This is a genomic window from Kribbella swartbergensis (genome assembly GCF_054784135.1).
Genome location: NZ_BAAGPM010000043.1, coordinates 1 through 55997, shown reverse-complemented (window position 1 = coordinate 55997; position 55997 = coordinate 1). Strand labels below are relative to the sequence as shown.

Here is a 55997-nt window from a genome sequence, read left to right as displayed (position 1 = left end):
ACGCGCGGTACGCCTACACCACCGAGACCGTGCGCGCGGTGAAGGCGCTGTGGGAGGCGCGCGGCGAACCGGTCGAGTTCAAGGGCGAGCACGTGCAGGTCTCCGGCCGCCTGATCGGGCCGCATCCGCTGCAGCGGCCGTGGCCGTTGCTGTTCAACGCCGGCGTCTCCGCCGCCGGGCAGGAACTGATCGCGCAGGAGTGCGACTACGGGTTCTTCACCGTCGTCGACGACCTGGCGAAGGTCAAGGCGCCGGTGGACAACCTCGCCCGGCTGACCGAAGCCGCCGGGCGCGACCCGAAGGAGGTCAACCTGGTCGGCTCGACCGTGATCGTGATCGGCGACACCCGGGCCGAGGCCGAGGACCGCTTCGCCGAACTGCGCGCCGGGATCGACATGGACGCCGCCCGGGCCTGGGCCGCGTCGTTCCTCGGCCGCAGCGAGACGTACCAGAACACCCACGGCGACAAGGACTTCGACGAGGTCGCCCGGAGTATCGGCGTCGCGTCGGGGGCGAAGGTGCTGCTCGGGTCGCCGGCCGAGGTCGCCGAACAGATCGTCGAGGTGTACCGCGCCACCGGGCTGCGCGGCTACCAGATCTGCCCGCTGACCTGGTCCGCCGCGGAGCTGCTCCGGTACAAGGACGTCTTCGGCGAACTCGAGCGGGCCGGGGTCTGGACGCCGCCGGAGAAGCGCGGCTGGAGCTGGTGAGGAGATGCCGATGCTGACCTTGTGCGACGACCCCCGCCGGCTGCGCGACACCTTCGCCGGGTTCCCCAGCGGACTGGCCGCGCTCGCCGCGGTGGTCGACGGCGAGCCGACGGTACTGGTCGCGTCCTCGTTCACGGTGGGGATCTCCCAGGAGCCGCCGCTGGTTCTCTTCGCCGTCCAGCGCAGCTCGACCACCTGGCCGCTGCTCGCGAAGGCGCCGACGATCGGCGTCTCGGTGCTCGGCGAGTGTCACGCCGACCAGGCCCGCCAACTCGCGTCCAGCGACAAGTCCCGCCGGTTCGATGGCGTCACCACCCGCGTCGAGCCGAGCGGGGCGCTGTTCCTCGACGGCGCGCCGGTGTTCCTGGAGTGCACGACCGAGCACACGTACCCGGCCGGCGACCACGACATCATCGTGCTGAGAGTCCGCGGTCTCGAAACAGACTTCGCCCAGGAGCCGCTGGTCTGGTACCGCTCCCAATTCACGACGCTGGCGAAGCACGTCGCCTGACGTCCCGGAGGCCGACTGCGACCCGCTCGACCCTGGGGGCGGTCGGCGACGTGTTCGTCAACCGCCCTGACCCGGCGTCGGCTTTCGCGCACTCGGCTGGGCTGCTGCGGTCGATCGACGTCCTGTTCGGCAACTGCGAAGGCGCCTACACCGACCGCCCCAGCCCGTCGCCGGGCGGCGGATGGCCGGTGGCGCCGACGACGCGCAGATGGTTGCCGACAGCATCGAACGGCTGCGGCGGCGCGCCGATGTCGTGGTGGCCAGCTTCCACTGGGGAACGTCGCGCTCGCCGGCGGTGCGGGCTCAGCTGATCAGGGAAGAAGGGCGGTCGCCGGCGAGGCGACCGCCCTGTGGTTTCAGGAGGTGCGGCGGGTTCAGAAGGCGCGGTGGTACTGGACGGGCCAGGTCTCGCGGGGGTTGCCGCCGCGGATGTGAAGCGGCCAGTACGGGTCGCGGAGAATGGCTCGGCCGACGAAGACCGCGTCGACCAGGTCGGGCACCGCCTCGTCCAGGTGGCACGCCTCGCTGATGAGGCCCGAGGCCGCCACCAGCGCGCCCGACGAGCGCAGCAGCGGACCGTACCGCGCGTTGTGCAGCGGCTCGGTACTGCGCGGGTAGTCGGGCGTGAGGACGCCGGCCGACACGTCGATCATGTCCACTCCGGCGGCGGCCATCCTGGTGGCGACGACCGCCGCTTCCTCCGTCGTCAGACCGCCGTCGACGAGGTCGGTCGACGGCATCCGAAGGATCAGCGGCTTCTCGTCCGGCCAGGCCGCGCGGACCGCGGCGACGGCCTCGAGGGGGAACCGCATCCGGCCTTCGAGGTCCCCGCCCCACCGGTCGGTCCGTTCGTTGGCCAGCGGGGAGAGGAACTCGTGGATCAGGTAGCCGTTCGCGCCGTGGAGTTCCAGCGCGTCGTACCCCGCGGCGTGCGCGTTGCGGGTCGCCTGCGTCCAGTTCTCGATCACCCGGGCCACGTCGTCCTCGGTCATCTCCCGCGGAACGGTCAGGCCGGCGAACGGGGTCGGCGACGGCGCGATCGGCTGCCAGCCGCCTTGCTCGGGTGACACCGGGCTGCGGGAGCCGCTGTTGTCCCAGGGCGCGTCGTGCGAGCTCTTGCGGCCGGCGGCGCCGAGCTGGACCGCGGCGACCTTGCCCATGGCATGGATCGCCGCGACGAGCCGCTGGTGCCCGGCGACCTGGTCGCCGCTCCACAGCCCGAGGTCGCGGGGCGTCGTCCGCAGGTCCGGCGCGATACCGCTGCACTCCACCATCACCATCCCCGCGCCGCCGACCGCGCGGGACGCGTAGTGGGCGAGGTGCCAGTCGGTCGGCACGCCCGAGGGCCCCGCCGAGTACTGGCACATCGGCGAGAGCCACACCCGGTTGGGCACGGTGAGCTCTCGTAGCTGCAGCGGTGTCCAGACGGCGGACTTCGACACCATGACCTCCTTCATATTGACTGATACGGTCATCCTAGCCATACGATGTGATGAAATATAGCATAATCTCCACCGATATCGACATGTAATTCCACACTGGAGGTGTGAGAGTGACCGATCCGCGGGTGCGCCGGCCGGACGACCAGCTCCGGTTCGGGTTGATGTGGTTCAACTCGCAGACTCCGTACCTGACGTCGGCCGTCGCCGCCGGCCGCAATCCGCCGGTGCTCGACGTGGCGGTGCAGACCACGCTCGCGCGGGCGGCCGAGGAGGCGGGGTTCGACTTCCTCTTCCTGGCCGACGGCTACGTGAGCCACGGCGAGCACAACGTCCGGATCGGCCACGGCGAGCCCCGCCTGTCCGCCCTCACCTGGGCGCCGATCCTGATGGCGGCCACCCGGCACATCGGGGTCGCGACGACGATCCACACGAAGTACTTCCCGCCCGGAGTGATCGCCCGGCTCGGCGGCAATCTCGACCATCTCAGCGGCGGCCGCTGGGGCTGGAACATCGTGCCCGGCACCAACGACGACACGTTCCTCGGCGCCGAGCCGCTCGGACATGCCGAGCGGTACGCGCAGGCCAGGGAAACGCTCGACGCCGTCCAGCGGATCTGGGCGGCGCGCGGCCGGCGGATCGAGTACCGCGGCGAGTACCACCACTTCGACGGGGCGATGATGGGCCCGTTCCCGGTCCAGGAGCCGTGGCCCCTGCTGTTCAACGCAGGAGTCTCCGACGACGGGCTTCAGTTCATCGCCGACGCCTGCGACTACGGGTTCTTCACCGTGGTCGACGACCTGGCCAAGGTCCGCGGGCCGGTCGAGGACGTCGCCGCGCGCGCCGAGGCGGCCGGCCGGAACCCGTTGTCGGTCGACCTCCTCGGCTCGATCGGCCTGGTCGTCGCACCGACGCGACGGGAAGCCCAGGACCGGTACGACGAGCTCCGCGAAACCCTGGACATGGACGCGGCCCGTGGGTGGGCACGGTCCTTCCTCGGCCGCAGCCGGACCTACCAGGCCACGCACGGCGGCGAGCTGGATGCGGTTGCCCGCAGCATCGGTGTGGCAGCCGGGGCCAAGGTGCTCGTCGGCGACGTCGACGACGTGGCCGAGCAGCTCGTCGCCGTGCACCGCGCGACCGGGCTGCGCGGCTTCCAGGTCTGCCCGCTGACGTGGTCGGCGGACGACCTGCTGCGGATGGGGTCGGTGTTCCGCCGGGTCGGCGACGCCGGGCTCTGGAAGGCACCCGCGGACCGCGGGTGGGCGTGGTGACGCCGATGTCACCGGCCTCAGCAACGAAAGGAGCAGCAGTGACAGTCACACCGCTTACCGTCGTGGATCTCGAGGTGATCCCGGTCCGGGCGCCGCTCGCACGGGAGTTCCGCGGCAGCTACTACCACATGACGCACCGCGCGACCGTCGTCGTCCGGCTGATCACCGACCAGGGTGTGGTCGGCGAGGCGTACGTCGGGGACGAGGACGCGGCGGCGGCCGAGATCGTGGACGTGCTGCGCAAGGAGATCGCGCCGATCCTGATCGGCATGGACGCGATGGCCACCGAGAAGTGCTGGGCGGCGCTCTACCCGGTCACGTTCGACATCCTGCGGGACCGCCGGATCGGACTGGTCGCGCTCGCCGCCGCGGACACCGCGATCTGGGACGCGGTCGGCAAGGCACTGGGCCAGCCGCTGTGGCGGCTGTGGGGCGGCGCCCGCGACCGCGTCCCGATGATCGCCATCGGCGGGTACTACGGTGAGCCGCTCGGCCCGGTCGCGGAGGAGATCGCCTACTACCGCGACGAGCTCGGCCTGGCCGGCGTCAAGTTCAAGGTCGGCGGGCGCGCGCCCGAGGTCGACGCCGAGCGGGTGGCGGCGGCACGGGAGGCGGCCGGTCCGGACTTCACCATCTGCATCGACGCGAACCAGGGTTACACGGTCGCCGAGGCGGTGCGGCTCTGCGAGCTGATCCGGCCGCTGGGGATCCGCTGGTTCGAGGAGCCGGTCAGGTGGCACAACGACCGGCGCGGGCTCCGGGACGTCCGCGCGATCGGCGGCATCCCGGTCGCGGCCGGCCAGACCGAGCTGACCCCGAGCGGTTGCCGGGACCTGATGGAGGCCGGCGCGATCGACGTCTGCAACTTCGACGCCTCGTGGTCCGGCGGCCCGACGGCCTGGCGCCGGACGGCGGCGATCGCGACGGCGTACGACGTGGAGATGGGCCACCACGAGGAACCGCAGGTCAGCCTGCACCTGATCGGCAGCGTCCAGCACGGCACCTTCTCCGAGTGCTTCCACCCCGACAGGGACCCGTTCTGGTGGTCGCTGATCGCGAACCGGCCGCAGCCCGTCGACGGCTACCTTCCGTTGCCGCAGGCACCTGGTCTCGGCTGGGAGCTGGACTGGGACTACATCGACCGGCACCGGCTGGACGGGGCCTCCGCGTGACGGCGTACACGGTCGTCGGTGCGGGCGCGATCGGCGGTACGCTCGCGTTCCACCTGACCGCGGCCGGTCACGAGGTCGTCGTGGTCGATGCCGACAGCGAGCACGTCGAAGCCATCCGGCACCACGGGCTGACGCTGCGCGGTGCAGGTCAGCCCGACCGCACGGCGCGGATGCGGGCGGTCACCCCGGCGGAGATCGGCGACCTCGGCCGCCTGGACGCGGTCCTGCTCGCGGTGAAGTCCCAGGCGACCGCGGCGGCCGTGGACCTGATCGCCCCTTCGCTCAGCGGCGACGGCTGTGTCGTCTCGCTCCAGAACGGCCTGAACGAACGGACGATCGCAACACGGGTAGGTCCGGAGCGGACGATCGGGGCCTTCGTGAACTTCGCCGCGGACGTACTCGGGCCAGGCGTCATCGGAGTGGGTGGCCCCGGCGCTCTGGTGATCGGCGAGCTGGACGGGACTGCGTCCGCGCGGGTCGACGCGCTGGCCGCCGACCTCCAGGCCTGGGGACCCGCGCGGGCGAGCACGAACGTCGAAGGCTTCCTGTGGTCGAAGATGGGCTACGGGACGATGCTCGTCGCCACCTCACTGGCTGACGCTCCGATGGCTGACCTCGTCGACCGCCATCGCCGGGTGATGCACCGGGCCGTGCGGGAGGTGTTCGCCGTCGCGGCGGCGGGCGGTGTCACGCTCGAGGCTTTCGACGCCTTCGATCCGGCGGGCTACACGGGTACCGCCGACCAGCGACGTGCCGACGAGGCAACGGATCGGCTGGTGGCATGGCTGCACACGCTGGACAAGAAGCGCAGCGGGATCTGGCGGGACATCGTGGTACGCCGACGGCCGACTGAAGTGCCGCACCAGTACGCCCCCGTCCTCGCACGGGCCCGCGAGTACGGCGTACCGGTGCCGACTCTGTCGGGCGTGCTGGAGAACATCCGGCGGCTCGAGGCCGGCGAGGTCGCGATGGGGGAGGAGTTGCTGACGGAGCTCGACACCTGACTCTGCGGTCAACGGATGGGGCCGTGCGGCGAACGGATAGCCGCACGGTTCCGCCGTCGGTGACGCTCGTGCCTATGACAGCGCGGCCACGACCGCTTTCCAGCGGCCTGCGTAGGTCTCGAGGACCTTGTCCTCGGTGAACGTCGAGTCGAGCAGGTACAGGCCGGGCAGAGCGCAGGTAGCACCCAGCTCGGCCAGTACCGGCTTGAGAGTCAACTCAGGAGCCAAGGCATGGGCGGGTCCGGCGCCGAGCATCAGCGGTACGGCGACGACGCCCTGCAGGCCGGTGCCGCCGGGGATCTGGTCCAGGAACAGCTTGAGCAGGCCGCTGTAGGTCGCCTTGAAGGTCGGGCTCGCGAACACGACGAGCGAGGACTCCTGCACGGTTCGGACGGCCGCGCCGACGGCGTCGTCGCCCCAGCCGAGCAGGCCCGGCCCGACTTCGGCCAGCTCGACGACGGTGCCGGCGGCGTGCCCGGCGAGCTCCCGCGCGAGCATCTCGCCCGCGGCCCGGGTGCGCGAACCCCGCTTCGGATTGCCGACGACAACGGTCACCGCAGCGCCGCCCATGGCTGCCTCCTTCGAGATGTGAAGATCTTGTTTCCGCCTAAATTCTCCATGAACGAGGGCTTGCGCGCTAGTATCAGTCATCCATACAGTCCATCTTGCCATAAAACACCACTTCAAGGAGGCGAGATGGCTGATCCGCCCAACGACGCGGCCTGGACCTGGCCCGAGGATCGCTGGCGCGCGTACGTCGCCAAGATCCGCGCGGGCCGGGAACTGCGGCCGGCGCAGTGGCCCGGGAACGCGAAGGCCGTCGTCGCGTTGTCCTTCGACCCCGACCACGAGACGATCCCGCTCCGGGACGGGGAGACCTCGCCCGGCCTGCTCGCCCGCGGCGAGTTCGGCTCCCGCCGCGGATCGCACCGGATCCTCGACCTGCTGGAGCGGCACGGCATCCCGGCCACGTTCTTCATGCCGGCGGTCTCGGCGCTGCTGCACCCCGACGAGATCAAGAACTACGCGGCGGCCGGCCACGAGATCGGCGCGCACGGCTGGATCCACGAGCGGAACGCGCTGCTGCCGGCCGAGGCCGAGCGCGACCTCGCCTTCCGGGCGCTCGACACGCTGGAAGAGCTGTCAGGGCAGCGGCCGACCGGGATCCGCACCCCGAGCGGCGACTATTCCGACGCCACTCTCGACATCGTCGCCGAGACCGGCCTCGTCTACGACTCGTCCCTGATGGCCGACGACCAGCCGTACGAGATCGTTGCCGATGGCAACCCGACGGGCATCGTCGAGATCCCGATGGAGTGGATTCGCGACGACGCGCCGTACTTCACCTTCGACCGGTACGGGCCGCACCGGCCGTACATGCCGCCGCGGGAGTGGCTGCGGATCCAGCTCGACGAGTTCGACGCCGCGTACCGCGAAGGCGGCGTCTACCAGCTCATCTGCCACCCGCACATCATCGGCCACCGCTCCCGGATGGCCATGCTCGAGGAACTGGTGGCGCACATGGCCCGCCACAGCGACGTCTGGTTCGCCACCCACGGCGAGCTGGCGGCCTTCCTCATCGACACCTTCGGACTCCGCCGAGACAAAGGGCAATCCTCATGAGTGAAACGGTGGTCCCGGCGACGACGCCGGCACCGGCGACGACCCGGCGCAAGGCGGTCTTCGCCGCCTCCCTGGGCAACGGCGTCGAGTACTTCGACTGGGGCATCTACTCGGCCCTGACGACGGTCTTCGCCAAGCAGATCTTCCCGTCCTCCGACCCGACCGTCAGCCTGCTGCTCTCGCTGGCCACCTTCGCGCTGGGCTTCGTCGCCCGGCCGGTCGGCGCCATCGTGCTGGGCAACCTGGCCGACAAGAAGGGCCGGAAGTTCGTTCTCACCCTCGCCATCACGCTCACGTCGGCCGGATCGATCCTGATCGCCTTCGTACCCACCTACGGGACGATCGGCATCGTCGCACCGGCTCTGGTCCTGCTGGCCCGGCTGGCGCAGGGCTTCGGCGCCGGCGGCGAGGCGAGCAGCGCGGCGACGTTCCTGATCGAGTCCGCGCCGGTCCACCGCCGCGGCTTCTTCGGCTCGTTCCAGCAGATGTCGACCGGCGCCGGTCTGCTGACCGCGTCCGTGGTGGCGGCGGCGCTCACCGCGGTCCTGTCCGACGCCGCGATGGACGAGTGGGGCTGGCGGCTCGGCTTCTTCCTCGCCGGTGCCGCGGGCTTCATCGCCCTGTACATCCGGCGGCAGGTGGACGACACCGAGATGGGCGAGCAGGTGGTCAGGCTGACCGCGGCCGAGCGGAAGGCGCTGCGCCGCGAGATGTTCCGCACCCACAAGCGCCAGCTGATCCAGATCTTCCTGCTCACCGTGCCGGGCACGATCGGCAACTACATGTTCCTGAGCTACATGGCCGCCTTCGCCAAGACGACGACCGGGATCGACCTCGGAACGGCGCTGCTGGCGAACAGTTGCGCGATCGCCCTGTACTGCGTCGCGATCCCGTTCGCCGGCCTGCTGACCGACAAGATCGGCCGCCGGCCGCAGCTGCTCCTCTTCTCGGTCCTGTACATCCTGATCCCGTACCCGGTGTTCTCGATCCTCGGCCCGTCCTTCGGTGCCGTCTTCGCCGCGAACCTGATCGGGGTGATGGTGCTCGCGCTCTTCTCCGGCACCATGGCGGCGGTCTACAACGAGCAGTTCCCGACCGCCATCCGGGTCGCGGCCAGCGGCATCCCGTTCGCGCTCGCGGTGAGCGTCTTCGGCGGTACCGCCCCCTATGTCACCACTCAGCTGTTCGCGCTGGGACTGGGCGAGTTCATCTGGGTCTACCTGTCCGCGGCGGGAGTGCTCGGCCTCGCGGTCGTGCTCACCCTGCCGGAAACCTACCGAAAGGAAATCGCTCGATGAGCAGCCGCAGAGTAGTCGTCACCGGCGCGGCCGGCCGGATCGGTACCGCGATCGCGGAGCGCTTCTGCCGCGACGGCGATCAGGTGGTCGCCGTGGACTTCCGCGCCGAGGAGCTGGAGACCGCGATGAAGTCGCTGATCGCCGCCGGGACGGCCACCACCGTGGTCGCCGACCTCGGCGACGCGTCGACCGCCGAGGACCTGATCCCGCAGATCTGGGAGACCGAAGGCCCGGTGGACGTGCTGGTCAACGTCGCCGCACTGGCCCCGATCGACCGCTTCGCCGACCTGACCGCGGCCCAGTGGGACCTGGTCATGGCCGTGAACCTGCGGGCGCCCACGCTGCTGACCGCCGCGCTGGGCCGGCGGGTGCTCAACAACGGCGGCACGGCCAACGTCGTCACGATCAGTTCGGGCGCGGCGTTGCGGGCCCGGCCGGGCGCCGCGCACTACACCACGTCGAAAGCGGCCGTCGAGATGATGGTCCGCAGCGCCGCGATCGAGCTCGCGCCGGCCATCCGCGTCAACGCCGTGAGCCCCGGCTTCATCGACGTCGGCAGCCCGATCAACCGCGTCTCGGCGGAGTACGCCCGGACGATGGGCACCAACCCGATGCGCCGGCCGGGACATCCCGACGACATCGCCAACGCTGTCGCGTGGGTGGCGAGCGACGAGGCGTCCTGGGTGAACGGCAGCATCGTCCGGGTGGACGGGGGCTCGACCGCCGGCCTGCACAGCCTGCCGCTGCAGAACGTGGGGGAGGACTGGTGAGTCCCGACCCGCAGACACTCGGCGTGGTGTCGAAGTGGGTGGCCGGTCAGGCCGACGCGATCTTCACCGACATCGAGGACCTGGTCGGGCTGGAAACACCCAGTACGGACAAGCCGTTGCTCAGTCGAGCGCTGGACTGGCTGCGGCGGCGTACCGAGCAGGTCGTCGGCCCACCCGACGCGGTCGAACTGGTGGACGGCGGCGCACGCGGGGACGTGCTGGTCCTCACGTACGCCGGGACGGGCGACGCCGTCGTCACGTTCTTGTGCCACTACGACACCGTCTGGGACGCCGGGACCCTGGCCGACTGGCCGTACCAGGTCGACGGGGACGTGGCGTCCGGGCCGGGGGTCTTCGACATGAAGGCCGGCTGCGTCCAGGCGATCTGGGCACTCGCCGCGGCCCGCGCGACCGGGCTGACCACGCCGACCGTCCGGATCCTGTTCACCGGCGACGAGGAGATCGGCAGCGAGGCGTCCCGCGCCAGCATCGAGCGGTTCGCGATCGACTCCGACCTGGTCATGCTCTTCGAGCCGAGCGAGCAAGGCCGCGTCAAGACCGAACGCAAGGGGATCGGCCGGTACTACGTCGCCGTCGAGGGCCGGGCGACGCACGCCGGCGCGCACTACGAAGAAGGTGTCAGCGCGATCGACGAGCTGGCCCGGCTGACGGTGGCGCTGCACGGCCTGACCGATCTCACCGCCGGGACGACGGTGAACGTCGGGGTCGTTGCCGGCGGCACCCGGTCCAACGTCGTCGCGGCGGCGGCGCGCGCGGAGATCGACGTACGGGTCGCCCGGCAGTCCGAGATGGAGCGGATCGACGCGGCGCTGGCCGCGATCGAGCCGCACGACCCCCGGGCGCGCATCACCGTGACGGGCGGCTGGAACCGGCCGCCGATGGAACGGTCGGAGCTGACCGTCGGCCCGTACCGGATCGCCCGCGACGTCGCCGCTGCCCTCGGCCGGGACCTCGGCGAGATCGCGGTCGGCGGCGGCAGCGACGGCAACTTCGCCGCCGCCCTCGGCATCCCGGTGCTCGACGGGATGGGTGCGGTCGGCGGTCACCCGCACGCGCGCGGCGAGTACATCAGCCTGTCCGGGTCGATCGAGCGGATTGTCATCGCCGCCGGCGTACTCGGGGCCGTTCAGGCCCGTGGCCCACGGGAACTCCGATGACGGTCCAGGCCTTCAGCACCGGGGAGGACAGTCCGCGCGACTACCTCGAACGCTGCCTGCACACCATCGCCGAACGGGAACCGACCGTGCGCGCCTGGGTCGCACTGAACGCGGACAGGGCTCGCCAGGCCGCCGATCAGAGCACGAAGCGCTGGCGCGACGGTACTCCGCTGTCGCCGATCGACGGCCTGCCGATCGGGATCAAGGACCTGCTGGAAACCCGGGACCTGCCGACGCAAATGGGCTGCGCGGCGTACGACGGGAACTTCCCGCGGCGCGACAACGCGGCGGTGTGGGCGCTTCGCCAGGCCGGTGCGGTGATCCTGGGCAAGACGGTCACGTCCGAGCTGGGCGGTACGCATCCCGGGCCGACGACCAACCCGTTCGATCCGGCGCGTACCCCGGGCGGGTCGTCGTCCGGTTCCGCGGCGGCGGTCGGGGCAGGAATGGTGCCTGCGGCAATCGGTACGCAGGTGGTCGGCTCGATCATCCGGCCGGCGAGCTACTGCGGGAACTGGGCGCTCAAGCCGTCCCAAGGTGCGATCAACCGGGGAGAGCGGCAGGCGACCAGCATGAGTACACACGGAGTGCACGCCGCCCGCGCGGAGGACATGTGGCTGGTGGCGATCGCGATCGCGCGACGGGCCGGCGGCGATCCGGGGATGGCGCCGCTTGCCGGGCCTGACGCAGTACCGGAGCCGCATCGTCCCTTCGCTGTGGGGGTGATGGAGACCGAGGGCTGGGTCGGTCTCGACGCGTCGTCGCGGGCCGCGTTCGAGGCGTTCCTCGATCGACTCGCCGGCACCGGTGTGCCGGTCGTGCGGCGTTTCGACCGCTTCGAGGCGTTGCTGGCGGGCGTTCGCGAGCTGACCCTCGACATCACCGGCTGGGAGAACCACTGGGGACTGCGGAATCTGGTGGCGCAGCACCCGGACGGCGTCAGTGCCCGCGCCAAGGCCGTCCTCGAAGCCGCCGAGAAGCTCGGCGTGGACGGCTACGCCGAGCTGCTGCGGCGCCGCGCGGAGGTCCGCAGGGCGCACGCGGCACTCGCGTCGGAGGTGGACGTCGTCGTCTCGCTGGCTTCACCGGGTCCGGCGCCACTGCGGTCCGATGACCTCCCGGGTGAGCCGCTGTCGCAGTGGCCCACCGGCGATCCGGTGTTCAACGCCCCCAGCTCGCTGCTGGGGGCGCCGGTGGTCACCGTGCCGGTGCTGAGCGTCGACGGCCTGCCGGTGGGCATCCAGGTGATGGGGCAGCCAGGCAGCGATGCACGCGTGACGGCGATCGCCAGGTGGGTCGCCGTTACGGCAGCCGCACGCGAGGACGGTCACTGAGGTGTATCCCACCTTGCGTGAGGTGCTGGAACTGCCGGTGGTCGCACGGGGCGCTCCGGTCGTTCGATCGGCCGCCGCTGCCGTCGACGTTCCGGTGCGCTCCGTGCACGTCAGTGAACTCGGGGACGTCGCCGGGACCCTCACCCGCGACGTCCTCGTCTTGTCGGTCGGACTCGCACTGACCGATCCGGAGCTGGACGCCTGCGCCTACGTGCGGTCGCTCCTGGACGCCGGCGCGAGCGGGCTCGCGGTCGAGCTGGGCCGGCACGTCACGTCGTTGCCGGAGGCCCTCGTCCAGGCCGCACGGGCGGCCGGGTTCCCGGTGGTCGAGCTGCGCCGCGCGGTCCGCTTCCTCGAGGTGGTCGAGACCGTGCATGCGATGGTCGTGGACCCCCGGCACGAGCGTCTGCGGATGGCCGAACGAGCTCACCAGGCGTTCGGCGGGATCGCGGTGACCGCGGCCGGCCCGGAGCGCATCGTGGCCGGGGCGGCCGAACTGATCGGTCTGCCGGTCGTCCTCGAGGATGTGCGCCATCGTGCCCTCGTGTACGCGGGTGGTCCGTCGGCCGAGGTCGTCCTGCGGGACTGGACGGCCCGATCGCGGCGCGTACCGGTTCGTGCCTTCACCTCGTCGGACGGACCGGAGCGCTGGACGTGTACGCCCGTCGGGCCGCCCGGACAGCGGTGGGGACGGCTCGTCGTACCGACTTCCGCTGACGAGCACGCTGGAATGTCCATCGTGCTCGAACGCGCGGCCGAGGCGCTGACCGTCGGCCGACTGCTCGAAGGTGACGCCCTGAGCATGGCCCTGGAGGCACAGTCCAAGCTGTTGCGGGATCTGCTCGACGGCGCCGCCACCGATGAGGGGTCATTGCGAGCTCGTGCGATGGCGCTCGGCCTCGGCGCGGCCCCGGAGTACATTCCGCTGGCCTTACGGATCAGGAGCAAAGAGCACCTGCAGCTCGTCGTGTCTGCTGTCCGGTCCGCTGGGGCTCTCGGGGGAGTGCTCGACGGAAGAATCGGCCTGCTGCTGCCGTCGACCGAGGACGCCGTGCAGCGCGTGATGGACAGCGTCCCGGCCGGACTGATCGCGGCGGCCGGCGCCGGCCCACCGGTGCGCAGACTGCTCGATCTGCCCGCCGCCTTCGAGGAGGCCCTGCAGATCGTCGACGTCGCACCGGACGACGGGCGAGTCCGTCGCTCCGCAGACCTCGGCATCCGCGGTCTGCTCCGGGGTTTGCGCGACCACCCACACGTACAGCAGTTCGTCGAGGATCAACTGGCGCCACTGCTCGCCCTGCCTGCTGCCCGCAGGACCGACCACCTGACCGTACTGCGGACCTTCCTCGGCGCCGGCTCGATGACCGCTTTCGCCGAGGCGATGCAGCTGAGCCGCGCGGCGGCCTACGGCCGGCTGCGCACGGTCGAGCGGGCGCTGGGCGCCCGCCTCTCCGACCCCGAGACCCGGCTGGGAATCCACCTGGCCGTGCTTGCCCTGGACCACCGGGAAGCTGGAGATCCCGGTCGGAGGAACAATCCGGCCGGGGCTGACGGTGGTTCCGGGTCGCCTCGGCTGTTGGTTGCTGACAGCCCCTATATCAGCAGTGAGCGGCTGTGACAGTGCAGCGAGCGGATAGCACGAGGAAGTGACCTGGATGACTCTGAACTGTATGAGCCTGACAACAACGACCCCGATCATCACCCCTGCTGACAAGATCACGCCGGCCGGGATGCGCGCCGCCATGGGCGCCTTCTGCTCGGGCGTGGTCGTGGTGACCGCCCTCGGCGTGGACGCCGAGCCCCTCGGCTTCACCTGCCAGTCCTTCGTCTCCCTGTCGCTGGATCCGCCGCTGATCTCCATCAGCCCGGCGCGGACGTCCAGTACCTGGCCGCGGATCCGCGCCGTCGGCCGCTTCGCGATCAACGTGCTCGCGCACGACCATGCCGACCTGTCCGGCCAGTTCGCCCGTTCAGGCACGGACAAGTACGCGGGCGTGGCCTGGCGGCCCGCGCCGAACGGCTCGCCGATCCTTGACGGCGTATCGGCCTGGGTCGAGTGCCGGCTGTGGCGTGAGTACGACGGTGGCGACCACACAGTCGTGATCGGCGAGGTCACCGCGCTCGACCACGACGTCGAGCGGCACCCGCTGCTCTACTACCGCGGCTCCTACCCGCGGGCGGACTGGCGGACCCGCTGATGTCCGAGCCGTCGCGGGACGTGGTCGCCGTCGTCCTGACGCGGTACGAACGTGTCGGCCTGTTCAAACGCAGCCGGCACGTTCACCACGACGCCGGCGCCTGGCACTGCGTCACCGGGTACGTCGACCCCGGCCGAAGCCCGCTGCAGCAGGCGGTCGAGGAACTGTGGGAGGAGACCGGCCTGCGGGTCACCGACCTGGAACGCCTGGTTGCCGGACCGGTCCTCGACCTGCCGGATGCGTGCGGCGGCCGGCCGTGGGTCGTCCACACGTTCGCGGCGGCCACAACCGAACGCCGGCTCACCCTGAACTGGGAGCACGACCAGTACCGCTGGGTCCGGCCGGGCCGCATCTCCCGCTTCGACGGGCGGGTGAGCTGGCTGGCCGACGTTCTGGCCGCGGTCCTGCCGGAGACCGCACGCCGACCGAGGACGCCGTCGTACGCCTGACGCCTCGCGACACTGCACCCACGGAAAGTCCGTTGCGGCCAACGGCTGCCTCTTCGCCAGGCTTCACGCTATGTTTGTGAAGCTCACCACAGCGCTGGCCGCAGTTCGCAAAGGGGCACGCGATGAAGGAGTACCTGGCATCCGCGTCCGTGATCGACACGCACAGCCTCGAAGAGGCCCGCGAAGCGGTCACCAGGATCTACCTGCGGCACGAGCTCATCGGGTCCGAGGATGCGATGAGGATGCGCCTCAACGCCGTCAGCGACCGGCATATGACCCTCGGCTACCTGACCTACCAGGCGGACGCGGAGCTCATCATGCCGGCGACCGAGGACTTCTACGTCGTCAACCTGACCGTCGTCGGTCACACGAAGGCGTCCCGCGGCGACGGCGGCCGTGAGGTCACCGTCGCGAACGACCGCGGCCTGGTGCTCTCGCCGCTGCAGTCCAATCGCGTCCGATGGTCGTCCGACGCCGAACAGTTGCACCTGAAGATCCCGCGCCCGAGCCTGGAGTCGCACCTGTCCGATCTGCTCGGCAAACCGGTGACCGACGTCGTCGACTTCGACTACGGCCTGGACCTGACCACCGGCCCCGGCCGGTCCCTGCTGCGCTCCGTGCAATTCCTGGCGACCGAGCTGGATCGGCCGGCCGGACTGGCGGACCTGCCGCTCGCCCGGGAACAGCTGGAGGCCTACGTACTCACGTCGCTGCTGCACGCCGGGCACCATCAGTACAGCGATGCCCTCTCCGGCAACGAAGACGTCCGCCGGCTCGGCCGCCTCGCGCCGGTCGTGCAGTACATCGAGGCGAACGCCGACAGCGTGCTCACCCCGGAGATCCTGGCCAAGGTCGGATGCGTCAGCGTGCGGACCCTGCACGCGGCCTTCCAGGAACAGCTCGGCGAATCGCCGATGGCCTACGTTCGCCGGATCAGGCTGGGCCGGGTCCGCGCCGAGCTGCTACGGGCCGACCCGCAGAAGGAACGGGTGACCGACATCGCCCTGCGCTGGGGCTTCCTGCACCAGTCGCGCTTTGCGCAGCAGTACCGGGAGCAGTTCAACGAGCTGCCCTCGGTCACCCTGCACCGCTGACCAGCTCTGCAGAAAACGGCCCTCTTTCGTCGGTGAGCGGATAGTCGCCGGCGGCCGGCGTTCCTAGCGTCGATGGTGACGAAAGTCATCACCCATCTCGACGCGAGGAGCCGACCATGGCCGAACCCAGAACCGACCTCGAGACCTTCAAGCTGTTCATCGACGGCAAGAGCGTCGACGCCATCTCCGGCAAGACCTTCGAGTCGCTCAACCCCTACACCGGCACGCCGTGGGCCAGGCTGGCCGACGGCGGACCGGAGGACGTCGATGCGGCGGTCGCCGCGGCCCGCGCCGCCTTCGAGGGCGAGTGGGGACACAAGTCCGGCTTCGAACGCGCCGCGGTCATGCGCGACATCGCCGCCGCAATCACCGCCAACGCCGACCGGCTGGCGCGGCTCGAAGTACGGGACTCCGGCAAGCTCCTGCGCGAGATGCTCGGCCAGCTGAAGGCGCTCGGCAACTGGTACCTGTACTACGCCGGCCTCGCCGACAAGCTGGAGGGCAAGACGGTCCCGGCGCTGGCGCCACAGACGTATTTCGGCTACACGGTCCGCGAGCCGGTCGGAGTGGTCGGCGCCATCACGCCGTGGAACAGCCCGCTGCTCCTGCTGACCATGAAGCTCGCCCCGCTCCTGGCGGCCGGATGCACCTGCGTGGCCAAGCCGTCGGAGCACTCGCCGGCCTCGACCGTCGCGTTCGCCGAGGTCCTCGCCGACGCAGGTCTGCCGGCCGGGGTCTTCAACGTGGTGACCGGCTGGGACCGCGCGACCGGCGAGGCCCTCGCGTCCCACCCGGGCATCGACAAGGTAGCGTTCACCGGCTCGACCGCGACCGGGATCAAGGTAGCCCAGGCGGCGATGGCCAACGTCAACAAGGTCACCCTCGAGCTCGGCGGCAAGTCGCCGCAGGTGGTGTTCCCTGACGCCGACCTCGACGCGGCCGCCAACGGCGTGGTGGCCGGTGTCTTCGCCGCGACCGGCCAGACCTGTATGGCGGGATCGCGGCTGATCGTGCACGAGTCGGTCAAGGACGAGCTGATCGCCAAGGTCGTCGCCCGGGCCGAGTCCATCAAGCAGGGCGACCCGCTCCAGGCCGAGACCGAGATGGGACCGGTCGCGAACGTTCCGCAGTACGAGAAGGTGCTCGGCTATCTCGCCGGCGCCAAGGCCGAAGGCGCCACCATCGCCTGCGGTGGCGAGCCGAACGCGGAACTGGGCGGGCTCTTCGTCAAGCCGACGGTGGTGCTGGCCGATCCGGGCAAGACCATCGTCCGCGAGGAGGTGTTCGGCCCGGTGCTGGCGGCGTACACCTTCAGCGACGAGAGCGAGGCCGTTGCCCTGGCCAACGACACGCCGTACGGCCTGGCCGGTGCGGTGTGGACCAAGGACGTGCACCGCGCGCACCGGGTGGCCGGCGCGATCCGGGCCGGCACCATCTGGATCAACGCGTACCGCGTGGTCACCCCGAACATGCCGTTCGGCGGGTACGGCCTGTCGGGCATCGGCCGGGAGAACGGGACCGACGCGGTGAACGAGTACCTGGAGAACAAGTCCGTCTTCGTCGAGCTGACCGGCGGCACCCGCGACCCCTTCACGCTGGGCTGATCGCAGCCTCGACCGAACCAGGAGGACACCATGACCACCGCGCTCAGCGCCAACGAACGACTCGGGCTCGCCCCGACCGACCCGCGCCCCGACGCCGAGACGAAGCCCGTCCAGGACCGCCGCGAGACCAACCCGCTGCTCAACGACCAGCCGATGAAGCTCGGGCTGTTCGGCACGAACTGCTCGTACGGGCTGATCGTGTCGCACGCGCCGTCCAGCTACGAGGTCAGCTGGGAGCACACCAGATCCATCGCCCGGCAGGCCGACCAGCTCGGGCTGGAGGTCTTGGTGCCGGTGGCCCGCTGGAAGGGCTTCGGTGGATCGACCAACTTCAACGGCAACTGCTTCGAGACCTACACCTGGGCCGCCGGGATCGCCGAGGCCACCGAGCGGATCGCAGTCGCCGCGACCTCACACCTGCCGACCGTCCACCCGATCGTGGCGGCGAAGGCGGCCACCACGATCGACCGCATTTCCGGCGGCCGCTTCGCGCTCAACCTGGTGATGGGCTGGGTCCCGCCGGAGATGGAGATGTTCGGCGGCGAGCAGCGCCAGCACGACGAGCGGTACGCGTTCGGGCAGGAGTGGATCGACTACGCGAAGCGGCTGTGGAGCGCGCCGGGCAGCTTCGACGTCGACGGCAAGTACTTCGAGGGTCGCGACGTCGAGGCGTACCCCAAGCCGCATCAGGGCCCGCATCCGGTGCTGCTCAACGCCGGGAACTCACCGGCCGGGATCGACTACTCGGCGCGCAACGTCGACATCAACTTCGCCAGCCTCGACACGCTGGAGAGCATCAAGGCCTACACCGGCAAGGTCCGGTCCACAGCGCGTGACCGCTACCAGCGCGACATCGACGTGATGACGTACGGCCTCGTCGTCTGCCGGGACACGGAGAAGGAGGCGAAGGCGGCCTTCCAGCGGGTCGTCGAGGAAGGTGACCAAGGGGCTGTCGGCAACGTTCTCAAGATCGCGCTGTCGGGGGCCAGCCAGTCGTTCGACCACGCGCGTGAGCTGTCCGAGCGGTTCATCGCAGGCTGGGGCGGCTACCCGTTGGTGGGCACGCCGGAGCAAGTCGTACAAGGCCTGAAGGAGCTCAACGAGGCCGGCATGGGCGGCATGATCATGGGGCTCATCGACCCGAACGAGGAGCTGTCGATGTTCCAGGACGAGATCCTGCCACTGATGGTCGAGGCCGGCCTCCGGCACTGAGTCGCGTCGCGGCCTCCAGCACGGAGGCCGCGACGAAGTGTCGGTGATCGGCGGAAGAACCGACAGTTCGACGGCTGCGAGGACGGGAGCCGGACGGTGAGGATCGAGGCAACGAACCGAAGGAGCGCGCGATGACCACCTCGATCCACCACTGGGCCGACGGCGCCGAGTACGACGGCGAGTCCGGCCAGTGGGCCGACGTGACCAACCCCGCGACCGGCCAGGTGTCCGGCCGGGTCGCCCTGGCCGACCGGCGCGACGCCGAGCGGGTGATCGCGGCGGCGACCAGGGCCGCACCCGGCTGGGCCGGGACCTCGCTGGCCCGGCGTACGCAGGTGCTGTTCGCCTTCCGTGAGTTGCTGAACAGCCGGAAGTCCGAGCTTGCCGAGCTCATCACCGCCGAGCACGGCAAGGTGTACCTCGACGCGCTGGGCGAGATCTCCCGTGGCCAGGAAGTCGTGGAGTTCGCCTGCGGCATCGCCCACCTGCTCAAGGGCGGTCATTCCGAGAACGTGTCGACCGGCGTGGACGTGTACTCCGCGCGGGATCCGCTCGGTGTCGTCGGCATCATCAGCCCGTTCAACTTCCCGGCCATGGTTCCGCTGTGGTTCTTCCCGATCGCGATCGCGGCCGGCAACACCGTGGTCCTCAAGCCCAGCGAGAAGGACCCGTCGGCAGCCGTCTGGATCGCGAAGCTGTGGCAGGAGGCGGGGCTGCCGGACGGCGTGTTCAACGTTCTGCAGGGCGGCAAGTCCGCGGTGGACGCGCTGCTGGAGAGCCCGGAGGTCGCGGCGATCAGCTTCGTCGGGTCGACGCCGATCGCGCAGTACGTCTACGAGGAGGCCAGTCGGCACGGTAAGCGGGTGCAGGCGCTGGGTGGGGCGAAGAACCACCTGGTGGTGCTGCCCGACGCGGACCTCGACCTGGCCGCCGACGCGGCGGTAGCGGCGGCGCACGGGAGTGCGGGCGAGCGATGCATGGCGATCAGCGTCCTGGTTGCGGTCGAGCCGATCGCGGACGACCTGGTGGCACGCGTCGCGGAGCGGACCAGGTCGTTGCGGGTGGGAACGGATCTGGGTCCGTTGGTGACGAGGGAGCACCGCGACCGGGTGGCCGGCTTCGTCGCCTCCGGTCAGCAGGCCGGTGCGAAGCTCGTCGTCGACGGCCGCGACGGCCACCCGGGTGACGGTTTCTGGTTGGGGCCGACTCTCTTCGACCACGTCGATCCTGGGATGGACATCTACCGGGAGGAGATCTTCGGCCCGGTGCTGTCGGTCGTCCGGGTCTCGTCGTACGACGAAGCCGTCGCCCTCGTCAACGAAAACAGGTACGGCAACGGGACCGCGATCTTCACCAACGACGGTGGTGCGGCCCGCCGGTTCGGACGGGACGTGACGGTGGGCATGATCGGGATCAACGTGCCGATCCCGGTGCCGGTCGCGTACTACTCGTTCGGCGGCTGGAAGCAGTCGTTGTTCGGCGACACGCACGCCCACGGCACCGAAGGCGTGCACTTCTTCACCCGGGGCAAGGTCGTCACGACGCGCTGGAGGGATCCCGTGGCCCGGCCCGCCGGCCGTCTCGAACTGGAGTTCCCGCAGAATGTCTGACGCCGACCGCGCCTACGCCCTGGACCGCAAGCACGTCTTCCACTCCTGGTCCGCGCAGGAGCTCATCGACCCGATCGTGATCACGAAAGCCGACGGACCGTACCTGTGGGACCGCTACGGGAACAAGCTGCTGGACTTCACCTCGCAGCTCGTCTACACCAACCTGGGCCACCAGCACCCGAGGATCGTCGCGGCGATCGCGCGGCAGGCCGCCACCCTGTGCACGATTGCGCCGGCCCATGTGAACGGTGCCCGATCGGAGGCCGCCCGCCTGATCGCCGAGCGTACGCCGGGCGACCTCGACCACATCTTCTTCACCAACGGCGGTGCCGACGCGAACGAGCACGCGGTACGGATGGCGCGGCTGCACACCGGGCGGCACAAGGTCCTGTCGGCGTACCGCTCGTACCACGGCGGCACGCAGCTGGCCGTGAACCTCACCGGCGACCCCCGGCGCTGGCCGAACGACAACGGCTCGCAAGGCACCGTCCACTTCTTCGGCCCGTTCCTGTATCGCAGCCCGTTCTCGGCCACGACCGAGGCGGAGGAGTGCGAGCGGGCCCTCGGCCACCTCGAACAGGTCATCGCGCTCGAAGGCCCGGCCACGATCGCCGCCGTCCTGCTGGAGTCGATCCCGGGTACCGCCGGCATCCTGGTTCCGCCACCCGGCTACCTGCGCGGCGTTCGCGCCCTGTGCGACCAGCACGGCATCGTCTTCATCGCCGACGAGGTGATGGCCGGCTTCGGCCGCGCGGGCAAGTGGTTCGCCGTCGAGCACGGCGGCGTCGTACCGGACCTGCTCACCTTTGCCAAGGGCGTCAACTCCGGCTACGTCCCGCTGGGCGGCGTCGCGATCAACGACGCGATCTACAGCACCTTCGCGCGAACGCCGTACCCGGGCGGACTCACGTACTCCGGCCACCCGCTGGCCTGCGCGGCCGCCGTCGCCACCATCGAGACGATGGAGGACGACCACATCGTCGAGCGCGCCGCCCACCTCGGCGACACGGTCTTCGGCCCCCGCCTCCGCGCACTCGCCGACCGCCACGCCTGGATCGGCGACGTCCGCGGTACCGGCGTCTTCTGGGCCCTCGACCTCGTGCACGACCGCCGGACCCGTGAACCCCTCGCCGCCACGGGCCCCGAGCTGACCGCCCTGCACGCAGCCTGCCTCCGCCACGGCCTACTCCCGTTCACGACCGCCAACCGCCTCCACCTCGTCCCCCCGCTCACCATCGCCGCAGCCGAGGCCCACCACGGCCTGGACCTCCTCGACCAGGCGCTGTCGGATGTCCTCGACCAGCCGACGGCGAAGGCCTAGACCGGCGCTGCGCGCGTCGCCTCCGGGGCTGTCGCGCCTGGAGTGCGCGCTGTCCTCAGGAAGACCCTGTCGAGCCTGGTTCCGTGCGACCTAGGCAACCGCGTCCCAGGCTGCGCAGGGCCAGTTTTCACAGGGCCAGTTTTCACCCACATTCGTGGGCGCGGGGACGCGACAGTAGCCAGAGAGCTGACGGCACGAAGCGGTCGGCACCGACATCGGAGAAGGATTGGTTGGATGAGTGAGGAATCGCCCGCCAGATCAGACGGCACAAGCGCGTCACAATCTCCCGCTGAGCCGGGCAACAGGAAGAACCGGACGGGAATATCGCGCCGGTCCGCCCTCGTCGGTGGGGCAGCCGGTGTCGCCGCCGCAACGGCCGTCGCCACGTCGGTGGTAGCCCGACCCCGAGAGGCGCAGGCCGCCGAGGCGTTCCGGCCCGGTCGGGCCGTCATCTTCCGCAATGCCACCGTGGTCACCGGTGACCCCAAGCTCGGGACGCTGCGCAACAGCGACGTCCTAGTCACCGGCCAGACCATCCGGGCCGTGGGCCGTGGCCTGTCCGCTCCCGGCGACGCGGCGGTCATCGATGGACGCGACTCGATCGTGATGCCCGGCATGATCGACACCCACCGGCACATGTGGCAGACCGTGCTCCGGGGGCTCGGCGCCGAATGGACGATCGCGAACTACTTCAGCTGGATCTACCAGCAATGGGCGCCGTACTGGCGGCCGGAGGACCTGTACGCCGCCAACCTGCTGTCCATGGCCGAGTCGATCAACGCCGGTATCACCACCAGCGTGGACTGGTCGCAGGACCTCCAGAACTTCGAGTTCGCCGAGGCTGCCGCCGAGGGACTGTTCGACTCAGGCGGCCGCGCGCGGCTGGCCTACGGCCACTCGCTTCTTCCGCCGGCGCAGTGGGTCACCGCAGGTGATGTGGAGCGGCTGCAGCGTGAGCGCTTCGCATCCAAGGACCAACTGGTGACCCTGCAACTTGCCTGGGACGGCACAGGCCTTCCGGAGGAGCCGGGGTTCCCCGAGCGCCCCGCGTGGGAGTTCGCCGTGGAGCACGATCTGCCGGTCACCCTGCACTCCGGGGTGCGGGACTGGAAGGAGGACCACCAGATCACCTTGCTGCGTGACAACGGATTCCTGTTGCCGACGAACACATACGTGCACTGCGGCACGATGTCGGAGAGCTCGTACCAGTTGATCGCCGGGTCCGGGGGCAATGTCTCGATCGCGGCCGAGAGCGAACTCAACGCCGGCCAGGGCTACCCGCCCACCGGCAGGATCCACGCTCACAAGATCCCGATCTCGCTCTCGAGCGACACGCAGGTGTGGTTCAGCGCCGACATGTTCGCGGCCATGCGCTCCACGATCAACGCGGACCGGGGAATCGACCACCTGCGGGCGCATGCCCAGGACAAGTCGGTGATCAACAACAACCTCCGAACCGAGGACGTGCTCCGCTTCGCCACCCAAGGTGGCGCGGACGCGCTCGGCATGGGTTCACAGCTCGGTTCCATCACGCCTGGCAAGCTGGCGGACCTGGTCGTGCTCCGTGCCGACACACCGTCGATGGTCCCGCTCATCAACCCGGAGGCGCAGATCGTCTTTCACGCCCAACGCGGGGAGGTCGACACGGTCATGGTCGGCGGCCGGGTGCTGAAGTACCGCGGCAGGCTCGTCGGGGTTGACTTCGCCCGGGCTCGCCGCCTGGCCGAGGCCACCACGAACCATCTGCGCGACCGGATCGGTAGGCAGAACTGGGCCGCAGCGCAAAATCCTGGCCCTTACCAGCTCGGCTGAGCCTCTACCCCGAGCTCCGCGTGCAGCCGCGACCGGCGATCGACGCCGGTCGCAGCTGCCGTCACCCCTCCGCCTGCGCGACGGCGGCAGGGGAGGAGCGGAGCAACTCGGGGACGCTGTAGGCAACCGGCGAGGAACGTCGCGCACCCGGCGCCGTACATCACGCCGTTCAACAATGAAATCTTCCGGACCGGATGCGCATAACTGCAGGCGACGACTTCGTCGCGCGCGGGACCTAGGTAGGTCCTCCCTCTGGCGAGGATGACATCGATCCCACTTTCACCTGATAGTCGAGCCGGGCTTGACCGACTGTCGAGCTCGTCCGGCGGCTCCAGCAGCTGCCGGCGAGCAGCCCATCGGCAGGCGTTCTCTGCGCCGTTTCGACACGTCATTCATGAGTGGAAGTGAGTTGCCATGTCTCGTTACCGTTCCGCACAGGTCGCGGCTGCCGGCGGCCCGTTCACCATCGTGGACACCGATCTCCAAGAGCCGGGGCGCGGTCAGGTTCGTCTGACGGTGGAGGCGTGCGGTGTGTGCCGCTCCGATTCGTACTTCGTCAATGCCGGCTTCCCGGTCTCGTTCCCCTTGGTGACCGGTCACGAGATCGCCGGTCGCGTGGACGCAGTCGGTGATGACGTGGAGGGCTGGGAGGTCGGGGACCGCGTCGCGGTCGGCTGGTTCGGCGGGCATTGCGGTCACTGCGTGCCGTGCCGGGAGGGTGACTTCATCCACTGCGGCAACGTGAAGGTCCCGGGTTGGGCGTACCCGGGGGGCTATGCGGAGTCCACGACCGTGCCGGCCAACGCCCTGGCCCGGATCCCGGATGCGCTCTCGGCGGTTGAGGCAGCCCCGATGGGGTGCGCCGGCGTGGCGACGTTCAACGGGCTGCGGAAGAGCAACGCGCGGCCTGGTGACCTGGTGGCAGTGCTGGGCCTCGGCGGTCTGGGGCACCTGGGCGTGCAGTTCGCCTCGAAAATGGGATTCGAGACGGTGGCCATCAACCGCGGTGCGGAGCACGCTGACGAGGCCCGCAAGCTCGGGGCGCATCACTACATCGACAGCGACGTCGAAGACGTGTCGAGCTCGCTGCAGGCGCTTGGCGGCGCACAGGTGGTGCTGGCGACCGCGGCGTCCTCACCGGCGATGACCGCAACCATCGACGGCCTGCGGCACAACGGTCAGCTGGTCGTGCTGGGCGCGATGCCCGAACCCATCGAGGTCTCGCCGTTCCAGATCATCGCCACGAGCCGCACCGTCCACGGTCACCCCTCGGGAACCGCGCGCGATGTGGAGGAGACGCTGCGCTTCGCCGCTCTGACCGGGGTGCGTCCGATGGCCGAGACGATGCCGCTGGCCGACGTCGGGACTGCGTACGAGCGGATGATGTCCGGCAAGGCCCACTACCGCATGGTCGTCACCACCGGCCAGTAGCTCGCGACGACAACGCAACGTGCGACTGGAACTCCCTGCTTACGACCTGGATTCCCCGTGGCCGGCGAGTGAAGACCAGTTGCGCGGTTCCCCCGCGTTGATCACCGCGGCTGAAGCCGATGCTCTCCGTGACGGAGCCGAGGCCTACGCCATGAAGCTGCGCAGCGCCGGTGTTCCGGTGGGGTGAGCACGCGTTACAACGGGGTCATCCATGACTTCGTGATGTCAACTCACCTCATGACACAAGCCCTGCCAGTGCAGCTCTCGGGTCTCGCCCCGACGTGACTCGGCCTCGGCAGGCCGTACCCGATGGTCCAGCCGGCGATGCCGACCAGCGAAGACTCCGTCGGCCGTGGAGTCGTGGGGTTTGGGACTGGCAGGACCGGCGGGGTGTCGATCCTCTGTGCGCTGAGCACATCGGATGCAAGTCGTTTGCTGCCCGCAATGGATCTCGCAAGGGTTCGATGAGGAGGGACGAGGGCTATGGCTGCGATCAATCGCGAGCTGGCCGATTTCTTGCGGCGGGCGCGGAGCCAGGTCGATCCGTCTCGGGCGGGTTTGCCGCCCGACGCGCGCGTGCGTCGGGTGCCGGGCCTGCGCCGCGAAGAAGTAGCGCTTCTTGCCGGAGTGTCGACCGATTACTACACCCGGCTAGAGCAGGGCCGGCGCATCATGCCGTCGGCCGCCGTGGTCGCTGCGATCGGTCGTGCGCTGGGGCTCGACACCGCAGGAACTGCACATCTCGAGGACCTCATCCGACTGACCATGGCGCCGGACCGAGAACCGCCGGAGGGCCGGCGCGTCCGCCCTGGGCTCTACCAGCTCCTGGACGTCCTCGACGGCCAGCCTGCGCTCGTCCTCGGACGGCGTACCGACGTCCTGGCCGCCAACCACATGGCCAAAGCGCTCTTCACCGACTTCGATCGGCTGCCGTCGGTGCAGCGCAACTATGCACGCTGGCTGTTTTTCGAAGAGGCCGCGCGGTCCCTGTTCGTGGATTGGGAGATCCAGGCGCGTGCAGTGGTCGAGAGTCTTCGATTCAACGCCGGCCGCTACCCGCGCGACCAACGGACCATTGATCTTGTTACGGGGCTACGCGAACATAGCCAGGAATTCGATCAGTGGTGGAGGCAGCATCGAGTTCAAGAGTCCACGTACGGCTCGAAGCGCCTACGTCATCCTCTCGTCGGGGAGCTGACCGTCGAATTCGAGGCCCTCGCCCTCCCCGGCGATTCCGACATGACTCTGTTCCTCTACTCCACCAAGGCCGGATCCTCCTCGCGGCAGGCCATGAATCTCCTCGCGAGCTGGCGTCATCCGGCCGAACCACCGACGTTGCCGACGGCAACTTCAGTCCCCGCCAGTTCCGGAGCGAGTGAAGGTAACTGATGTGCCGATGCAGATAGGCCGCAGCTGCCGGAACGGACTCTCGGCCGTGAACTGCAACTGCGCAAGAGAGCCGTCGTTCTCGCGAGCGCCTGACGTCCCACTTCTGAAAGGCTCCCGGTGCCGCACCTGAATCTCTGCCTCCTAGGTTCATGGACCCTCGGTCCAGCAGGGCGCGACTTCAGCGTCTGCCGCGCGTTCTAATGAGCCAGGGCTGAGAAGATCTAGAAAGGTGCTCTCCACTCGGTTTCAGGCCTTCTCCGAGCGCCTTGGAGATTGACCGCAGACGATCTCCCGAAGAATCGCGTCCTGGCTCGCGAAGAAGTCGGCCATCAACTCCGTTGCTTTCTTGATATCTTCTCGCAGTCGACTCAAGTCGCCAGTGACGACTATACTTCCTCTGGGCCCATCCACCAGGATCTCGCCATTCTCGCGGGATATATCAGCACTGAAATCTAAGCCGCTCGGTATCCGCTTGAAGTCGACCGTGATTACAATATCGGCATCACCGGCCACACCCTCATGCCCGAAGGATGCGTAAGCCCTGAAGGGGAAGGTCTCATTGTCGCTGTGCCCGCATGACCACCACAACGTTGGGTTGCATTGGCTGAGACGCGCATGTACCTCCGTGAACTGCTGGTTGAGCACATCCCAAACGTCTTCCCACAGCACGGTCATGGTCTCCGGACTCTGATCTGGCAAGCGCGTATGTCAGGGCGCAATGGGGCAACAGCTGAGCGCCCGATCTACGATCTCTTCAGCTGTCGGTTCATGATCGAACTCGGAGTCCGGGTGGAAATGAGACCTTCGGCCGCGGGATGGGCAACGCGAGCTTTAAATTTCGCCACGGCATGATCCTGCGCCTCTTCGGTCGGGTAGTAAACGTCGCTGGACATCAACCGCCGTACGAGTTCGATGAGCTCAGCGCGCTCCTCGGCCGTGACGCGGGTCATCGTCCACCTCCACAGTGGCGCGCGGGCTCGAGAACCTCGTGGTGATACCTCGGCGTCACCACCATGATGTCGTCCAGATCATAGGGATGCACCACCGCGTGATCGAGGGCTGATGTGGTGTAGCTCGTACCGCCTCGCGAACCGAGTCCGGCACACGACCAGCGTTTCCGTGGGTGCCTCGTAGCCACTGCCCACGGTGGTACACGAAGACCTCCGGACTGGTGACGACGGCTATCTCCACCGCACCCCGGAGGTCTTCCCCACGTCAACCCCACCTACCCCACTCACCAACCTCCCGCCCGAGTACATCTAGAGGTTGACGCAGAGGGTGTCATGCGGCTTCTGCGCCGAGCTGTCGCAGCACCGAGCGGTTGTCCGTCCGCACGAACTCCTCGACCAGCCTCCCCTCCTCGTCGAAGCGGAAGATGTTGATGAGGTCCCAGACCACGCGGGCGCCGTTGGGTTCGACGGTGCCGACGGGGGAGTGGGTGAACGGTCGCACGAAGGTGCCCTCGATCCAGGTCTGGGCCGCGACGAGATCGCCGTCGACGACGATCAGGCCGCGGCGGATGGTGCGGTCCTCGAACGCTTCACGAAGTGCGGCGAAGTACTCCGTCAGTCCGGCGTAGTCGGACTCGAACCCGTCGGGGCCGTGGAAGGTGAACCGCTCGGTGTCGAAGTAGCCGTCCACCTCCTCGGGCGCCTCGCCGGAGACTTCCAGCTCGCCGGCGCGCACGAGGCGGGCGATGAGCTCGTCGCGGGTGTAGGGGTGGGACATTGTCTTCTTCCTCTCTCGGTGCTGCCGACAGTGGTCTGCAGCGCTGGCGTCTTAGTTAGTCGAACAAGGAAGTCACCCGCAGCATTCCTTGTCCGGACACCTTTTTGCCGGACGCCGGAGCCGCAGGGAGGTTGCCACGACTCACAGAACTAGGTGATGGCCCTTGACCACCTTGGTCGACCAACTGCGGGGGCTGGACGGCGTAGCACGAGAGTTCGTGGCTGCGGGCCTGCGAGACACGCGGCCCCGCCCACGACGCGACGCCTGACGGGCAGCTTCCGGGCGGCCTCGTATGGGTCGCCGTGCGCGACATGTCACGCAGCAGGCTCGCCGTGGCGTGGTCGGCCGGCTCCTTGAACCGGCGGGTCGCACAGTTCGTCGAGGTGACCCAGGCCGTGTGCCGGAGATGAGTGGGGCGGCGTCTTGCTCCGCGCGATTGCCATCTGCAGTGCGTCGAGCGCCAGGCCCGTGTAGAGCGACGTGGCGACCTCCAGTTCTTGACGAATCGCTCGGCCGGATTCGCGCAACAGCAGGCGTTCCCAAGCTTGCACCCATGGCCGATACTGGCTACGCGCCCCTCGAACCCGCTGAAGTACGAGAGCGCCTTCCAGAAGGCCGGGGTGTCGATCCGAGCTAGATACTCAGACGCTCGAAGTTCGCCAGACCACCGCGGTGGAACTCCTCCACGCTCACGACAGCCTCCGCTCCGCTCCGGTGGTCCTGACGGTGACGGTGGCCAGGCCCACCAGGAGGGCGAGGCATCCAGCGAGCGCGGTGGCCGAGAGTCGTTCGTGCAGGACGAGCACGCCGAGGACGGCGGCGAGGAGGGGTTCGGCGAGGCTGAGCGTTCCTGCGGTGGGAGCGCTGGTGCGGCGGAGCCCAAAGACGAAGACGGCGTAGGCGGCGGTGGTGGCTGCCAGCCCGATCCAGGCCACGAGCAGGATCGAGCGGGGTTCGGCGAGGTGCTCGGGGTGCAGCGCGACGATTGGGGACAACACTATGCCGGCGATGATCAGGGTGACCGCCGTCGCAGGCAGGGCCGGGGCGCCCGCCTGCAGGAACCGCTTGGCGGTGACCGTGTACACGCCGTAGCAGGCCCCCGAGACCAGGGCGAACCCGATCCCGGTGACGCTCACCCCGGTGGCGCCCCACGGGTCGATCAGGACGACGCAGCCGACAATTGCGGCGACCGTGCCCAGCGCCCAGCCCGTCGTGAGCGACTCACCGGTCCACCGGAGCGCGGCCAGCCCCGTGGCGACCGGCGCGACGCCCAGCGCGATAACGGTGCCCAGGGCCGCGCCGAGCTGGTCGACCGCGTGCATGAACGTGATCTGGTAGACGCCGGTGGCGAGCGCCGCCAGCAGGACCCAGCCGATCACCTCCCGGCGCAGGACTGCGCGCCAGGCGGACGGTCGCGGGCGGAACGCCGCCAAGGCGAGCCCGCCCACCAACAGGCGCGCCACACCGAGGGCGCCCGGGTCTGCGGACGAGGCGGCCATGACCTGTGCGGGTCCGACGGTGCCCCAGAGCGCGGCGGCCGCCAGGACCGCCCCGGCGCCGAGCAGCTGCGAGCGCCGGGAAGCGCCCGGGGGACGCTCCGGGCCCGAGGGTGCAAGAACTGCCGGACCGCTCGCGCGCACTTCGTCCGGCCGGAAATCAATCGTCTGGTCAGTCATACGACAATCACTCTCTGGATCGTGACCTATACGGCGAATACCAGCGAGTCTAAGCACTACGACGTCATCTCGATGGATATCCGTATTTTGTACGGCTACCATATGCGTATGGCGGAACTCGACGAACTTGATACGGCGATCCTGCGGGAACTCATGCACGATGCGCGGCGCACCAACCGTGATGTCGCCGCGGCGGTCGGCGTCGCGCCCACGACGTCATTGGATCGGATGCGGTCGCTACGCGAGCGCGGCGTCATCACCGGTGCGCGGCTGGAGGTCGACCTCGCCAAGATCGGCAGGCCCGTCCAGGCGCTCGTCGCGGTGCGGGTGCGCCCACCAACCCGGGCGCACATCGAAGGGTTCCGCGAGTGGGCGGCCGGCCTGCCCGAGGTCCTCGGGGTCTTCGTGACCACGGGCAGCGAGGACTTCCTCCTGCACGTCGCGGTGCCCGACAACGAGCACCTGTACGCGTTCGTCATCGACCGGCTCACCGAGAAGCCCGAGGTCGCCGACGTACGCACCTCGATCGTCTACGAGCACCTGCGCAACCACGTGACCTTCCCTACCGACCGCGCTCAGGTCCGTCGCCGACCACGGTGACTTGCCGGAATAGTCGGGCCAATGCTTGTCGGAGCAGGTAAGAAGTTGGCGAACAACGGCTCCCGATCATGTCCACTGCCACCCAGTCGGTCATCGGTGTTGCTCGTTCGTCCGTAGGCATCTTGCTCGACCCATTTCTGTCGAGTCTCCTATTCCTTGCTCGAACAAGTTTCTCGCGTAGACTCGGTGGCATGACCGAAGATCAGGCCCCTCGGCTACCTGGCGGGGCGGACGCAGCACCACTCAGCCACGCGATCTTTCGCGTGGCCCGGGCTCACAAGGCCCTCGCCGCCCGGCTCCTGCGCGACGCAGGGCTGCGCCCCGGCCAGGAGCTGGTCCTGATGGCCCTGTGGAACCAGGGCCCGCAACGACAGGTCGACCTCGCGCAAAACCTCGACGCCGACGCCCCCACCATGACCCGCAGCATCGCCCGCCTCGAAAAGACCGGCCTCGTGCGCCGCGAGCCCTCACCCTCCGACGGGCGCGCCATGATCGTCCACCTCACCGAGGCCGGACGCGCCCTCCGCCCGCACGTCACCGAAGCCTGGCGCGAGCTCGAACGAGCCACCGCGGGCCACCTCACCGATCACCGCATCGCGGAGATCCTCGAGGCGCTCGCCGACCTGGAGGCGAACCTCCCGGGATCGACCGAGCGACCGCACGCATGACCACCGACCGGCGCAGGGACCAAGCGGCAACGGTCGGCCGTCCCGGAATCGTGCATGAGCCGCTCCATTACGTGTATTGATGATGAGATGCCAGGTTGATAGCTGCGCAACTGGTGCGGCGACGGCGACCCGGAGAACCAGATCTGCACAGGGCTCAACCGGTTTGAGGGACGCCTCGGAAGCTGCGGCGCAGGAGCAGCGTGGCCACGATGAACACCCACAGCCAAAACAGCTGGTAGGGCGCCAGCCAGATGTAACTGGCCCAGCTGATCCGGCTGAGTGCGAGCCCCGCTCCGCTTGCGATCGCCAGCCACCCCACCCAGCGGGGCAGGAATCGGGTCGACGCGATGACCCAGCGCAGCCGCAGCTCTAGATAACGATCGATTCTCAACACCCATGACGACGCGGCCGGTGAAGGCTGCGCGGGGCGCGCCAGTAACGGCGCGTCGGGTGGGGGAGGGGAGGGGAACCGATGATGCGACGCTGGGGGCTCAGGTGTCAGCATGTCGCGGTGGAGCAGCTGATCTCTTGAGCGTCCCCGTCGAGGGCGCCGTCTCGGACCCAGGTCTGCTGCGGCTCTTGTCCGCTCTCGGCAAGTGACGGACCAGATCGCGCCTAGCTGCCATCCGGCCGGCGACAGCCCCCAGGACATCGAAGTACGGAAGATCGCCGTGGGCCTGGAGAAAGATTTCGGTGCGATGGCGTCGATCGGGAACCTGCGGGAAGTGGTGCCAGTCAAGCGCGTACTGGTCGGACCGCATCGGGACGAACCACAGCAGCTCGCCGACCCGGGACTGGAGCTGCTCGACGAACTCACGGAGTGCGCCATTCTCGGCCCCAAGGCGGACGTTGCATAGCAGTCGGAGGTCCCCATTCCGCACACCATCTCCACCGGCGACAGTCAGCGAAGCGCGTTCAGCTCGTCGAGGGCGCGATGGCCGCGCTTGACCACCCCTGGAACGACATCGTGGCGCCCGTGACGGATGGGGAACTCGAGCATCACGAGGATCTGTGTCGCTGCGAGGACCGCCGCCCCCTCCCAGCCGACCAGGTCGAGGATTCTCGTCCACAGCCGCCTTCGGACACCGTCCAGCGGATCCTCGAAGGTGTACCACTGGAGGGTGGTGAGGTCAGTCGCCCGCGTACCGCTGCCGGCGTTCCCGATATCCACGACCGCCACCACCGCTCCGTCACGGACTAGGACATTGTCGGGCTTGAGATCGGCATGGACCATGTCAGGTGCTTCTCGTGGTGGTGGGACATCGGTACACATGAGCCGCAGGCGCTCGACCAAGGCCGACACCACGGACGAATACCCCGAAAGCTCGGCGACAGCTCTAGACAGACTCGGAGCTAAGTCTTGACCGGATTCCTTACCGGTAGCGAGCCGCCAGGCGTACGACCAGTGGTCGTAGGGCTCGGAGGCTTGGCCAGCCTGGAGTTCGGTGATCTCCATCAGTTGCTCAACGAGGGAAGGGGTCAGCTCTGGCGCGGGAGCCGCGTCAACGAAGTCCATCAGATGCCATACATGAGTGGCTGTGGCCCCCACTCCGAGGCAGGCCGGGGTGGGATAGCCGCGCCTACGCATGTGCTCGACCACTCTCTGGGCTCGCAACGCCTCGTCCAGGTGGCTGGGGCGTGCCCGGGGCCATGCTTTGAGCACTGCATTTCCCCTTCCGGCCAACTGGACGCGCATGGCACCCACATCGAAGCCTCCGGGTAGGCGACTGAGAAGAGTGACCTCTGCCCCGACCACGCTGGCCACGTCGTCCAGGACCTCGGCCGGCAGCTGTTCGGGATGGGTGCCCTGGGTCATCGGCTCGAAGGGCCGATCACCGTCTCGGATGGCTGGTCCAGCCGAGACGGTGCGGAGCCAGGCCCCAACCTGGTGACCTTCAGGGGCTCTAACACTCGGGGCTGCGCGACCACCGCAGCGCCCAAGGCCTCAAGCGCGGCACGGAGGGGCGACTGTGTGAAGCCTGGAACGAGGCATGGGATCTCCGCATCGTCCGCCAGGGCAGCCGTGACGATGCCCGCGGCTCGCTTGGCGGTGACCGCGGCGGTGAGGGCCGCTACCTGAACTGGGAGCAGGGAGGCCTCGGTGCCGAGCGCGAGCTGGATCGTCCAGCCCGCGATGGTGCTCTCGGCCGCCTCGAAACTTGGCGCTCCGTCGTCGATCAGGATCTTCGCGGTCCGGTTCAGCGCGTCGGGGTCGGGGAGTGTCACCGGTTGCTCCTGTGTGAACCGCGCACTGGCAGCTTTTCCCGCACCGCAGCGATCGCCTGCCGAAGAAGCTGCCAAACGCGACGCGCGGAGGTGCGGCCAGGACCGTTGATGTTCAGGACTGACCGGTTGTTCTTGCCCAGATATGAAATCCAGCGATCGCCTCCGGCGTACACGTGGACGCCAGCGAGGTCCGGGTTGGGGGAGCGGCCCAGGTCGGGGACGATGATCGCGACATGACCAGGGTGGCTGATCATCGGGTTGGTGGCATCGATGTGGCTTTGGCGCACTACGGCGCCGGGATGGGTGTGGATGTCGGCGACCACAGTCAGGCCGCCGTCTCGGCATAGGGCCCAGAGCCGGCCGTAGCCGGTGCCGGCAAAGCTGATCCCGCCGGTGAGGCAGGCAGGGTCCAGGTCGTCGTAGTACGCGACCTCCACGACGTCCTGCGGACGTGACAGGTGAGCGAGGAGGAACGCTCCGGACTCTCGGGCTTCCCTCGCCTCTGCGTGCGAGCTCATGGAGCAGGTTGTGCCAGCGCCGGCGGGTCAGGTGGAGCCTCCTCGTATGTCCGGTGGTGGCGTGGACGTAGTGGACGTGGCTTGCGCGGACCTCGGGGTCGCCGCGGCCATCGAGCCGACCAGCATCCGGCGGGCGGATCCGGGAACGGCGAACGAGTTGCTGCTCACCATCGCCACGTTGGTTGCCGCGAGGAGCTTGGCCGACCTGGACCAGATCCGCAGCCGGTCGCTGGTGCGCCTCGACGGGGGCACAGGAGCTGACTACTTCTTCGGCACCCGCCGTACCGGCGTCCTTCTCCGTCCCGCAGATCGATATGGCCGCACCCTCACGACCGCCCATACTTTGGAGAGTCTGATGAAGATCCAGTCCGTCGTCATCCTGGCTGTCGGCCTCGCTCTCGCCCAGGCGGTCAGCGCGTGACTCCGGTATCCGGCAATCCCACCGAGTCTCGCCGCCGGGCGGCAGTCCTGCCCGAGATGCCGTCGGCGATTCCCCACGACTACGCCGTACCGCCCGGTGAGTTGATTCGCGACGAACTCGCGGCCCGAGGACTGAACCAAGCCGAGCTGGCAGCCCGAACGGGTTTGTCGACCAAGCACGTCAACCAGGTCGTGAAGGCCGTGGTGCCACTGTCGATCGACACCGCGCTGAAGATCGAACGGGCCATCGGGCTGTCCGCACACCTCCTGATGACCATGGAGGCTCACTATCAGTCGAATCACGGCAGGGAGGTCGCTCGGCAACACCTCGCCGCCTTCCAAGCCTGGTTCCGACGGTTTTCCCGGTCAGACCTGGTCGCCCGCGGAGTCGTCGACGCTCACGCCGACATCGACCTTCAGATCGAGCAGTTGCTGTTCTTCTTCGGGGTCGCCAGCCCCGACGCCTATGACCATGTCTACTCCGAGGCTGCGTTGTCGTTCCGCCGCGCCCAGCACCTCACGGTGGACCGGGACGCAACCGCTCTGTGGCTGCGGCTCGGTGAACGGCAGGCGGAAGCCCTCGACCCGTCGCCATTCGACCGAGAGGCCTTTGTCAGGCTGGTCTTCCAGCTGCCTGATCTCACTCGGCTACCGATCGGCGAGGAGGCGAACGACTATGCCCGCCAGGTCCTTTTGCGATCCCGTCAGGACGAGGTTCTTCGGCAGGTACGGACCAAGTCCCAGGCGGTCGCCGTAGCGGATCAGCTCGGCATCGACCCTGGCATCGTGGCCGGCCAGTCGCGTACGCGCTCGGACCGACGGGTTTCAAGGCTTTCGCGGGCCTTCGGCGCAAAATCGAACTGTGACGCCGCGGATGAAGCCGAAGGTCGGCCCAGTGGCACCTATTGGCCGTGGCCTGCCGCGTCGATCCCCCGTGTCATGTCGACGCTCTCCCCCATAATTGCATAACTGGCGTACCGACTCACCACGAAGGACCTCAACCCGTAGCGGCCTCAGGTCCGTCATCCACTGAGGTCGTCTAGGAGGACTCGTTCGCCGCGTTCGACCGGTCCATTCACCGCGTGCCACGGCCCAGCGGCCAGGCTTCTATCACCGCGATCTCGAGCCGCATCACGATGGTCTTCAGGGCGGCCGAGAACAGTGCCAGTTCGCGTTCGCGGTTTCTCGATCCCCGGCTTGTGACTTTGGGTCGGCGTATCGATGCCAACCAGCTTCACGCCGTGGTCGGCGAGGTCCTCGATCTGGAGCGGTGGCTCCCCGAATTCGGCGATGATCTCACTGGCGACGGGTGGCCGCCCGGTAGAACAAGAGCCCGGGTCGACATGCACTGTTGGATCGATGACGAACATCCTTGACCGCCGGCCGCCAACTACGCGTCCCACCGCTGCTTCGAAGTCAGCAACTAGTCAGCCGATCCGGGGAAGGTCGGCCGGCAGACGCCACGATGCCTCGCACCGATCGGCGCTCAGGCGGGGTGGTGGATCTGCTCGGTGGCGCCGAGGCGGTGGGAGATGGTACGAGCCAGCTCGACCAGGCCCGTGCGGGCCTGTTTGCGACGCTGGCCGGTGAGTTCCTTGGCGAAACCGGTGACGCCGACCGAACCCACCACCCCGCCGGTGGCGTTGAAGAACGGCGCCGCCAGGCAGGCGATGTCAGTCTGCTCCTCCTGGTCCTCGACGGCGTATCCGCGGGCACGGACCTCGGTCAACTCGGCCACGAACGCGTCCGCGTCGGCCGGATGGGCCTTCGGGCCGCGGCCAGGCGACAGCTGGCCGAGCAGCGGCTCGAGCTCGTCCTGGGGCAGGTAGGCGGCGATCGCCTTGCCCAGCGCGGTCAGGTTGAACGGTGCGACCTTGCCCGGATAGGTATCGAACTGGATGAAGCCCGGCAGTTCCGCCTTGGCCACGTAGACGACCGAGGCCCCGGTGAGGACACCGATGTGGACCGGCATGCCGACCAGGTTCGCCAGGTCGCGCATCTCCCGTTGCGCCACCGAGGACAGGTCCACCTTGCGCACCAACTGGGTGGCGAGCCCGTACAGCCGCAGAGTCGGCCGCCAGAAGTGGCTGCGACCCACCACTCGCCGGGCGGCGTAGTCGTGCTGTTCGAGGGTGTACAGGATCGACGCGCAGCTGGCGAGCGGAATCCGGGTCGCCTTGGCGAGCGCGGTCAGGGTGAGCTCGTCCTCGGAGTTCACCAAGGTCTCCAGCACTGTCAGCGTGCGCGCGGCCGCGGGTGATGGTGAGCGCTCGGCGTCGTCCCGATTCACCGTCATAGAACCTCCTTGCCTGGGGTGTCGAGGAGACAGCGCCCCACGCTACATCCTTCCCGCCGCCCGCCGGACAACGCGCGATGCGACCTCTCCAGCTATCGACAGCATACCGAAAATGTCTCTAGCATCAGCGAAATGTCCTCCTTTTTCTCCTCCCCGGCCATCCAGTCCGACGACGCGCCTTCGCCGCGTGGTCACTACTCCCACGCGCGGATCGCCGGCGACCTCCTCTTCACCGCGGGCCTCGGCCCGGTCCATCCGCGCACCCGTGAGTTGGTGGGCGCGGGTGACGTCGCCGAACAGACCCGGCAGGTCTTCCGCAATCTCGCTGCGATCCTCGCCGAGGCTGGCGTGAGCCTGAAGGACGTCGTCAAGATCACCGCGTTCCTGCAGGACATCGACCGGGACTGGGACGCGTACGACGCGGTCTTCCCGGAGTTCTTCGACCCGCCGTACCCCGCGCGGCTGACGGCCGGCGCACGGCTGGGCGACATCCTCGTGGAGATCGAGATCGTCGCCCTGCTGCCCCGGCGCTGAATCACCCCGTCATGCCGCGCCCTGCCAGCGCAGCGAGATCGTCATACTCAGTTCCTCGCTCGGCCGCAGGATCCGATCCATCGCCTCGGCCGGGCCGCTGACCGGCTCGACGCACACCCCCTGCGGGTGACCGGAGAAGACGGTGACGAAATCTCCCGACCAGGACACCTCGAGCGTGCCGACGCCGGGCCAGACCAGGGACGCGGGGCCATCGGACCGCAGGCAATCGTTCCATGGCCCCGCTGGCGCGGCGGCCCACCGCCCGGTCGGCCGCCCGGCGTCGTCGCGGTCCTGCACGAGTGCGCCGTCGGGTATCCGTACGTCGACCTCGACGCCGTCGAGCTCCCGGACGAACCACGGGTGCCAGCCCACCGCGGCCGGCATCGGATGGTCCAGTGCCCGGACCGTCAGCCTGAGCTGGAGGCACCCCGGGGTCAGCACGGGCGACAGAGTGACCTCGCCGCCGAGCGGCCATCCGTCGGCGATCGGGGTTGCCAGCACGTTCCCGTCGCGTCGTTCCCACGCCGCTTTGCGAACGGTGCCGTGCTCTGCGTGCGGCGGGTGGTCCGCGGGTACGCGCAGCAGCCGCCCGTCGAACTCGAACCTCGCGTTCCGCAGGGTGCTGGTCCACGGTGCCATCACGAACGCGCCCCACCACAGCTCGCCCGCGGCGTTCTCCGGGACCAGGAGTGAATGGCCGCCGAGTTCCAGCCGCTCCATCCGCGCTCCGTCGGACGGTGAGAATAGGGCCTGATCGACGCCGGCTCGAAGTAACATGATCCTCCAGTATCTCGAAGATGAATCCGCATACGGAAGATATTCGATTCCGTCGCTCTCAACCCTTGCCGCCGGCGCGGACCCCACTCTAAACTCCTCGAAATAAGAGATCTTTATTCGAAATATCGAAACATCGAAGCAGTTGGGCCGTCGGATGTCGCCGTACCCGAGGAGCGTGATGAGACCGACCCCGCGTTACCCGGCGCCCGCCGGCGGCATCAAGGCGACGACACTCATCGGTGGCAACACGATCGGCTACTGGCACATCGACACTCCGGCGCTGATCCGGCGGCTCCGCGAGCTGTCCGCGAACACGTACCTGTACACCGTGTGGGACTCGCCGACCCACTTCGACGACCTGCGCCACGAGTTCCTGCCGGCCGCCGCGGCCGCCGGGATCGCGGTGATCCCGTACATCATGCCGCCTACGGAGACGGCCGAGGACGGTCGGGCCTCGCGGCCGTTCCTGATGAACTACGTCGGCTGGGCGAAGGCGCTGGCCGAGCTCTCGCTGGCGTACCCTGACCTGACCGCCTGGGCGATCGACGACTTCGAGTTCGACCGCAACGCCGAGCTGTTCACACCGGACTACACGGTGGCGATGCAGCGCGCGGCGGCGGCGAACCCCGACCTGCGCCTCTACACCTGTGCGTACTACGCCAAGGCGACCAGCGAGGAGTTCCTGGACAAGTACGCGCCGTACGTCGACGGGATCATCTATCCGTTCCTGGACGGCCGGCACAAGAACACCACGATCGCGGGCTCCCTCGGCCGATGCCTGGACGACATCCTCGCGCTCACCGAGCCGCGCGATCTCGAGCTCATCCCGCTCATCTACACCGGACGCTTCCTGGACGCGCCGATGCCGCCGACGGAGGACTACGTCACCGAGACGCTCACCATCGCCGCCGAGTACGTCCGGGCGGGGCGGCTCCCCCGGAGTCATTGCCTATGGCACCCAGCTCGACGACGCACCGACGCCCGCCACCGACCACCGCTCCTTGTACGGCGCGGGCCGGCTCGCCCTGATCGCGCCGCACTCGGCGGTACCGGCCGGCAGCGTCGCCTCCGCGAGCCAGGGGGTGACCGTCGATCCCGCCTCGCGCCGGTACGAGGTGTCGCTCTGGTACCACCGCTGGTTCCTGCCCGAAGGCGCGGCAGCCGGGACTTATGTGCTGGAGATGCTGGTCGACGACGTCGTCGTGTGGAGCTCCGACGTACACGAGCAGCCCTGGGACCTGTGGATGCAGGGCGAGATCATGCACGGGCCGGCGGACGTCACCGAGGCCGTCGCCGGACGCACCGCCATCACCCTGATGTTCCGGCTCCACAGCCTGCGGTACACCGTCCAGTCGTACGTCGACGTCGGCGTCGACCACCTGCAGACTGTCGGACTGTACGTCCGGGACCCCGGGCTCGAACGCGCCGGCAGCTGGACGCTCGACGGCGACGGTCCGCTGCTCGCCGTGATGGACATCCACGTGCCGGATCGACCGGCACGCATCTTCGACGCGGTGTCACGATGCTTCGCGAGCGACTGATCGCTCCACTGGAGCTTCCATCGCACGCCGCTGCCGAGGAGGACCTGCGACGGCTGGGCGTCGACGCAGCCGATCGAGCGGCGACGTTGGAGGCCAGGCCCGATCCGCATCGCCATCCCGAGCTCTGGTCGCTGCTCGAGCGCTGCCACCACCAACTGACCTCGACTGTCGGCACCACCGGACCACTGACGCCATGGCCCGCGCTTCCCGCCCTGGGCGCGCTCGGCCGGCACGCGTACGTCTTGGTACTTTTCGGCGCCATCACCACGGTCGCGGTGGTCAGCCTGTTCCCGATGGCGCTGCTGTTCCTGGCCTTCCAGCGGTATTTCGTTCGCGGGGTCCTGGCGGGAGCGTTGAAGGCATGAACACGACACGCGTCGCGCTGGTGGGGCTCGGCGACATCGGACTCGGGGCGCATCTCCCGGCCCTGCTGCGCCACGACTCCGTGGAGGTCGCGGCCTTGGTGGACACCTCCGCCGAGCGCCGCGCCGCCGTCCCACGGTACGGCATCGACGTCGTCGACGATCTCGACGGCGCGCTGGCGCTCGGCCTCGACGGCGTGGTACTGGCGACTCCACCGTGGGCGACGCCGGAGCTCACCGTGCGGTGCGCGAAGGAAGGCCTGTTCGTCCTCGCCGAGAAGCCCGTCGCGGTGTCCGTCGAGGCGGCAGCGGCGTACGACGTACTGTCGCAAGCCCAGCAGGGACGGATCCAGATCGGGCTGACCTACCGCCATGACCCAGGCGTCCAGCGCCTCGGTCAGCGGATCGCCGACGGGACCCTCGGTGCACCGCTGCTGGTTCGTGCGCACATCTACGACGAGCGCCGCGGTGCCGACGAGGCGCACACGGCACGCATCACCGCGACCCTGGCGCACGGTATGCCGGTCATCCACGAAGGGGCGCACGTGTTCGACTGGCTGAGCCACTTGCTCGGTGGGCAGCCGGAGCAGGTGGAGGACGCCTGGTCGCTCGGTACCAGGCCGGGTCTGCCGAACCCCAACCTGGTTGGTGCGCGCCTTCGCTATCCCGGCGGCCACGTCGCTCTGGTGGAGTTCGGCTGGTTGACCGAGGCGCTGCCCCGCTGCGAGTTGAGTGTTCTCGGCGATCGCGGGTCGGCGGTTCTCGACGTGGCGACGTTCGAGCTCAGGCTCGCCACCGCGAACGACGAACGCTCGATCGTCCCTGCGGCGTCCGCGACGGCCCGGATGGCGCGGTGCTTCGACCGGCAGGTGGAGCGATTCGTCGAGCTCTGCACCGGTCTCCGCAAGAGTGGAGAACCGTCGCTGTACGACGGCATCGCCGCCCTGCGAACCGCTGAGCGCGTGGCCGAGATCGCTGTGGGAGGAAGCCGATGACCTTGTTGCGTTGGCACGAGTCCAACCGGGTGGAACTGTCCCGCACCTTGCCCGAAGCGCTGGTCGTCGTCCCCGTCGGAGCCACCGAGCAGCACGGGCCGCACCTGGCCACCGGGACCGACTGGATCCTCGCCCGGACGGTCAGCGAACGGGCGGCGGAGGAGGTACACAAGCGGGCAGGCCGGCCGCTCATCCTCGCGCCGCCGGTGCCGTTCGGCTCCTCGGACCACCACCTGCCGTTCGGCGGCACCCTGTCGTTGAGCGCCGAGACCCTGCAGGCGGTACTCCTCGACCTGGCCCGCTCGATCGCTGACTCGGGCGGCCGGCGGGTCGTGTTCGTCAACGGTCACGGCGGAAACACCGGCATCTGCCGGACGGTCGCATCCGTCGCCTCGACCCGTTACGAGCTCGCGGCCGCGACCGTCGACTACTGGCGGCTGGCGCCGCGGGTCCAGACCGCGTCGGTGCCCGGTCACGCCGGACTGTTCGAGACGTCGATGGTTCTCGCCGTCGACCCGTCGCTGGTGGGTGACGCCGAGCCCCGCGACGAAGTGCCGGACGTGCCGGTGGTCTCCGACGTCGACGTCCATACCGCCGGGCTGTGGCAGCGGATCGACGGTTACACCGACCGTCCGGAACACGCCGCCGCCGACCTGGGGGAGCGGTGGCTGAAGCTGACGGTGGCCGCGCTCGGCCGCCGTCTCGTCGAGTTGGCGGAGGTACTGTGATCGACCTCCACACCCACACACCGGCCTGGGAGACCGCGACGTGGCTGGCCGGGCCGGCGTTCGGGGCGGACGACTTCATCGCCTTCATGGACAAGGTCGGCGCCGAGCGGGCCGTCGTACTTAGCCACGACGGCTTGGTCGACGCGACGCCCGAGGCGAACGACCGGCTGGCCGAGTTTGTCCGGACGTACCCGGACCGGCTGGTCGGTTTCGGGACGGTGAACGTCCACCGGTCGGGGGCCCCCGCCGAGGTTGAGCGGATGGTCGTCGAACTGGGGTGGCGCGGACTCATGCTACACCCGTGGATGCTCGGGCACGGCGGTCTGCACGATCTCTGGCGCGAGTCGCTGGCGATGACACAGGAGACCGACAACCTCTACCTGTGCATCTGCGGCACTTCGCCGTACGCCGCGCGCAGGATCCTTGCCGACGCGCCGCGGCACGAGGTCCTCTTCGGTACGGACGCGGGGCTGGCGGACCGGCCGAGTCAGGACTACGCCCTGGCGCGAGTCCGCGAGATCGACGGCTGGGGCATCACGGACGGCCAACGGCACGCGATGCTTGTCGACAATCCGAAGCGCCTGCTGGAGGCCCTGTGAGAGCGACGATCGAAGCCATCCAGACCGCGCGGGTTTCGCTGGCGGCCAATCCCGATCTGGTCGTCCGTGGCGCCCGCGGCACGCACGATCGTTCGGACTTCCTGCTCGTCCGGGTGATCACGAGCGACGGCGTCGAGGGGTACGGCGAAGTGAGCGCCACGCCGATCTGGAGCGGTGAGGACGGGGAGACCGCCGACCACTTCGTCCGCACCCGGCTGGCGCCGGCGCTGGTCGGAACCAGACTCGCCCCGGTCGGAGCGGCCGAGTTCGTGATGGACAAGGTGCTGCACGGCAATCCGTTCACCAAGGCGGGTGTCTCCACGGCGCTGTGGGACGCGTTCGCCCGCAGTCTCGGCGTACCGCTGGCCGTGGCGCTCGGCGGTCCGTACCGCCACGAGGTGCCGATCAAGATCTCGCTCTCCGGCCACGGAGCCGGTCTGGAACGCGTGCTCGCGGCCGCCAGGGCGGCCGGTTTCGGTGCATTCAAGGTCAAGGTGGGTCTCGGTGCCGACGCGGACGTACGGAGGTTCCGGCTGGCCCGTGAGCTGGTCGGTCCGACGGCCGTGCTCGGCGCGGACGCCAACGGCGGCTGGTCCCGCTCCGAGGCCGCCGTGGCGATTCGTGCGCTGGCCCAGGACGACGTCGCCTTCGTGGAACAACCCCTGGCCGCTACGGATCTGGCCGGACTGGCCGACCTGCGGCGGATCGGTCCGCCGATCGTCGCCGACGAGTCCGTCTTCGGCACCGCCGACCTGGTCCGTGTCGCCGAGACGGCAGCGGCCGACGTGGTGAGTGTCTACGTCGGCAAGAGCGGCGGTCCCGGCCGGGCCGTCCAGTTGGCCCAGCTCGCCGCGGCGCACGGGATCGACGTACTGATCGGCTCCAACGGCGAGCTCGGGCTCGGAGCGGCCGCGCAGTTGCACGTCGCCGCGGCCGTGCCGCAGCTGTCGCCGATCCCCAGCGACATCATCGGCGCCCATTACTACGCCGAGGACATCCTGGCCGCGCCGCTCGACAGCGACGGCCGCTGGGTCCGGCTGAGGGAGGCACCCGGCCTCGGAGTGACCGTGCGAGACGACCTGTTGAAGGAGTTCGGATGATCGTCGACGTCCACACCCACACGCCAACGCACCGTGATCGGGTGCCGCCGGGGGAGCGGCTCGTGTACGAGCACTGGCGGACTGACCGCCCGGTGGTGACCACGAACTCGTGGCCGGAGTACGACACGGCGACCGCGGCGGCGGATGTGTCGATTGTGTTCAACATCGCGGTCGACGACCCCGTCGCGGCAACCGGCCTGTCGTACCCGCCGGAGCGGTGCAACGACCTGACCGCGGAGTTCGTTGCCGCCGACCCGGGCCGGCGGATCGGGTTCCTGTCGGTCAATCCCGAGCGTCCGGGCGCGCTGGAGGAAGCCGACCGGTGCCGTGAGCTGGGTCTGGTCGGGGTGAAGCTCGGGCCGAACTACCAGAACTTCGACCCGCTGGGTGAACCGGCGCTGCGGTTCTACGACTACTGCCAGCGGCACGGGCTGCCGATCCTGTTCCACCAGGGCGCCTCACCGATCCGGGCGGCACCGCTGCGCTACACGTACCCGCTGATGACCGATGAGGTCGCGTTGCGCTTCCCCGAGCTGAGGATCGTGATGGCGCACATGGGACATCCGTGGGGGACCGAGACCGTGGTGACGATCCGGAAGCACCCGCACGTGTACGCCGACGTGTCGTCGATCTACCTGCGCCCGTGGGTGTTGTACCTTTCGCTGAGCTGCGCGGTCGAGTGGGGCGCGACCGGCAAGCTGCTGCTGGGCTCGGACTTCCCGATCGCCACCACCGAGGAGGCGATCCGGGGGCTGTGGAGTGTGAACGACATGCTCGAGGGCACGAAGCTGCCCCGCGTTCCGGACGAGGTGATCGAAGGCATTTTGCATGCGGACGCGTTGTCGGCGCTCGGGCTGGAGTTGCCGGCATGATCATCGACGTGCACGTCCGGATCGGCGACAGCCGAGAAGCGAGCCTGTCGGCCGAAGAGCTGCTTGCGACGATGGATGCCTTCGGCATCGACCAGGCAGTGGTTGGCGCCAAGCGAACGGTGCATCGCCCATGACAACCAGGAGGGCAACGAGGCGACCACCGCGGTGCGCGCGCGAGCGACGGGCGGCTGCTCGCGTACGCGGTGGCGAACCCGTGGCGCGGCCGCGCGGCTGTCGACGAGCTGAACCGGGCTCGGGACGCGGGAGCTGCGGCACTGGCGGTGGACTCGGTGCTGCAGGGTTTCGACCTACTGGACGGGTTGGTCGATCCGCTGCTCGACTACGCCGCCGGTGTCGGCTGGTTCGTCTACGTCCGGACCGGTACGCCGCCGACCGCGCTGCCGTTGCCACTGGCAACACTTGCGCGGCGCTGGCCGGAGGTCCAGTTCATGATGGGCCGCAGCGGCGCCACCGACTTCTGGATCGACGCGGCGCCGGCGTTGCGGCACGCGCCGAACTTGTACGGCGACACGGCGTACGCGCCGTGGGACACGGTGCTGACGGGCCTTCTGGCCGATCCGGCGATCGACGGATCTCGGCTGGTGTTCTCGACGGACTCGCCGTACACCGTCCCGGTCGCGGAACTTGACCGGATCCGGAACTGGCCGATCGGCCACGACGACAAGACAGCCGTCCTCGGCGAGAACCTGGCCGAGTTGGTGCGAAGGGCGAAAAAGTGACCTACGGAAGTGAAGCAACGGCCGCGACGGATCTCGAGGGGGATCGGCCGGCCGGCGACGCGTCGCTGCTGGTGCGCGGTGTGTCGCCGGTGCTCGAGGTGCCGTTCACGGCCGAGGGCGCCGTGGACCACGACGGGTTCGACCGGGTGGTGCGCTACGTCCTGTCCACCGGTGTGACCAGCATGATGTTCCCCGGGTTCGCGTCGGAGTTCCACAAGCTGTCCGAGCAGGAGCGGCGGGACCTGACCGAGATCCTGCTGTCCCACACTCGGGACCGCGACGACGTCGCGGCCATCGTCGCGGTCCAGGACCACGCCACCCAGTTGGCAGTCGGGCGAGCGGAGGCGGCCGTCGCTGCCGGCGCCGACCTCATCAACCTCCTGCCGCCGCACTTCCTCTCGCCTTCCCGGCGCGCGCTGGTGCAGCACGTCCGGACTGTGCTCTCGGCAGTCGATCCGGTGCCCGTTGTACTGCAGTACGCGCCGACGGAGACCGGCACAAGTCTCGACGCTGGGGTGCTTCGATCCATCGCGGCCGAGCACGGCAACCTCCGGCTGGTGAAGGTCGAGTCCAGCCCACCCGGTCCGCTCATCGCCGAACTGGCGGCCGGCAGCCCATCGCTGCCGGCCGTCGAGGGCTACGCCGGCGTGCAACTGCCCGACGCCGTACGGCGCGGGGCGGTGGGCACCCAGCCTGGTTGTTCGTTCACCGAGATTTACGTGGAGATCTGGCAGCGGCTCACCGGCGGCGACGAGGCGGGGGGCCTCGACCTGCACCGCCGGCTGCTGCCCTACATCTCGTACTGGATGCTCGACACCGAGCGGATCATCGCCGTCGAGAAGCTCGTCTCGGTCCGCCGCGGCCTGTTCAGCAGTGCGTTCTGCCGCGAACCCGCCCATCACCTCGACGCGGAGGAGATCACGATGGTGGGCCGCTTCCTCAGGGAGTTCGCCACCTTCCTGCCCTCGCTGCACTGATCGACGTTCCACGTCCCTACCACTCTTTCCGCCACCAATCCGCCCTGGGGGGTACACATTGACGCCTGTACGCACCCTTCTCCCGCCGGACCCTGCTCAAAGCGAGTGGGGACTCGTCTCCGCAGCCGGCCTGCCGATCGCCGCAACCGGTTCGAGCCCGCCGTCGGCCGCAGCGGCTACGGCTACGGCCACGGCAGAATTCACAGCGCTGCCGCTGACGAAGCAGGTCTCGCTGAGCAGCACAGCGACTGACTTGTTCACCGGCAAGCGTCTTTACGGCTCGAGAGTAATGCAGTCGATGGCCTTCGACTCGGAGAACGGCAGATTGTTCGTCCGCCACCTCGCGACTCTGTGGTGCTACGACATCCACGCCGGCCGCGTGGTCGAGACCTATCGCAGGTTGGCAGGTGACAGCCTGACGTACCGGGAGGTGGAGGGGCTGGCTGTCGAGCGGCTCGACGACGACTCGGCCCGGCTGTACTTCCGTTTCGCGTCCGGTGCCGCGGGCGACCGGCGATGCAACCTGTTCTCGGTGGAGGCGTTGCTGCCTGGCGCGAGCGGAACCGGTGAGGTGTCGGCCGGCGACGTGTCGATCGTGCGCTCTCCATCGGCGGTGCTCTCGGACTTCCGGCTCAGTGCGCTCGGCGCAGTCGTCCACAGCGGCCAGTCGAGTCTGGGTTCCGGCTTCGGCTCGTGGACGGCGATCGGAGGTGCGGGCATCCCGCAGGCGCTGTCACCGCCAACGGCTCCATCGTGTTGTATGCGCTGGGCAACAACGGCAAGTCTACGGAGTGGCCGGGAGCGGTTGGGCGGGCCGATCGAGAGCTCGTGATGTCGTTGCGCCTGGCACCTCAATGCGATGGAGTCAGCGGGTTCGGGTGAGGCGGCCGTCGGGTAGTACTCGGACCGTGGTTTTCTGGGCGCCGATGGTGAGGTCAATGAAGAAGGCGGGTCCTTCGCTGCGGGTGCTAAAGGCAACGGTTTCGGTCGAGCCGACGGGTGCGACAACGGACAGGATCGAGGCGGTCCGCCCGTTCTGGCCGAAGGTGACTACGGGTGCGGGGTCGCGGTGGAAGATGTGGGGGAAGTACCAGCCTTGCACCGGGTCGGATTGCCCTTTGCGCACGTTGACCGACGTACTGGCTGGCGGTTTTTGATAGGGGATCTGGAGCAGGTAGGTCTTGGTGCGGTCGCCGGGTTTGGCTGCGATCGCCGTAGTCGCGGATTGGACTGTGACCTTCTGATCTGGTGGTAGGTGCCACAGTGTCTCGTAGCGTTCCTCCTTGGCCGATTGGCCGCGGTCCAAGGTGACGATCAGGTCGGGGTCTTTGAGTACGAGGACGTCGCGGGTCCGGTCCACGCCTTTGGCCGGTTTGTCTGAGAAGCGGTAGTACTCCGAGTCCGTGCCGAGCAGCGCTTGGGCCAGCTGGGTGTCCACGCGTGCAGTTTCGGCGGTCGGAATGGTCATGACGTTGTGCGCGGACTGGCTCCTGACGTATGCCTGCCATTTGTCGAGCTGGTATCCGGAGTGGCCCGCGTCGATGAGTATGTCGCGTCCCCGGGAGGTGTAGGTGATCGAGGTGTGGTCGTCGTGGCCATGGAACTGCCTGGCGGGTCCGAACCGGATGCTGTACGTCGACTCCTGAGTGAACGGCCGGCTCTCGCCCCAGCCGGTACGGCCGAAGACGTATCCTGCGTCGAAGATGGCGGTCCGGCGGGTGGGTCTTTCGCCGCTTTTGCCGAGGGTTGCGGCGTACTCGAGGGGTGTGCCGGCGACGGCCTGCGGTTTCTGCCGGATGGTGTCGCCGACCTGGTGGAGTTCACCGATGGAGTTGGTTGCCAGTGCGATCCATTCCGCCAACGCACGGCGTCGGATCTCGATGGTGGGACCGGGCTTCACATCGCATCGTTCGAGGGCGGTCGCGGCTCGGCCCCAGAGTTGGTAGTTGAACATCGCGTACCCGACTGACTGCTCGTTCGTCGACCCCTGCGGATCGATCGCGATGGTGATGGCTTCGTTCAGCCGCTTGACCGCGAGGTTTTTCACATCGGTCCGCCCCAGGATGCAGCCGACGCCGAACATGGCGATGCTTTCGTCGGTGCCGTGGTTGCTCGGGCCGCTCCAGTTCTCGGTCATGAACTTGGTGTGGTCGAGCAATGCCTGGTCGAGCCAGGCGTACTGCGCCGGGAGTCGATGAGCGCGGAGGCCGGACATCACCGCTTGCCGGGCACAGAGCAACACGTTCGTCCGGTGCATCGTGGATTCCCACGCCCCAACATCAGTCTTCCATGAGTACGGGTGGTCACGCACCCAGTCATGGATGATGGTCATCACGTGAGTGAGGGCGCGCCGATCACCGTCGCCGGCCGCCTGGATGCCCTGCCCGAGCCAGCGCAACGAGTGCAGCCACATGTACCAGCTGGGCTTGTCGTATGGGTTTGAGGTCCAGCGAATATCCCCCGATCCGTTGCCCACCTGGTACGGGGGATCCTCACCCCAGACGAACGTGTCGCGCAGGAGCATCTCGACCGATACGCGGGTCTCGATGCCGCTGAAACCGGGGCACTGGTACGTCGGCCGGCCAGGGGCCGGTGACGGTCCGGGAGTACCGCTGATCGGGATGGACGGGCTTGGCGAGCCCAGAACCGGTGCGCTCGCAGACGCCGTTCCCGACCCTGATAGCGCGTCGTGCGTCATCAGCGTGAAAGCACTCGCCATCACAATCGCACATAGCAGCACGCAGGCGACAGAGACGATCGCGATGCTGGTCGCCCGCCGTTTGCCATGCCTGGGCATCAGGGCCTCACTTTCCCGATCATGGTTTATATTGGCCTATACCAGAATTTTGTCGCATAAGTATCTCAACTGTGGGCCTCCTGCCATGGCGGATGAGCCAACAGCCCACGGGCGCTGCAGGCCGTTCACCTTCTTGTGGCCGGACGAACTCGGCTGGTTCCGCTCGACTGTGGGAGCGGCTCCAGTACTCGCGTCGGCAGCGCTCGATTCTGGGCCGATCTGACGCCGTCGCTATGGCCTCCGGTCGGCGGGTGGGCCGGGGTCAGAACGGCGCAGGCGTTTCAACTTGTCGACGCGATGACGGGCCCAATTGGTTGCTTGCGCCCCCGATCACCGTCGTCGGTGGCTCTCCCCGGTACCGACGGTCCCTTACACGCAAGTCTGAGGGTTGTGAAGGGACCGCCCCTATTCGAAGCGCACTCGAGCCAAGCCTGAGGCCAACGGACAGCAACACACAGCTGTGGGCCGCGCACGAGACTTAGGGGATCGCTGTGGCCGCGTCGAACCAGCTGCTCGGGTCGTTGGGGTACTTGGTGATTTGGAGGTTCTGCGCGATCTTGCGAAGTTCGTCCAAGTCAGCCTTGGCGTCGAGGCTGTCGACGACCACGGCGACGCCGTTGCCTTCCATCCGAATCGCGGCCTTAGTAGTCTTCGCTGCGCCCAACCTGAATTCCTGGCCGCCGATGGCGGTGGAGATGTACCAGGTTTTCATGCCGTGGATTGTGAGGTCCGGTGGGTTGGAGGCAACCTTCTCGAACCGGGTCATCTGGTTCCAGAACTTGTCGGTGGTATAGGTGACCTGAAGATCCTGGCCCTGGCGGGGAGAGTAGGCTGAGTCCGGGGTGTCAAGTCCCTTGAGCGCCTCTCGCGGCTGGTGGCCCGTCTTCGGGTTTCCGTCGCTGAACAGGATGTTAAATTCCTCCCCGGAGCCGGGAATGCCTGCCTCCTGGCGGCGGTAGGTGGCGCGGTCCGGGACTAGACCTGTCGGCAGGTAGCCGATCTTGACCGGTGAGCCGAGGGTTCTGGTCCCCGGCGAAGTTGACTTCGCGATGGCTGTCGCCAGGTTCAGATTAGCCCGGTAGCGTGCGTCGATCTTGGGAACTTTCCGGGTGCCGAGCTCTAGCTGGGAGGCACAGGTGATTAGGGCCCACAGACCGTTGGCCGGTTGCCAGACAACTGTTTTGAGCGGATCGGTGAACAGGGGCGCAATGTAGCCGGTGGGTGTGGGAATGAACGGCCTGCTCCAGGGCGCGGTGACGATCCTCCCTTCGCGGCCGTTGAGGTCCACTTGCGGGCTGCCGGCCGGGATCGTCGCTGGGTCGAAGTCGCCGTTGCGGTGCACGGTGAGCAGGCATTGCGTGTACCAGGGGCTGCCGGTGAACCCGCGCAGCTCGTAGTCCTGGCGGTTCGCGCTGTACACCTCCGGATGAATCCACATTCCCTTCGGCACGGGTACATCAACCCACCGCGTCCACGCATTGTTGCGTTTCTCCTGGCCGGCGGGATCCGTCCGGGTGCCTAGTTGGGTCGCGGCTAGGGGGCCGGCCACGGCGGCCGCCGCGGTGGCCAGGACAACGCCGACGACTAGGGCCGAACGGCGGCGTCTTGTCGACCGCCGCGCGTCGAGCTTGGCCAGCAGGCCATCGGGGGCAGGCGTGGTTCGGTCGAGGTACTGCAAGACTTCACGGAGATCGTCTTCAGTAGGCATGGTGCACCTCCTGGGTCAGGTCGGTGGGGGCCTTCAGTTCGATCCGCAGGGCGGCCAAAGCCCGCGAGGCGTACGCGCGGACGCTCACAGGTGCGCAATGGAGAGTCTCGGCGATCTCGTTGTCGGTGAGGCCGCCGTAGTACCGCAGGACGAGGACTGTTCGCTGGCGCCGCGGAAGCTTGGCCAGTTCGGTCATCAACTGGTCCCGGTCGGCTGTCTGGTCGGCGTGGTCCACTGTGTGCTCATCCTGGAAGATTTCCGCGCGTGGCACGTAGCGAGACCATTTGCGCCGCCAGGCCAGGTACTCGTTCACAACCATCCGGCGCAGGTATGCGTCTGGGTTCTCCAGCGAGTTGATCTTCTCCCAGTTGCGATGCGCCTTGATCGCGACATCCTGTAGGACGTCCTCAGCCAGGTATGCCGACCCGCACAGCACCGTGGCGAACCGGAACAGTTGCGGCAGACCCGCACGGGTCCATTCGTCAAAGGTCACGTCGCCTCCTCGTTGGCCGGGTGGGAGCCGACCTACACGACTAAAGACGACGCCGGAGATCGATCTGTTGTTCTACGCGACGAGAAGCCAATTGTCGCGGCGCAGATATCCATCGAATAGTGTGCTGGAGAGCCGATGAGCGGCTGGACGATTTCGGGAGAACGAAATCGTGGCGATTTAGAACCGGATCCGTACGCTGGACCGATTGGCCGCAGGCCGAGCTGTTGGCTCACCTGCGGGACGTCGAGAATATGTCCGTTGGTCGATGCCTGTATGAGGATCAACACTGTGGGTAAAGCGTCGTCGCAGAAGCAGTCGCGCCGCGAGATGATCGAGAAGATGCAGCGGGACCAGGCGCGGGCCGACCGCAACCGGACCCTGCTCATCGTCATCGCGTCGATCGTGGTGGGGCTCGCCATCATCGCCTACCCGGCGATCCGGCTGATCCAGGACTCCCGGACCAGGAACCAGGCCATCACCGAGATCGGCGTCGACGCCGGGGCCGCCTCCTGCGACAAGGTCATCGACGACCCGGCCTCCGGCACCCAGGACCACAAGCCGGACGGCGAGGTCATCGCCTACCCGGTGTCACCGCCGTCGTCCGGCCCGCACTACGCCGTCTGGGCGCCGTTCGGGAAGAAGTTCTACACCGTCGACGACCGGCCCGCCGTGCCGAACCTGGTGCACAACCTCGAACACGGCTACACGATCCTCTGGTACCGCGACACGCTGCCGAAGGACCAGATCGACCTGATCGAGAAGATCTCCAAGGCGAAGCTCCCGGACAGCTCGATGGGCAAGTTCATCGCCGCCCCGTTCAAGGAGTCCGAGGGCAAGCCGTGGCCGGAAGGCAAGAACGTCGCCTTCTCCCACTGGAGCGGCAACCAGGCCGGCCAGACCACCGCCCTCGGCCACCGCCAGTTCTGCAGCTCCGTCAGCGGCGCCGCCCTCCAGCAGTTCATGGACAAGTACCCCGCCTCCGACGCCCAAGAACCCAACGGCGGCTGACCGAGACTTCGGCGCCAGGGCGGACCGGAGGTCAGCACCAGGCCAGGGCGACAGCATGCCGGGTCGGTCCGCCGTTGCCGGCCTGGCATGCAGGCGGGTGGCTTCCGGATCGGAACGGCGCCAGTTGCTGCTGAGACAGAACAGCCTCTGCGGCCTATTCACAGGGGTCGCACCTGCGCGCGGGCCCGGCTCCCTATTGCGTGGCCGGTACCCGAGATCGTGTCACGCTGCCAGTGGCAGAAGGCAGCTTCAGCATCGGCCGCGGGAAGGTAAACGGACAACCGGCGGACTTCTTCACGGGCATAGTCGACGACGTTCAGACCTCTCAAGGCGCGGCGCCCGCTGCGGACATTGCAAGAGGTACTGCCGGCGGATAGCGATCCATCGTGCACGGTGCCAGGTGCAGAGGGGAGGTGGGTTGTCGAATGACACTGATGAATGGGGAGTCGGGGAGGCATTGACCTGCCTGGCGGCGGCACGCAATCCTCGACACCGTCGGCTGGCCCTGAGCGCCGGACTCCGCACGGGGATGAGCGCTGGGCACGTGCGCGGCAGCTGCCGAACGCACAGCGAGGATCGCCGTCTGCCAGGCAGATCGGCGATCCTCGCTGCCCTTGTCCGAGGTTCCGGCCACGGGAAGACCTCGGACGCGCACTGGTGGGGTAGGACGCCAACTCGATCATTTCAGCACCTCCTGGTGCCGCAAACCATTCACCTCTCTCGAAATGATGGCCTCCGGTTTCGAGCCGTCTGTCCGGGACGTCGAACCAACCATCCAGTGGACGGAAAGGTGCAACGGGCGGCGTTGCTGTCGGCAACCTAGAGAGGGAGCACGTCACATAGATGACGTGCCGGTCTGAGCAGGGCCGAAGGATGTCGCGTTGACGATGTGCTCCGCCAAGGATGTCTGACGATAGAGGACTGATTTGCCTTTTCGGTGTGCGAGTGCGAGTCCACTGCGGCGCAGCACGGATAGGTGTTGGCTCACCGCGGACGGGCGGCGGTTCAGTTCCACCGCTAGTTCCGTGGTGGATCTGGCCACGGCGAGCCGTCTCAGTATCGCCGCGCGGCTTCGCCCTATCAGCGAGGACAGAGCATCGCCGTCTTCTGCGGTATACGGTTCGCCGCCCCAGAGGAGGTCGACGCGTCGTACCGGGTAAATCAAGATCGGACGCTCATCGAAAGTGACGGCGAAGCCAACTCTCGGCCACGCAAATGCCGATGGCACGAGCCGAAGATTCTGCCCGGCGAGTTCATAGGAAGACACGGTCGAGCGCCAGCCGGGTTTGTCGATGACGAGCATCTCATCCTTGACGTCAACCTCGGGATGGATGTCGTCGAACAGGCCAGAAAAGGGAAGCTTCGCAAGTCGTTGTGCGCGATATGCGACGTCATCATCGAGACCCGAGCGGATGGTCTCCCAATGAGGGAGGACTGCCGCCTTCCAGTATGCGTACAGAGCATCGGCGACTCGTGCCGGTGCGGATCTGTCTTTGAGGACCGTCTGGAGTTCGGTCGGCATGCGTGCGTCGCGCCAGACAGATCCGATATCCATTTTGAGATACTCGGACGGCATTTGTTCGACGGTGCCGAGCTGCGCTTCGATCGTGGTGTTTATATCGAGCGTACCGCAGAAGAAAAAATCAGGCATTACGCGCGGTGACGGCATCAAAGCCCTGAGTAATGCGACATCCCGGCGATTGATGCGATCGCGGACGTCGGTCAGCCATGGGTGATGCACTGCGTGTACTTGATCCGTGGCCAAGACGTAAAGGCTCTCCGCGAGTTCGGCAAGCGGCGAGTATGCGAAGCGCGAACTGGTCGCGGCCTCCACTGTAAGCCGAAGTTGAATCACGCAATCAGGCTAATCAGGACAGAAGCGTCGCTGTCAACGGCTGGTGGGTTGCGATTGATCGCGTCCGTAACACCCGGAGCGCCTCGGACCGGCCACATCTTTAAGCTGGGACCGTATCGTTCCTTGTCCCCAAGAGCGAACCGATAATGAGTTCGGCTGGTCCGTTCGCGTCGGCCGGCTGGTCGGCGGCCATGGTGATCCAGTGCCGTGGCCGCCGCACCACTTGATGGGCCGAGGCCCCCGGCCTCGGCGCCGGCAATGCCTCGAGCTTCCCTGTAGGTGTGTCAGGGACGACAACTGCGTCACGGGACGATTCCAGCATGGCTGAATCGTTCCGCGCATCGGCTGCCCCCGCCTACCATCGGGCCATGATCCGGCTGCGGATGACGCTCGCAGACCTTCGCCAGATGCGTTTCGCGTACTCGCCCCTGACTGAAGTTGCGGAGAGCCTCTATATGCTCTCGTCCCGGTGCTTGCGGCCATTGCACCGGGATTGGTTCGAGTCAGTCCGTGGTTCGCTCGGTGCGGTTGACATGCAACTGCTCCTGGCAGTTGTGCCTGCTGGACCTAACATTGCGAACTTCCTGTTTGGCGGTGCCGTCGATCCTCAGACGACCATTGGTCAGCAATTGCGGCACGTTGCCGGGTTACCTTCGGACCGTTTGGAGGAGGACCTCCGCGAGGTCTGGGCGGGCCGACAGATGCCTTCTCAGCTCGAAGGTCTCCTACGGGACGGAGGTGCGGGGGCTCGTCGCCTTGCGGACGCGATCGGAAACTACTGGGACGTGGCAATCGAGCCGCACTGGAAGAAGATGCGTGCCATCCTCGACGATGATGTTGCCTTCCGCGCCGGCCAATTGACAACTTCTGGTATGAGCTCAATGCTTTGTGACTTGCATCCGCAAGTCGCAGTCGAGGGCTCCGTGCTGACCATCGACAAGAGAAGTGTAGATTCCGACACGGACCTGAAGATGGCGGGCCTGCGCCTCGTTCCGAGCATCTTCGTCTGGCCAGATGTCATCTTTGCGTCAACTGCGGGCTGTCCGGCGGTGCTGACCTATCCCGCCCGAGGTGTCGGCAATCTTTCGGGTACACAAGCTGAGACGCCGCTCGACGAGCTCGGCTCCCTGCTCGGTCGCAGTCGTGCGGCAATCCTTGGTAAGCTAGCCGGTCCATACTCGACAACCGAATTAGCGGTGCTGTTGAATCAGAGCCCACCAGCCGTCAGTCAGCATTTGGCTGTTCTGCGCCGCAGCGGCCTGGTCGTATCAAGGCGAAAGGGTCGTAGTGTGCTCTACCAGCAGACTGATCTCGGAGCGAGCGTAGTTGCCGCCGCCTCCATGTCCACGCGATCGGCCGGCATCTCTTAGTTGGGGTCGTGCCTGGTGGTTGCTGGGTCCTCTTTGGCGGCTGCCTGGGCGGTGGCTTCTTGGTCGGGGGAGGCGTTCTCCGGGAAGTGGCAGGCGCTGCGGTGGCCCGGGGCCAGCTCGACCAGCGGGGGTTCGATGGTTTTGCAGATGTCTTGGGCCTTCCAGCAGCGGGTGTGGAAGCGGCAGGCTGGAGGCGGGTTGATGGGGCTGGGGACGTCGCCCTGGAGGCGGATGCGTTCCTGCTTGGCCTTGCGCTTGGTGTCGGGGACCGGGACGGCCGAGAGCAGCGCGACCGTGTAGGGGTGCATCGGCTTCTCGTACAGGTCCACCCGGTCGGCCAGTTCGACGATCTTGCCGAGGTACATGACCGCGACCCGGTCGGAGACGTGCCGTACGACGGACAGGTCGTGAGCGATCATCACGTAGGTGAGGTCGAACTCTTCCTGCAGGTCCTCGAGCAGGTTGACGACCTGGGCCTGGATCGACACGTCCAGCGCCGACACCGGCTCGTCGGCCACGATCAGCTTCGGCCGGAGAGCGAGGGTGCGGGCGATGCCGATGCGCTGACGCTGACCGCCGGAGAACTCGTGCGGGTAGCGGTTGTAGTGCTCCGGGCTCAGGCCGACGAGCTCGAGCAGCTCCTGCACGGCCCGCTTCACCCCGTGCTCGGTCTTCACGTTCTGCAGCCGGTACGGCGCGCCGACGATCTTGCCGACGGTGTGCCGGGGGTTCAGCGAGCCGTACGGGTCCTGGAAGATCATCTGCACGTCGCGGCGCAGCGGGCGCATCTTGCCTTCGCTCAGGTGACTGATGTCCCTGCCCTCGAAGACGATCCGGCCCGACGTCGGCTCGAGCAGCCGGGTCAGCAGCCGGCCGGTGGTCGTCTTGCCACAGCCGGACTCGCCTACCAGCGACAGGGTCTCGCCGCGGGTCACGTTGAAGGTCAGACCGTCGACCGCCTGGACGGCGCCGGTCT

Annotated in this window: 60 protein-coding genes (1 of these 60 running past the window's edge); 41 read left to right on the top strand and 19 right to left on the bottom strand. The window is 68.2% G+C overall.

The annotated features are described in order from the left end of the window. Together ACYVOK_RS34225 and ACYVOK_RS34220 are read left to right on the top strand one after the other, a co-directional pair. Positions 1–710: the 3' portion of an LLM class flavin-dependent oxidoreductase gene (locus tag ACYVOK_RS34225; RefSeq protein WP_460666755.1), read on the top strand. Its footprint begins 457 nt before the window's first position; the window shows 710 of its 1167 coding nt (coding positions 458–1167); its start codon lies off the left edge, out of view; its stop codon occupies positions 708–710. A 10-nt stretch (positions 711–720) separates the two neighbouring features. After that, on the top strand, positions 721–1221 hold the full coding sequence (locus ACYVOK_RS34220) for a flavin reductase family protein (protein WP_460666754.1): 501 nt from the start codon (positions 721–723) through the stop codon (positions 1219–1221). Between the two features lie 145 nt (positions 1222–1366). Here the strand turns inward: ACYVOK_RS34220 and ACYVOK_RS34215 are convergent, their stop codons facing one another. Continuing rightward, complete coding sequence (locus ACYVOK_RS34215; protein WP_460666753.1) at positions 1367–1492, bottom strand: hypothetical protein; 126 nt, start codon at positions 1490–1492, stop codon at positions 1367–1369. Positions 1493–1595: 103 nt separating this feature from the next. Further along, positions 1596–2663 (bottom strand): oxidoreductase, encoded by a 1068-nt coding sequence (locus ACYVOK_RS34210; protein ID WP_460666752.1) that lies wholly within the window; start codon positions 2661–2663, stop codon positions 1596–1598. A gap of 104 nt (positions 2664–2767) precedes the next feature. Between ACYVOK_RS34210 and ACYVOK_RS34205 the strand changes: the two genes are divergently transcribed. The 3 genes from ACYVOK_RS34205 to ACYVOK_RS34195 are packed head-to-tail and all read left to right on the top strand — an operon-like array spanning position 2768 to position 6110. Beyond that, positions 2768–3934, top strand: a complete 1167-nt coding sequence (locus tag ACYVOK_RS34205) for an LLM class flavin-dependent oxidoreductase (protein WP_460666751.1) — start codon at positions 2768–2770, stop codon at positions 3932–3934. A gap of 38 nt (positions 3935–3972) precedes the next feature. Continuing rightward, positions 3973–5106 carry a mandelate racemase/muconate lactonizing enzyme family protein gene (locus ACYVOK_RS34200; protein WP_460666750.1) on the top strand — a complete coding sequence of 378 codons (1134 nt, stop codon included), beginning with the start codon at positions 3973–3975 and terminating at the stop codon, positions 5104–5106. Further along, on the top strand, positions 5103–6110 hold the full coding sequence (locus tag ACYVOK_RS34195; protein WP_460666749.1) for a ketopantoate reductase family protein: 1008 nt from the start codon (positions 5103–5105) through the stop codon (positions 6108–6110). The genes ACYVOK_RS34200 and ACYVOK_RS34195 overlap by 4 nt, the downstream gene beginning before the upstream one ends. A 72-nt stretch (positions 6111–6182) precedes the next feature. On the opposite strand, the gene ACYVOK_RS34190 is transcribed toward ACYVOK_RS34195, so the two are convergent. Further along, positions 6183–6680, bottom strand: a complete 498-nt coding sequence (locus tag ACYVOK_RS34190) for an NADPH-dependent FMN reductase (protein WP_460666748.1) — start codon at positions 6678–6680, stop codon at positions 6183–6185. Positions 6681–6806: 126 nt separating this feature from the next. On the opposite strand from ACYVOK_RS34190, the gene ACYVOK_RS34185 reads away from it, so the two are divergent. The 17 genes from ACYVOK_RS34185 to ACYVOK_RS34105 all read left to right on the top strand — a co-directional run bounded on the left by ACYVOK_RS34185 (position 6807) and on the right by ACYVOK_RS34105 (position 26433). Further along, positions 6807–7733, top strand: a complete 927-nt coding sequence (locus ACYVOK_RS34185; RefSeq protein WP_460666747.1) for a polysaccharide deacetylase family protein — start codon at positions 6807–6809, stop codon at positions 7731–7733. Then, positions 7730–9031, top strand: a complete 1302-nt coding sequence (locus tag ACYVOK_RS34180) for an MFS transporter (RefSeq protein WP_460666746.1) — start codon at positions 7730–7732, stop codon at positions 9029–9031. The genes ACYVOK_RS34185 and ACYVOK_RS34180 overlap by 4 nt, the downstream gene beginning before the upstream one ends. Next, the gene (locus ACYVOK_RS34175; protein ID WP_460666745.1) at positions 9028–9801 is read left to right on the top strand and encodes an SDR family NAD(P)-dependent oxidoreductase; all 774 of its coding nucleotides are present in this window, start codon (positions 9028–9030) and stop codon (positions 9799–9801) included. The genes ACYVOK_RS34180 and ACYVOK_RS34175 overlap by 4 nt, the downstream gene beginning before the upstream one ends. Further along, complete coding sequence (locus ACYVOK_RS34170; RefSeq protein ID WP_460666744.1) at positions 9798–10979, top strand: M20 family metallopeptidase; 1182 nt, start codon at positions 9798–9800, stop codon at positions 10977–10979. Before ACYVOK_RS34175 ends, ACYVOK_RS34170 begins: the two co-directional genes overlap by 4 nt. Next, positions 10976–12313: an amidase gene (locus tag ACYVOK_RS34165; protein ID WP_460666743.1), complete on the top strand. Its 1338-nt coding sequence runs from the start codon at positions 10976–10978 to the stop codon at positions 12311–12313. The genes ACYVOK_RS34170 and ACYVOK_RS34165 overlap by 4 nt, the downstream gene beginning before the upstream one ends. A 1-nt stretch (position 12314) precedes the next feature. Next, positions 12315–13931, top strand: a complete 1617-nt coding sequence (locus tag ACYVOK_RS34160; RefSeq protein WP_460666742.1) for a PucR family transcriptional regulator — start codon at positions 12315–12317, stop codon at positions 13929–13931. 52 nt (positions 13932–13983) lie between these two features. Continuing rightward, a complete protein-coding gene (locus ACYVOK_RS34155; RefSeq protein WP_460666741.1) occupies positions 13984–14511 on the top strand; it encodes a flavin reductase family protein in 528 nt (175 codons plus the stop codon). Continuing rightward, positions 14511–14960: an NUDIX domain-containing protein gene (locus tag ACYVOK_RS34150; protein WP_460666740.1), complete on the top strand. Its 450-nt coding sequence runs from the start codon at positions 14511–14513 to the stop codon at positions 14958–14960. The genes ACYVOK_RS34155 and ACYVOK_RS34150 overlap by 1 nt, the downstream gene beginning before the upstream one ends. A 122-nt stretch (positions 14961–15082) precedes the next feature. Further along, positions 15083–16054 (top strand): AraC family transcriptional regulator, encoded by a 972-nt coding sequence (locus tag ACYVOK_RS34145; RefSeq protein WP_460666739.1) that lies wholly within the window; start codon positions 15083–15085, stop codon positions 16052–16054. Between the two features lie 116 nt (positions 16055–16170). Next, the gene (locus ACYVOK_RS34140; RefSeq protein ID WP_460666738.1) at positions 16171–17658 is read left to right on the top strand and encodes an aldehyde dehydrogenase; all 1488 of its coding nucleotides are present in this window, start codon (positions 16171–16173) and stop codon (positions 17656–17658) included. Between the two features lie 30 nt (positions 17659–17688). Beyond that, positions 17689–18870, top strand: coding sequence for an LLM class flavin-dependent oxidoreductase (locus tag ACYVOK_RS34135; RefSeq protein ID WP_460666737.1), 1182 nt, complete (start codon positions 17689–17691; stop codon positions 18868–18870). A gap of 131 nt (positions 18871–19001) precedes the next feature. Beyond that, positions 19002–20480 (top strand): CoA-acylating methylmalonate-semialdehyde dehydrogenase, encoded by a 1479-nt coding sequence (locus ACYVOK_RS34130; protein ID WP_460666736.1) that lies wholly within the window; start codon positions 19002–19004, stop codon positions 20478–20480. Further along, positions 20473–21801 (top strand): aminotransferase class III-fold pyridoxal phosphate-dependent enzyme, encoded by a 1329-nt coding sequence (locus ACYVOK_RS34125; RefSeq protein WP_460666735.1) that lies wholly within the window; start codon positions 20473–20475, stop codon positions 21799–21801. The genes ACYVOK_RS34130 and ACYVOK_RS34125 overlap by 8 nt, the downstream gene beginning before the upstream one ends. Before the next feature lie 234 nt (positions 21802–22035). After that, complete coding sequence (locus ACYVOK_RS34120) at positions 22036–23613, top strand: amidohydrolase family protein (protein WP_460666734.1); 1578 nt, start codon at positions 22036–22038, stop codon at positions 23611–23613. Between the two features lie 414 nt (positions 23614–24027). Continuing rightward, positions 24028–25044 (top strand): alcohol dehydrogenase, encoded by a 1017-nt coding sequence (locus ACYVOK_RS34115; RefSeq protein ID WP_460666733.1) that lies wholly within the window; start codon positions 24028–24030, stop codon positions 25042–25044. Positions 25045–25063: 19 nt separating this feature from the next. Beyond that, the gene (locus ACYVOK_RS34110; RefSeq protein WP_460666732.1) at positions 25064–25231 is read left to right on the top strand and encodes an alpha/beta hydrolase fold domain-containing protein; all 168 of its coding nucleotides are present in this window, start codon (positions 25064–25066) and stop codon (positions 25229–25231) included. Between the two features lie 296 nt (positions 25232–25527). Beyond that, entirely contained in the window at positions 25528–26433 is a 906-nt protein-coding gene (locus tag ACYVOK_RS34105) for a helix-turn-helix transcriptional regulator (RefSeq protein WP_460666731.1), read from the top strand. Between the two features lie 246 nt (positions 26434–26679). Here ACYVOK_RS34105 and ACYVOK_RS34100 read toward each other — a convergent pair whose 3' ends face one another. The 4 genes from ACYVOK_RS34100 to ACYVOK_RS34085 form a co-directional block, all read right to left on the bottom strand. Further along, a complete protein-coding gene (locus tag ACYVOK_RS34100) occupies positions 26680–27108 on the bottom strand; it encodes a hypothetical protein (protein WP_460666730.1) in 429 nt (142 codons plus the stop codon). Between the two features lie 68 nt (positions 27109–27176). Beyond that, complete coding sequence (locus tag ACYVOK_RS34095; RefSeq protein ID WP_460666729.1) at positions 27177–27383, bottom strand: hypothetical protein; 207 nt, start codon at positions 27381–27383, stop codon at positions 27177–27179. A gap of 331 nt (positions 27384–27714) precedes the next feature. Next, positions 27715–28161, bottom strand: a complete 447-nt coding sequence (locus ACYVOK_RS34090; protein WP_460666728.1) for an ester cyclase — start codon at positions 28159–28161, stop codon at positions 27715–27717. A gap of 689 nt (positions 28162–28850) precedes the next feature. Then, a complete protein-coding gene (locus ACYVOK_RS34085) occupies positions 28851–29837 on the bottom strand; it encodes a DMT family transporter (RefSeq protein WP_460666727.1) in 987 nt (328 codons plus the stop codon). Between the two features lie 21 nt (positions 29838–29858). Between ACYVOK_RS34085 and ACYVOK_RS34080 the strand changes: the two genes are divergently transcribed. Together ACYVOK_RS34080 and ACYVOK_RS34075 are read left to right on the top strand one after the other, a co-directional pair. Beyond that, positions 29859–30437, top strand: a complete 579-nt coding sequence (locus ACYVOK_RS34080) for an Lrp/AsnC family transcriptional regulator (protein ID WP_460666726.1) — start codon at positions 29859–29861, stop codon at positions 30435–30437. Positions 30438–30628: 191 nt separating this feature from the next. Next, on the top strand, positions 30629–31105 hold the full coding sequence (locus ACYVOK_RS34075) for a MarR family winged helix-turn-helix transcriptional regulator (RefSeq protein WP_460666725.1): 477 nt from the start codon (positions 30629–30631) through the stop codon (positions 31103–31105). A gap of 154 nt (positions 31106–31259) precedes the next feature. On the opposite strand, the gene ACYVOK_RS34070 is transcribed toward ACYVOK_RS34075, so the two are convergent. Continuing rightward, the gene (locus ACYVOK_RS34070; protein WP_460666724.1) at positions 31260–31496 is read right to left on the bottom strand and encodes a hypothetical protein; all 237 of its coding nucleotides are present in this window, start codon (positions 31494–31496) and stop codon (positions 31260–31262) included. A 205-nt stretch (positions 31497–31701) separates the two neighbouring features. Here ACYVOK_RS34070 and ACYVOK_RS34065 point away from each other — a divergent pair, with 205 nt between their 5' ends. Beyond that, on the top strand, positions 31702–31962 hold the full coding sequence (locus ACYVOK_RS34065) for a hypothetical protein (protein WP_460666723.1): 261 nt from the start codon (positions 31702–31704) through the stop codon (positions 31960–31962). A gap of 44 nt (positions 31963–32006) precedes the next feature. On the opposite strand, the gene ACYVOK_RS34060 is transcribed toward ACYVOK_RS34065, so the two are convergent. From ACYVOK_RS34060 to ACYVOK_RS34050, 3 genes are read right to left on the bottom strand one after another with little or no spacing between them, the layout of a single operon-like run. After that, entirely contained in the window at positions 32007–32921 is a 915-nt protein-coding gene (locus ACYVOK_RS34060; RefSeq protein WP_460666722.1) for a phosphotransferase family protein, read from the bottom strand. Further along, the gene (locus ACYVOK_RS34055; protein ID WP_460666721.1) at positions 32918–33331 is read right to left on the bottom strand and encodes a hypothetical protein; all 414 of its coding nucleotides are present in this window, start codon (positions 33329–33331) and stop codon (positions 32918–32920) included. Before ACYVOK_RS34055 ends, ACYVOK_RS34060 begins: the two co-directional genes overlap by 4 nt. Continuing rightward, the gene (locus tag ACYVOK_RS34050; RefSeq protein WP_460666720.1) at positions 33328–33849 is read right to left on the bottom strand and encodes a Mov34/MPN/PAD-1 family protein; all 522 of its coding nucleotides are present in this window, start codon (positions 33847–33849) and stop codon (positions 33328–33330) included. Before ACYVOK_RS34050 ends, ACYVOK_RS34055 begins: the two co-directional genes overlap by 4 nt. A gap of 61 nt (positions 33850–33910) precedes the next feature. Between ACYVOK_RS34050 and ACYVOK_RS34045 the strand changes: the two genes are divergently transcribed. Continuing rightward, on the top strand, positions 33911–34270 hold the full coding sequence (locus tag ACYVOK_RS34045) for a hypothetical protein (RefSeq protein WP_460666719.1): 360 nt from the start codon (positions 33911–33913) through the stop codon (positions 34268–34270). Next, positions 34267–35238, top strand: a complete 972-nt coding sequence (locus ACYVOK_RS34040; RefSeq protein ID WP_460666718.1) for a helix-turn-helix transcriptional regulator — start codon at positions 34267–34269, stop codon at positions 35236–35238. The genes ACYVOK_RS34045 and ACYVOK_RS34040 overlap by 4 nt, the downstream gene beginning before the upstream one ends. A gap of 517 nt (positions 35239–35755) precedes the next feature. Here ACYVOK_RS34040 and ACYVOK_RS34035 read toward each other — a convergent pair. After that, positions 35756–36565 carry an IclR family transcriptional regulator gene (locus ACYVOK_RS34035; RefSeq protein ID WP_460666717.1) on the bottom strand — a complete coding sequence of 270 codons (810 nt, stop codon included), beginning with the start codon at positions 36563–36565 and terminating at the stop codon, positions 35756–35758. A 132-nt stretch (positions 36566–36697) separates the two neighbouring features. On the opposite strand from ACYVOK_RS34035, the gene ACYVOK_RS34030 reads away from it, so the two are divergent. Next, positions 36698–37099, top strand: coding sequence for a RidA family protein (locus ACYVOK_RS34030; protein ID WP_460666716.1), 402 nt, complete (start codon positions 36698–36700; stop codon positions 37097–37099). Positions 37100–37108: 9 nt separating this feature from the next. Here the strand turns inward: ACYVOK_RS34030 and ACYVOK_RS34025 are convergent, their stop codons facing one another. Both ACYVOK_RS34025 and ACYVOK_RS34020 read right to left on the bottom strand, forming a co-directional pair. Beyond that, the gene (locus ACYVOK_RS34025; RefSeq protein ID WP_460666715.1) at positions 37109–37819 is read right to left on the bottom strand and encodes an aldose epimerase family protein; all 711 of its coding nucleotides are present in this window, start codon (positions 37817–37819) and stop codon (positions 37109–37111) included. Positions 37820–38131: 312 nt separating this feature from the next. Further along, positions 38132–38293, bottom strand: coding sequence for a hypothetical protein (locus ACYVOK_RS34020; protein ID WP_460666714.1), 162 nt, complete (start codon positions 38291–38293; stop codon positions 38132–38134). A gap of 584 nt (positions 38294–38877) precedes the next feature. On the opposite strand from ACYVOK_RS34020, the gene ACYVOK_RS34015 reads away from it, so the two are divergent. From ACYVOK_RS34015 to ACYVOK_RS33965, 11 genes are all read left to right on the top strand, one after another. Further along, complete coding sequence (locus tag ACYVOK_RS34015; RefSeq protein ID WP_460666713.1) at positions 38878–39417, top strand: hypothetical protein; 540 nt, start codon at positions 38878–38880, stop codon at positions 39415–39417. Continuing rightward, on the top strand, positions 39399–39782 hold the full coding sequence (locus tag ACYVOK_RS34010) for an acyltransferase domain-containing protein (RefSeq protein ID WP_460666712.1): 384 nt from the start codon (positions 39399–39401) through the stop codon (positions 39780–39782). Before ACYVOK_RS34015 ends, ACYVOK_RS34010 begins: the two co-directional genes overlap by 19 nt. After that, positions 39779–40774: a Gfo/Idh/MocA family protein gene (locus ACYVOK_RS34005; protein ID WP_460666711.1), complete on the top strand. Its 996-nt coding sequence runs from the start codon at positions 39779–39781 to the stop codon at positions 40772–40774. The genes ACYVOK_RS34010 and ACYVOK_RS34005 overlap by 4 nt, the downstream gene beginning before the upstream one ends. Then, a complete protein-coding gene (locus ACYVOK_RS34000; protein WP_460666710.1) occupies positions 40771–41502 on the top strand; it encodes a creatininase family protein in 732 nt (243 codons plus the stop codon). The genes ACYVOK_RS34005 and ACYVOK_RS34000 overlap by 4 nt, the downstream gene beginning before the upstream one ends. Next, positions 41499–42101: an amidohydrolase family protein gene (locus ACYVOK_RS33995; RefSeq protein ID WP_460666709.1), complete on the top strand. Its 603-nt coding sequence runs from the start codon at positions 41499–41501 to the stop codon at positions 42099–42101. The genes ACYVOK_RS34000 and ACYVOK_RS33995 overlap by 4 nt, the downstream gene beginning before the upstream one ends. Then, complete coding sequence (locus ACYVOK_RS33990) at positions 42098–43201, top strand: mandelate racemase/muconate lactonizing enzyme family protein (protein ID WP_460666708.1); 1104 nt, start codon at positions 42098–42100, stop codon at positions 43199–43201. The genes ACYVOK_RS33995 and ACYVOK_RS33990 overlap by 4 nt, the downstream gene beginning before the upstream one ends. Continuing rightward, entirely contained in the window at positions 43198–44073 is an 876-nt protein-coding gene (locus tag ACYVOK_RS33985) for an amidohydrolase family protein (protein ID WP_460666707.1), read from the top strand. Before ACYVOK_RS33990 ends, ACYVOK_RS33985 begins: the two co-directional genes overlap by 4 nt. Further along, positions 44070–44207, top strand: a complete 138-nt coding sequence (locus ACYVOK_RS33980; protein ID WP_460666706.1) for a hypothetical protein — start codon at positions 44070–44072, stop codon at positions 44205–44207. Before ACYVOK_RS33985 ends, ACYVOK_RS33980 begins: the two co-directional genes overlap by 4 nt. Positions 44208–44276: 69 nt before the next feature. Then, a complete protein-coding gene (locus tag ACYVOK_RS33975) occupies positions 44277–44813 on the top strand; it encodes an amidohydrolase family protein (RefSeq protein ID WP_460666705.1) in 537 nt (178 codons plus the stop codon). Next, complete coding sequence (locus ACYVOK_RS33970) at positions 44810–45790, top strand: dihydrodipicolinate synthase family protein (RefSeq protein WP_460666704.1); 981 nt, start codon at positions 44810–44812, stop codon at positions 45788–45790. Before ACYVOK_RS33975 ends, ACYVOK_RS33970 begins: the two co-directional genes overlap by 4 nt. 298 nt (positions 45791–46088) lie before the next feature. Next, the gene (locus ACYVOK_RS33965; protein WP_460666703.1) at positions 46089–46622 is read left to right on the top strand and encodes a hypothetical protein; all 534 of its coding nucleotides are present in this window, start codon (positions 46089–46091) and stop codon (positions 46620–46622) included. Positions 46623–46655: 33 nt separating this feature from the next. On the opposite strand, the gene ACYVOK_RS33960 is transcribed toward ACYVOK_RS33965, so the two are convergent. From ACYVOK_RS33960 to ACYVOK_RS33950, 3 genes are all read right to left on the bottom strand, one after another. After that, positions 46656–48587 carry a heparinase II/III domain-containing protein gene (locus ACYVOK_RS33960; RefSeq protein ID WP_460666702.1) on the bottom strand — a complete coding sequence of 644 codons (1932 nt, stop codon included), beginning with the start codon at positions 48585–48587 and terminating at the stop codon, positions 46656–46658. A gap of 478 nt (positions 48588–49065) precedes the next feature. Beyond that, positions 49066–50295 (bottom strand): hypothetical protein, encoded by a 1230-nt coding sequence (locus tag ACYVOK_RS33955; RefSeq protein ID WP_460666701.1) that lies wholly within the window; start codon positions 50293–50295, stop codon positions 49066–49068. Further along, positions 50285–50788, bottom strand: coding sequence for a SigE family RNA polymerase sigma factor (locus ACYVOK_RS33950; RefSeq protein ID WP_460666700.1), 504 nt, complete (start codon positions 50786–50788; stop codon positions 50285–50287). Before ACYVOK_RS33950 ends, ACYVOK_RS33955 begins: the two co-directional genes overlap by 11 nt. A gap of 288 nt (positions 50789–51076) precedes the next feature. Here ACYVOK_RS33950 and ACYVOK_RS33945 point away from each other — a divergent pair, with 288 nt between their 5' ends. After that, a complete protein-coding gene (locus ACYVOK_RS33945; RefSeq protein WP_460666699.1) occupies positions 51077–51796 on the top strand; it encodes a DUF3105 domain-containing protein in 720 nt (239 codons plus the stop codon). A gap of 835 nt (positions 51797–52631) precedes the next feature. Here ACYVOK_RS33945 and ACYVOK_RS33940 read toward each other — a convergent pair. After that, a complete protein-coding gene (locus ACYVOK_RS33940) occupies positions 52632–53651 on the bottom strand; it encodes an ArsR/SmtB family transcription factor (RefSeq protein WP_460666698.1) in 1020 nt (339 codons plus the stop codon). Between the two features lie 368 nt (positions 53652–54019). Here ACYVOK_RS33940 and ACYVOK_RS33935 point away from each other — a divergent pair, with 368 nt between their 5' ends. Continuing rightward, positions 54020–55021: an ArsR/SmtB family transcription factor gene (locus tag ACYVOK_RS33935; protein WP_460666697.1), complete on the top strand. Its 1002-nt coding sequence runs from the start codon at positions 54020–54022 to the stop codon at positions 55019–55021. On the opposite strand, the gene ACYVOK_RS33930 is transcribed toward ACYVOK_RS33935, so the two are convergent. Continuing rightward, a partial coding sequence (locus ACYVOK_RS33930; RefSeq protein WP_460666696.1) for an ABC transporter ATP-binding protein occupies positions 55018–55997 on the bottom strand: 980 nt, incomplete at its 5' end. The two genes, ACYVOK_RS33935 and ACYVOK_RS33930, sit on opposite strands and share 4 nt — an antisense overlap.

Coding starts and splice junctions, on each gene's coding strand:
- ACYVOK_RS34095 (WP_460666729.1), bottom strand. CDS start 27,383: ATGACCCGCGTCACGGCCGAGGAGCGCGCTGAGCTCATCGAACTCGTA.
- ACYVOK_RS34025 (WP_460666715.1), bottom strand. CDS start 37,819: ATGGAGCGGCTGGAACTCGGCGGCCATTCACTCCTGGTCCCGGAGAAC.
- ACYVOK_RS34010 (WP_460666712.1), top strand. CDS start 39,399: ATGCTTCGCGAGCGACTGATCGCTCCACTGGAGCTTCCATCGCACGCC.
- ACYVOK_RS34020 (WP_460666714.1), bottom strand. CDS start 38,293: ATGTACGGGATCACCGCGATCCCGGCGGCCGCGGCGGCCGGCAGGAAC.
- ACYVOK_RS34155 (WP_460666741.1), top strand. CDS start 13,984: ATGAGCCTGACAACAACGACCCCGATCATCACCCCTGCTGACAAGATC.
- ACYVOK_RS34135 (WP_460666737.1), top strand. CDS start 17,689: ATGACCACCGCGCTCAGCGCCAACGAACGACTCGGGCTCGCCCCGACC.
- ACYVOK_RS34150 (WP_460666740.1), top strand. CDS start 14,511: ATGTCCGAGCCGTCGCGGGACGTGGTCGCCGTCGTCCTGACGCGGTAC.
- ACYVOK_RS33960 (WP_460666702.1), bottom strand. CDS start 48,587: ATGCCCAGGCATGGCAAACGGCGGGCGACCAGCATCGCGATCGTCTCT.
- ACYVOK_RS34085 (WP_460666727.1), bottom strand. CDS start 29,837: ATGACTGACCAGACGATTGATTTCCGGCCGGACGAAGTGCGCGCGAGC.
- ACYVOK_RS34125 (WP_460666735.1), top strand. CDS start 20,473: ATGTCTGACGCCGACCGCGCCTACGCCCTGGACCGCAAGCACGTCTTC.
- ACYVOK_RS33955 (WP_460666701.1), bottom strand. CDS start 50,295: ATGCCTACTGAAGACGATCTCCGTGAAGTCTTGCAGTACCTCGACCGA.
- ACYVOK_RS33980 (WP_460666706.1), top strand. CDS start 44,070: ATGATCATCGACGTGCACGTCCGGATCGGCGACAGCCGAGAAGCGAGC.
- ACYVOK_RS33935 (WP_460666697.1), top strand. CDS start 54,020: ATGATCCGGCTGCGGATGACGCTCGCAGACCTTCGCCAGATGCGTTTC.
- ACYVOK_RS34105 (WP_460666731.1), top strand. CDS start 25,528: ATGGCTGCGATCAATCGCGAGCTGGCCGATTTCTTGCGGCGGGCGCGG.
- ACYVOK_RS34175 (WP_460666745.1), top strand. CDS start 9,028: ATGAGCAGCCGCAGAGTAGTCGTCACCGGCGCGGCCGGCCGGATCGGT.
- ACYVOK_RS34115 (WP_460666733.1), top strand. CDS start 24,028: ATGTCTCGTTACCGTTCCGCACAGGTCGCGGCTGCCGGCGGCCCGTTC.
- ACYVOK_RS34145 (WP_460666739.1), top strand. CDS start 15,083: ATGAAGGAGTACCTGGCATCCGCGTCCGTGATCGACACGCACAGCCTC.
- ACYVOK_RS34090 (WP_460666728.1), bottom strand. CDS start 28,161: ATGTCCCACCCCTACACCCGCGACGAGCTCATCGCCCGCCTCGTGCGC.
- ACYVOK_RS33965 (WP_460666703.1), top strand. CDS start 46,089: ATGGCCTTCGACTCGGAGAACGGCAGATTGTTCGTCCGCCACCTCGCG.
- ACYVOK_RS34180 (WP_460666746.1), top strand. CDS start 7,730: ATGAGTGAAACGGTGGTCCCGGCGACGACGCCGGCACCGGCGACGACC.
- ACYVOK_RS34130 (WP_460666736.1), top strand. CDS start 19,002: ATGACCACCTCGATCCACCACTGGGCCGACGGCGCCGAGTACGACGGC.
- ACYVOK_RS34030 (WP_460666716.1), top strand. CDS start 36,698: ATGTCCTCCTTTTTCTCCTCCCCGGCCATCCAGTCCGACGACGCGCCT.
- ACYVOK_RS34185 (WP_460666747.1), top strand. CDS start 6,807: ATGGCTGATCCGCCCAACGACGCGGCCTGGACCTGGCCCGAGGATCGC.
- ACYVOK_RS34220 (WP_460666754.1), top strand. CDS start 721: ATGCTGACCTTGTGCGACGACCCCCGCCGGCTGCGCGACACCTTCGCC.
- ACYVOK_RS34165 (WP_460666743.1), top strand. CDS start 10,976: ATGACGGTCCAGGCCTTCAGCACCGGGGAGGACAGTCCGCGCGACTAC.
- ACYVOK_RS34140 (WP_460666738.1), top strand. CDS start 16,171: ATGGCCGAACCCAGAACCGACCTCGAGACCTTCAAGCTGTTCATCGAC.
- ACYVOK_RS34060 (WP_460666722.1), bottom strand. CDS start 32,921: ATGACCCAGGGCACCCATCCCGAACAGCTGCCGGCCGAGGTCCTGGAC.
- ACYVOK_RS34100 (WP_460666730.1), bottom strand. CDS start 27,108: ATGACCGTGCTGTGGGAAGACGTTTGGGATGTGCTCAACCAGCAGTTC.
- ACYVOK_RS33985 (WP_460666707.1), top strand. CDS start 43,198: ATGATCGTCGACGTCCACACCCACACGCCAACGCACCGTGATCGGGTG.
- ACYVOK_RS34190 (WP_460666748.1), bottom strand. CDS start 6,680: ATGGGCGGCGCTGCGGTGACCGTTGTCGTCGGCAATCCGAAGCGGGGT.
- ACYVOK_RS34120 (WP_460666734.1), top strand. CDS start 22,036: ATGAGTGAGGAATCGCCCGCCAGATCAGACGGCACAAGCGCGTCACAA.
- ACYVOK_RS34035 (WP_460666717.1), bottom strand. CDS start 36,565: ATGACGGTGAATCGGGACGACGCCGAGCGCTCACCATCACCCGCGGCC.
- ACYVOK_RS34005 (WP_460666711.1), top strand. CDS start 39,779: ATGAACACGACACGCGTCGCGCTGGTGGGGCTCGGCGACATCGGACTC.
- ACYVOK_RS34075 (WP_460666725.1), top strand. CDS start 30,629: ATGACCGAAGATCAGGCCCCTCGGCTACCTGGCGGGGCGGACGCAGCA.
- ACYVOK_RS34050 (WP_460666720.1), bottom strand. CDS start 33,849: ATGAGCTCGCACGCAGAGGCGAGGGAAGCCCGAGAGTCCGGAGCGTTC.
- ACYVOK_RS34000 (WP_460666710.1), top strand. CDS start 40,771: ATGACCTTGTTGCGTTGGCACGAGTCCAACCGGGTGGAACTGTCCCGC.